At 47.9% G+C, this 57671-nt stretch carries 54 protein-coding genes and 2 tRNA genes (2 of these 56 cut by a window edge); 27 read left to right on the forward strand and 29 right to left on the reverse strand.

Annotated features, from left to right (window positions below):
* A protein-coding gene (locus JNJ77_17950; GenBank protein MBL8824476.1) for a PQQ-binding-like beta-propeller repeat protein crosses the window boundary here: on the reverse strand, nt 1-67 show its start. The gene continues 1055 nt to the left of window position 1, outside the view; 67 of the gene's 1122 nt are visible here — the first part of the coding sequence; the start codon lies at nt 65-67; the stop codon falls past the left edge of the window.
* Between the two features lie 108 nt (nt 68-175).
* Here JNJ77_17950 and hisD point away from each other — a divergent pair, with 108 nt between their 5' ends.
* On the forward strand, nt 176-1546 hold the full coding sequence (gene hisD / locus JNJ77_17955) for a histidinol dehydrogenase (protein MBL8824477.1): 1371 nt from the start codon (nt 176-178) through the stop codon (nt 1544-1546).
* Here the strand turns inward: hisD and JNJ77_17960 are convergent.
* From JNJ77_17960 to JNJ77_17975, 4 genes are all read right to left on the reverse strand, one after another.
* Entirely contained in the window at nt 1536-2825 is a 1290-nt protein-coding gene (locus JNJ77_17960; GenBank protein ID MBL8824478.1) for an FGGY-family carbohydrate kinase, read from the reverse strand. The genes hisD and JNJ77_17960 overlap by 11 nt on opposite strands.
* 94 nt (nt 2826-2919) lie before the next feature.
* Nucleotides 2920-3675 carry a YkgJ family cysteine cluster protein gene (locus JNJ77_17965; GenBank protein MBL8824479.1) on the reverse strand — a complete coding sequence of 252 codons (756 nt, stop codon included), beginning with the start codon at nt 3673-3675 and terminating at the stop codon, nt 2920-2922.
* A 57-nt stretch (nt 3676-3732) separates the two neighbouring features.
* Nucleotides 3733-5112: an amino acid permease gene (locus JNJ77_17970; protein MBL8824480.1), complete on the reverse strand. Its 1380-nt coding sequence runs from the start codon at nt 5110-5112 to the stop codon at nt 3733-3735.
* Between the two features lie 30 nt (nt 5113-5142).
* Complete coding sequence (locus tag JNJ77_17975; protein ID MBL8824481.1) at nt 5143-5859, reverse strand: class I SAM-dependent methyltransferase; 717 nt, start codon at nt 5857-5859, stop codon at nt 5143-5145.
* 411 nt (nt 5860-6270) lie between these two features.
* Here JNJ77_17975 and JNJ77_17980 point away from each other — a divergent pair, with 411 nt between their 5' ends.
* Nucleotides 6271-8358, forward strand: a complete 2088-nt coding sequence (locus tag JNJ77_17980) for an ABC transporter permease subunit (GenBank protein MBL8824482.1) — start codon at nt 6271-6273, stop codon at nt 8356-8358.
* Nucleotides 8359-8437: 79 nt separating this feature from the next.
* Here the strand turns inward: JNJ77_17980 and JNJ77_17985 are convergent, their stop codons facing one another.
* Nucleotides 8438-9016, reverse strand: a complete 579-nt coding sequence (locus JNJ77_17985) for a response regulator (GenBank protein MBL8824483.1) — start codon at nt 9014-9016, stop codon at nt 8438-8440.
* 570 nt (nt 9017-9586) lie between these two features.
* Here JNJ77_17985 and JNJ77_17990 point away from each other — a divergent pair.
* Nucleotides 9587-10198 carry a Uma2 family endonuclease gene (locus tag JNJ77_17990; protein ID MBL8824484.1) on the forward strand — a complete coding sequence of 204 codons (612 nt, stop codon included), beginning with the start codon at nt 9587-9589 and terminating at the stop codon, nt 10196-10198.
* Here the strand turns inward: JNJ77_17990 and JNJ77_17995 are convergent.
* Both JNJ77_17995 and JNJ77_18000 read right to left on the reverse strand, forming a co-directional pair.
* Nucleotides 10195-10770, reverse strand: coding sequence for a thioredoxin family protein (locus JNJ77_17995; GenBank protein ID MBL8824485.1), 576 nt, complete (start codon nt 10768-10770; stop codon nt 10195-10197). The genes JNJ77_17990 and JNJ77_17995 overlap by 4 nt on opposite strands.
* Before the next feature lie 2 nt (nt 10771-10772).
* A complete protein-coding gene (locus JNJ77_18000; protein ID MBL8824486.1) occupies nt 10773-11939 on the reverse strand; it encodes an aminotransferase class I/II-fold pyridoxal phosphate-dependent enzyme in 1167 nt (388 codons plus the stop codon).
* A 79-nt stretch (nt 11940-12018) separates the two neighbouring features.
* On the opposite strand from JNJ77_18000, the gene JNJ77_18005 reads away from it, so the two are divergent.
* Genes JNJ77_18005 through cyaB form a run of 3 tightly spaced genes read left to right on the forward strand, consistent with a single transcriptional unit; the run spans nt 12019 to nt 14527 of the window.
* Entirely contained in the window at nt 12019-13251 is a 1233-nt protein-coding gene (locus JNJ77_18005; GenBank protein MBL8824487.1) for a VCBS repeat-containing protein, read from the forward strand.
* Between the two features lie 53 nt (nt 13252-13304).
* Nucleotides 13305-13982, forward strand: a complete 678-nt coding sequence (locus JNJ77_18010; protein MBL8824488.1) for a metal-dependent transcriptional regulator — start codon at nt 13305-13307, stop codon at nt 13980-13982.
* Between the two features lie 17 nt (nt 13983-13999).
* A complete protein-coding gene (gene cyaB, locus JNJ77_18015; GenBank protein ID MBL8824489.1) occupies nt 14000-14527 on the forward strand; it encodes a class IV adenylate cyclase in 528 nt (175 codons plus the stop codon).
* Between the two features lie 2 nt (nt 14528-14529).
* Here cyaB and rnpA read toward each other — a convergent pair whose 3' ends face one another.
* The 6 genes from rnpA to JNJ77_18045 form a co-directional block, all read right to left on the reverse strand.
* Nucleotides 14530-14901 (reverse strand): ribonuclease P protein component, encoded by a 372-nt coding sequence (rnpA, locus tag JNJ77_18020; protein ID MBL8824490.1) that lies wholly within the window; start codon nt 14899-14901, stop codon nt 14530-14532.
* A gap of 17 nt (nt 14902-14918) precedes the next feature.
* The gene (locus JNJ77_18025; GenBank protein ID MBL8824491.1) at nt 14919-15833 is read right to left on the reverse strand and encodes a J domain-containing protein; all 915 of its coding nucleotides are present in this window, start codon (nt 15831-15833) and stop codon (nt 14919-14921) included.
* Between the two features lie 38 nt (nt 15834-15871).
* Entirely contained in the window at nt 15872-17656 is a 1785-nt protein-coding gene (locus JNJ77_18030; protein ID MBL8824492.1) for a 50S ribosome-binding GTPase, read from the reverse strand.
* Nucleotides 17653-19437: a GTPase domain-containing protein gene (locus JNJ77_18035; GenBank protein ID MBL8824493.1), complete on the reverse strand. Its 1785-nt coding sequence runs from the start codon at nt 19435-19437 to the stop codon at nt 17653-17655. The genes JNJ77_18030 and JNJ77_18035 overlap by 4 nt, the downstream gene beginning before the upstream one ends.
* Nucleotides 19434-20600, reverse strand: a complete 1167-nt coding sequence (thiO, locus tag JNJ77_18040) for a glycine oxidase ThiO (GenBank protein MBL8824494.1) — start codon at nt 20598-20600, stop codon at nt 19434-19436. The genes JNJ77_18035 and thiO overlap by 4 nt, the downstream gene beginning before the upstream one ends.
* Before the next feature lie 325 nt (nt 20601-20925).
* Nucleotides 20926-21795 carry a TIM barrel protein gene (locus JNJ77_18045; protein MBL8824495.1) on the reverse strand — a complete coding sequence of 290 codons (870 nt, stop codon included), beginning with the start codon at nt 21793-21795 and terminating at the stop codon, nt 20926-20928.
* Nucleotides 21796-21896: 101 nt separating this feature from the next.
* On the opposite strand from JNJ77_18045, the gene JNJ77_18050 reads away from it, so the two are divergent.
* The 6 genes from JNJ77_18050 to JNJ77_18075 all read left to right on the forward strand — a co-directional run bounded on the left by JNJ77_18050 (nt 21897) and on the right by JNJ77_18075 (nt 30097).
* Nucleotides 21897-22760 carry a deoxyribonuclease IV gene (locus JNJ77_18050; protein ID MBL8824496.1) on the forward strand — a complete coding sequence of 288 codons (864 nt, stop codon included), beginning with the start codon at nt 21897-21899 and terminating at the stop codon, nt 22758-22760.
* Between the two features lie 908 nt (nt 22761-23668).
* A complete protein-coding gene (locus JNJ77_18055) occupies nt 23669-25471 on the forward strand; it encodes an ABC transporter permease subunit (protein ID MBL8824497.1) in 1803 nt (600 codons plus the stop codon).
* A 95-nt stretch (nt 25472-25566) separates the two neighbouring features.
* Nucleotides 25567-27243 carry a phosphate ABC transporter permease PstA gene (gene pstA / locus JNJ77_18060; protein ID MBL8824498.1) on the forward strand — a complete coding sequence of 559 codons (1677 nt, stop codon included), beginning with the start codon at nt 25567-25569 and terminating at the stop codon, nt 27241-27243.
* Between the two features lie 63 nt (nt 27244-27306).
* Nucleotides 27307-28137, forward strand: a complete 831-nt coding sequence (pstB, locus tag JNJ77_18065; GenBank protein ID MBL8824499.1) for a phosphate ABC transporter ATP-binding protein — start codon at nt 27307-27309, stop codon at nt 28135-28137.
* A 41-nt stretch (nt 28138-28178) separates the two neighbouring features.
* A complete protein-coding gene (locus JNJ77_18070) occupies nt 28179-28970 on the forward strand; it encodes a creatininase family protein (protein ID MBL8824500.1) in 792 nt (263 codons plus the stop codon).
* 122 nt (nt 28971-29092) lie between these two features.
* Nucleotides 29093-30097 (forward strand): polyprenyl synthetase family protein, encoded by a 1005-nt coding sequence (locus tag JNJ77_18075; GenBank protein MBL8824501.1) that lies wholly within the window; start codon nt 29093-29095, stop codon nt 30095-30097.
* A 52-nt stretch (nt 30098-30149) separates the two neighbouring features.
* Here the strand turns inward: JNJ77_18075 and JNJ77_18080 are convergent, their stop codons facing one another.
* From JNJ77_18080 to secG, 4 genes are all read right to left on the reverse strand, one after another.
* Nucleotides 30150-30413, reverse strand: a complete 264-nt coding sequence (locus JNJ77_18080) for a DNA-directed RNA polymerase subunit omega (protein MBL8824502.1) — start codon at nt 30411-30413, stop codon at nt 30150-30152.
* A 34-nt stretch (nt 30414-30447) separates the two neighbouring features.
* On the reverse strand, nt 30448-31065 hold the full coding sequence (gene gmk / locus JNJ77_18085; GenBank protein ID MBL8824503.1) for a guanylate kinase: 618 nt from the start codon (nt 31063-31065) through the stop codon (nt 30448-30450).
* Nucleotides 31055-31924: a YicC family protein gene (locus tag JNJ77_18090; GenBank protein MBL8824504.1), complete on the reverse strand. Its 870-nt coding sequence runs from the start codon at nt 31922-31924 to the stop codon at nt 31055-31057. Before JNJ77_18090 ends, gmk begins: the two co-directional genes overlap by 11 nt.
* A gap of 103 nt (nt 31925-32027) precedes the next feature.
* The gene (gene secG / locus JNJ77_18095) at nt 32028-32210 is read right to left on the reverse strand and encodes a preprotein translocase subunit SecG (GenBank protein MBL8824505.1); all 183 of its coding nucleotides are present in this window, start codon (nt 32208-32210) and stop codon (nt 32028-32030) included.
* A gap of 233 nt (nt 32211-32443) precedes the next feature.
* Here secG and JNJ77_18100 point away from each other — a divergent pair, with 233 nt between their 5' ends.
* Together JNJ77_18100 and JNJ77_18105 are read left to right on the forward strand one after the other, a co-directional pair.
* Nucleotides 32444-33157 (forward strand): response regulator transcription factor, encoded by a 714-nt coding sequence (locus tag JNJ77_18100; protein ID MBL8824506.1) that lies wholly within the window; start codon nt 32444-32446, stop codon nt 33155-33157.
* Complete coding sequence (locus JNJ77_18105; protein MBL8824507.1) at nt 33154-34959, forward strand: HAMP domain-containing histidine kinase; 1806 nt, start codon at nt 33154-33156, stop codon at nt 34957-34959. The genes JNJ77_18100 and JNJ77_18105 overlap by 4 nt, the downstream gene beginning before the upstream one ends.
* Here JNJ77_18105 and solA read toward each other — a convergent pair.
* Nucleotides 34949-36103 carry an N-methyl-L-tryptophan oxidase gene (gene solA, locus JNJ77_18110; protein MBL8824508.1) on the reverse strand — a complete coding sequence of 385 codons (1155 nt, stop codon included), beginning with the start codon at nt 36101-36103 and terminating at the stop codon, nt 34949-34951. The genes JNJ77_18105 and solA overlap by 11 nt on opposite strands.
* A 235-nt stretch (nt 36104-36338) precedes the next feature.
* Here solA and JNJ77_18115 point away from each other — a divergent pair, with 235 nt between their 5' ends.
* From JNJ77_18115 to JNJ77_18135, 5 genes are all read left to right on the forward strand, one after another.
* The gene (locus JNJ77_18115; GenBank protein ID MBL8824509.1) at nt 36339-38438 is read left to right on the forward strand and encodes a pilus assembly protein N-terminal domain-containing protein; all 2100 of its coding nucleotides are present in this window, start codon (nt 36339-36341) and stop codon (nt 38436-38438) included.
* 15 nt (nt 38439-38453) lie between these two features.
* Nucleotides 38454-39059: a hypothetical protein gene (locus JNJ77_18120; protein MBL8824510.1), complete on the forward strand. Its 606-nt coding sequence runs from the start codon at nt 38454-38456 to the stop codon at nt 39057-39059.
* 95 nt (nt 39060-39154) lie between these two features.
* A complete protein-coding gene (locus tag JNJ77_18125) occupies nt 39155-40069 on the forward strand; it encodes a tetratricopeptide repeat protein (protein MBL8824511.1) in 915 nt (304 codons plus the stop codon).
* A 190-nt stretch (nt 40070-40259) separates the two neighbouring features.
* Nucleotides 40260-42143 carry a hypothetical protein gene (locus JNJ77_18130; GenBank protein MBL8824512.1) on the forward strand — a complete coding sequence of 628 codons (1884 nt, stop codon included), beginning with the start codon at nt 40260-40262 and terminating at the stop codon, nt 42141-42143.
* A gap of 82 nt (nt 42144-42225) precedes the next feature.
* Nucleotides 42226-43149: a tetratricopeptide repeat protein gene (locus tag JNJ77_18135; protein MBL8824513.1), complete on the forward strand. Its 924-nt coding sequence runs from the start codon at nt 42226-42228 to the stop codon at nt 43147-43149.
* Between the two features lie 16 nt (nt 43150-43165).
* Here the strand turns inward: JNJ77_18135 and JNJ77_18140 are convergent, their stop codons facing one another.
* From JNJ77_18140 to JNJ77_18150, 3 genes are all read right to left on the reverse strand, one after another.
* The gene (locus JNJ77_18140; GenBank protein ID MBL8824514.1) at nt 43166-44515 is read right to left on the reverse strand and encodes an amidohydrolase; all 1350 of its coding nucleotides are present in this window, start codon (nt 44513-44515) and stop codon (nt 43166-43168) included.
* Between the two features lie 77 nt (nt 44516-44592).
* Nucleotides 44593-44664: transfer RNA gene (locus JNJ77_18145), tRNA-Gly, on the reverse strand.
* A gap of 67 nt (nt 44665-44731) precedes the next feature.
* Entirely contained in the window at nt 44732-45295 is a 564-nt protein-coding gene (locus tag JNJ77_18150) for a DUF3109 family protein (protein MBL8824515.1), read from the reverse strand.
* 112 nt (nt 45296-45407) lie between these two features.
* On the opposite strand from JNJ77_18150, the gene mutM reads away from it, so the two are divergent.
* Entirely contained in the window at nt 45408-46241 is an 834-nt protein-coding gene (gene mutM, locus JNJ77_18155; GenBank protein ID MBL8824516.1) for a bifunctional DNA-formamidopyrimidine glycosylase/DNA-(apurinic or apyrimidinic site) lyase, read from the forward strand.
* A gap of 37 nt (nt 46242-46278) precedes the next feature.
* Nucleotides 46279-46351: transfer RNA gene (locus JNJ77_18160), tRNA-Ala, on the forward strand.
* Nucleotides 46352-46353: 2 nt separating this feature from the next.
* On the opposite strand, the gene JNJ77_18165 is transcribed toward JNJ77_18160, so the two are convergent.
* The 4 genes from JNJ77_18165 to proC form a co-directional block, all read right to left on the reverse strand.
* Complete coding sequence (locus JNJ77_18165) at nt 46354-48324, reverse strand: protein kinase (protein ID MBL8824517.1); 1971 nt, start codon at nt 48322-48324, stop codon at nt 46354-46356.
* A 22-nt stretch (nt 48325-48346) separates the two neighbouring features.
* On the reverse strand, nt 48347-48802 hold the full coding sequence (locus tag JNJ77_18170) for a hypothetical protein (protein ID MBL8824518.1): 456 nt from the start codon (nt 48800-48802) through the stop codon (nt 48347-48349).
* Nucleotides 48803-48894: 92 nt separating this feature from the next.
* Entirely contained in the window at nt 48895-49695 is an 801-nt protein-coding gene (locus JNJ77_18175; GenBank protein ID MBL8824519.1) for a phosphatidylinositol-specific phospholipase C/glycerophosphodiester phosphodiesterase family protein, read from the reverse strand.
* Nucleotides 49696-50520 (reverse strand): pyrroline-5-carboxylate reductase, encoded by an 825-nt coding sequence (gene proC, locus JNJ77_18180; protein ID MBL8824520.1) that lies wholly within the window; start codon nt 50518-50520, stop codon nt 49696-49698.
* 148 nt (nt 50521-50668) lie between these two features.
* On the opposite strand from proC, the gene JNJ77_18185 reads away from it, so the two are divergent.
* Together JNJ77_18185 and JNJ77_18190 are read left to right on the forward strand one after the other, a co-directional pair.
* Complete coding sequence (locus tag JNJ77_18185) at nt 50669-50821, forward strand: hypothetical protein (GenBank protein MBL8824521.1); 153 nt, start codon at nt 50669-50671, stop codon at nt 50819-50821.
* Between the two features lie 25 nt (nt 50822-50846).
* The gene (locus JNJ77_18190) at nt 50847-51299 is read left to right on the forward strand and encodes a nuclear transport factor 2 family protein (protein MBL8824522.1); all 453 of its coding nucleotides are present in this window, start codon (nt 50847-50849) and stop codon (nt 51297-51299) included.
* On the opposite strand, the gene JNJ77_18195 is transcribed toward JNJ77_18190, so the two are convergent.
* Complete coding sequence (locus JNJ77_18195; protein MBL8824523.1) at nt 51300-51926, reverse strand: hypothetical protein; 627 nt, start codon at nt 51924-51926, stop codon at nt 51300-51302. It abuts the gene before it with no gap.
* A 78-nt stretch (nt 51927-52004) separates the two neighbouring features.
* Between JNJ77_18195 and JNJ77_18200 the strand changes: the two genes are divergently transcribed.
* Nucleotides 52005-53207, forward strand: coding sequence for a BtaA family protein (locus JNJ77_18200; GenBank protein ID MBL8824524.1), 1203 nt, complete (start codon nt 52005-52007; stop codon nt 53205-53207).
* Entirely contained in the window at nt 53204-53941 is a 738-nt protein-coding gene (locus JNJ77_18205) for a class I SAM-dependent methyltransferase (GenBank protein ID MBL8824525.1), read from the forward strand. Before JNJ77_18200 ends, JNJ77_18205 begins: the two co-directional genes overlap by 4 nt.
* Here the strand turns inward: JNJ77_18205 and JNJ77_18210 are convergent, their stop codons facing one another.
* Both JNJ77_18210 and JNJ77_18215 read right to left on the reverse strand, forming a co-directional pair.
* Entirely contained in the window at nt 53942-54790 is an 849-nt protein-coding gene (locus JNJ77_18210) for a fumarylacetoacetate hydrolase family protein (GenBank protein MBL8824526.1), read from the reverse strand.
* Complete coding sequence (locus tag JNJ77_18215; GenBank protein ID MBL8824527.1) at nt 54765-56165, reverse strand: PrsW family intramembrane metalloprotease; 1401 nt, start codon at nt 56163-56165, stop codon at nt 54765-54767. Before JNJ77_18215 ends, JNJ77_18210 begins: the two co-directional genes overlap by 26 nt.
* Nucleotides 56166-56241: 76 nt before the next feature.
* On the opposite strand from JNJ77_18215, the gene JNJ77_18220 reads away from it, so the two are divergent.
* Complete coding sequence (locus tag JNJ77_18220) at nt 56242-57414, forward strand: DUF2029 domain-containing protein (GenBank protein MBL8824528.1); 1173 nt, start codon at nt 56242-56244, stop codon at nt 57412-57414.
* A gap of 81 nt (nt 57415-57495) precedes the next feature.
* Nucleotides 57496-57671 carry the 5' portion of a DUF2089 family protein gene (locus JNJ77_18225; protein ID MBL8824529.1) on the forward strand. Its footprint extends 121 nt past the window's final position, so the window shows 176 of its 297 coding nt (coding positions 1-176); it begins with the start codon at nt 57496-57498; the stop codon falls past the right edge of the window.

The following is a 57671-nucleotide window of genomic DNA, read 5'->3' on the forward strand; positions in this document are numbered from 1 at the left end:
CATTCCAGGGCATCAGCAGTAAAGCAATCACAGTCAGCATCTTGATTACTCCGGTATCACTGTTCATTCTCTGAATTATCCACGTGGCTGGCAAATGATTACAGTTACTTAGGCAGCATCAACTGGCATTCAGGCATCTATACCCATAATACTACCTGCATACCATGAATCTGAAATGAGTATCATGCCCCTGGCGATTAGACAGATTGATTGTTCCCGCGACAATGCTGCTGTATTCCTGCAGTTGATTCGTGATCAGCTTTCCCCCGATGGGGAAATTGTTCCTGCGAGCGGGCAGGCACTGACGAAACAGGTCTTTGGTGAAGCTTTGTCCCCCAGCCGTAGTGTCGAACGGATCTGTCAGGCTATTCGACAACAGGGTTTTGCCTCGGCTCAACACTTCTCCAAGGCATTCGACCGATTTGATCTGACGGAATCCAATCTGAGCGTGGCAGCCAGTGAACTGGAAGCAGCTCATCGCAAGGCAAGTCCAGAGTTCCTGAAAGCGGTCAGGCAGATTCGGCAGAATGTGCTCACCTTCCAACTGGGCATACTCAACCGCGATGCCCGCCTGGAACCCAAGCCGGGTACCGAAATCACCTTGCGATATAGGCCGTTGCGTCGCATTGGTGTCTGTGTGCCCGGTGGTGCTGCTGCCTACCCTTCCACCTTACTGATGAGTGTGATACCGGCCCAAGCCGCTGGAGTTACTGAGATCATCGTCGTCGCACCACCCACCAGCTTTGGTGCAAACAATACCAACGTGCTGGCGGTGTGCCACGAACTTGGGGTGAAGGAAGTTTACCGTCTCGGTGGCGCCCAGGCGGTTGCTTCGATGGCATATGGCTTGGGACAACTCTTACCCGCTGTCGATATGATAGTTGGCCCAGGCAACCTCTTTGTCGCACTGGCTAAGAAGTATGTGTATGGCCACGTAGGCATTGACAGCATTGCCGGGCCGAGTGAAGTGGTGGTACTGGCCGATGATTCTGCTGATCCTTCTCTGGTAGCACTCGATCTGATTGCCCAAGCCGAGCATTCTCCCGGCGCCAGCCTGCTCATCACCTGGTCAAGTTCACTGGCTGACCAGGTGAAAACGAAACTGGAATATCATCTCAATTCATTGTCCCGCAGTGAATTGATCAATGAATCACTGGAACGGTTCGGCGCCATCATTGTTGCCCGTGATGAAGATGAAGCCATCACGCTGACCAATTCCATTGCACCAGAACATCTGCACATTCAGACCAGACAATGCGATGAACATGCAGATCGTATTACCAATGCGGGTGCCATTTTTCTGGGCCCGCACACTCCTGTAGCAGTGGGTGATTATGCTGCCGGGCCATCGCATGTACTACCCACCGGAGGTACCGCCCGTTTTGCTCACGGCCTCAACGCGAATGATTTCCTGAAACCGATGAGTATTGTCAAACTCGATCAAACCGGTTTGGATCAGATGGCAGACTCGATAGAAACCATAGCAGCCATCGAAGGTCTTACCGGTCATGCGAAAAGCGTGAGTGATCGACGGATCAGGAACTAAACAATTTCGCAATACCGAGCAGCGATGCCTGCTCCAGTTCGATTACCTCAACCTGCTGATATTCAGGCAACAGTTTCCTCACTACACTGGCCCCACCGCCACTGAGAAACACTCTTCTTGGTGGCTGTTGCCGTTCTAGATAACTCCACGCCTGCCGATGCCCGGCTTTCATCGCCTGCAATACTGCCGCCAGCAGATCCATGCGATTCGTACTTAATGTCAATCCGTTCAGACAGGCTTTCTTTTCTTCGATCTCCATGCGGTCGCCGCCGAGAAACGATGGGTTCAGCGACACACTGGTATTTCGATGCAGTGCCTCATCCATCACCGAGCGATAGAAATCTGGTTCAGGAACATCGGCAAAACATAGCTGATGAATCCAGTCAAGTGCCACTCCACCAACGGGATTATGCGTCACATGAATGTAACTTTCCCCCACGCCCAGGTGTCTGGTCAATCGATGAGGCGAAGGCTGAGGCGTATCGGTCAAGATGGCGAGCACCTGCGTCGTGCCCACGAGGTGAAGCAGATCACCCCGTTCCATGCCGCTGGCCAGGATAGCGCTGCTGGTGTCAGCCAACCCCAGCTTCACCGGAATGCCGGCAGGTAGCGACCATGCGACCGCCCATTCTTCGCGCAATCCACCCAGCGTGGTGTTACCAGGCAGAATGGCAGGAAGCCAGCCTGGCCTCACACCTAACTGCTCACCCCAGACAGGCGACCATGTGAGGTCGGTCCATTCACAGAGTCCCGTGAAGCAGGCGTTGCCGGGATCAAAGGCAGTATTACCTGTCAGCTTCAATCCCAGCCAACTGTTCAGATGCAGATAACGGCGAACCAGGCTGACCAGTTCCGGGTGAGCATCGGCCCAGTGTTTGAAAAACACCGCACTGATCCCGCCAGGCAGCGGTCGATTGCCGGTATCCCGCAGAATCTCGGTGCCCCAGCGGCTATCCAGCATCTTGGCTGTAGCCCGCGCTCGCCGGTCAAGATGGGTGACAAACGGCAACACAGGTTGATCCCGCTGATCGAGCAACACCAGGCATGGGGTCAGACAGGAAATGCCAATTCCTTCCACCTGTTGTCCATTAACCGCATGATGCACTGCCTGGGAAATGGCTGTCCAAAGCTCATCAGGAAGAATGGCAGCGGTATCTGCATCGGGCTGATGCAGGGCATACTGAGACTTGGCAACCGGGCCAACGGGCTGTCCCGAAGCCTGATCCAGCACAGCAGCCTTCACCGAAGACGTTCCAATATCGATGGCGAGTACGTTCATGCTTCCACCATGCCCATGTCCGCTTTCGGGGTCAAGGTGAGTTCTGCCTGTAGTCACCTGATTGCTTTTGTGACAATCATGAAGATAAATAATTTTACTGACGTGTTTCTGAAGTGTGGTTCTTCAGCTGTTGAAGTACTTCCTGAAACCACTCCGGCCCAGGCCGTGTGGGCGATTGATCTGTATGTTTCTCCGAAAAGTCGAGTGCTGATATCAAAGGCAGCCAGGGTACCGGGCGGGAATGCGACAACTGTTTAACAACGGATGAAACATGTGCCGGGATCGTGATACAGTGCACCGTCTCGCGGGTAGGGTTGGCACAATGTTCAGGAGAAGAGACTACCAGATACTCGCGACAGGCTAACGGCCGATCCTGATGGATGGAACAGGATTCCTCCTCCAGAAACGGGCAGGGCACACCAGTATGGAAATACTTCAATCCTAACGCAATTGCCTCTTCCTTGTTGGTGGCACTCGGGGTCTCCACCTTCTCCAACACTCCCGCCTCGATTAACTTTTCTCTGCCATCTGAGAAGCGTTTTTTGATCTCAGTACGTCTCGGTTCTGGCATGGCCTCTACCAGGGCCTGTAGTTGATATGCCTCTGGTTCGGCAATCGGCACCAGTTGCCTGCAGCAGGCTCCACACCCTTTTTTGCAGGAGATCTTTTCTCCAGTTGCTTCTATCTGTTCGACCCCTTCCTGAACAATCATGTTGGTTAACTGCTGAAACAGCGGCAACATGGAAACGCAACGCACCGGCTTGGTAGTCATAGTGACTTCAAGGTTGATCTTGGCGTTGCCCAGCCTGAGCACGCCTTTGCCGGTAACTGATTGCGGTTCGGAAGACATGATTCATCCACCCTGGTGAACCGTTTTACGATAACACGAATTGATTCTGGGGTCGAGCTATTGTCCGAGCTTTGCAGGTTTGGCAGAGGCGTTGATGAAGCCAATCAAGGTGCCTGCCAGAATAGTCCCGAGTGAAAGCAGTGTAGGCCAGCGTTTTCCTTCGGTGAGCAATGCCTGCACAATCGTCCAACTGGTCAACAACAGATAAAAGAGTGGAGGCAGGGGATACCACGGCATACGGTATGCGTCAGTGTCTTTCAACTTGCGACGAAGCGGGAAAATGCTGGCCACCGTCATCCCAGATAACGCAGCCAGCCCCACAGTTGTATAGTCGAGCAATTGCAGGAAAGTTCCCGACCAGAGAAAGGCGATGGCTAATAATCCCTGTAGCAATGTCGCTGCGACAGGGACCTGAGTGCGAGAGTGCAATTCCCCCATGCTCCGAAAGAAAAGTCCATCCTGGGCCATGGCAAACATGACACGAGGCCCGGCCAGCAGATAGGCACTGACAGAGGCAATAAGTGATATTCCGAGTATGACGGAAAGAGGTGTAGCAATCTGATCGCCAAACGCCTGGGAAGCTGCTAGCTCGGCGACTCTGGCTACCTGATCCATCGGTGCAGTTTTCATCATCACCGGATCAAGTGCATAGATGAACATCGCATTGAGTAACAGGTAAAGCATGATAACCGCCAGGCAGCCGCTGATCAGTGCGCGAGGCAGCAGCCGCCGTGGATTGGGTACCTCACCCGCCAGGTAACTGGCTCCGTTCCAGCCTGAATAGGCGTAGCCAATGTAAATAAGCCCAACTCCCAGTGCTGGCCATTGCTCTGCCGAAGGCATTCCACCCTGTGCAAAATGTTCCCAATTGCCTCTACCGGCGAACAGGCCTATGGAAGCTAATCCCACCAGAATGATGAGCTTGATCAGCGTTGAAATGATCTGGGCTCGGGTGCTTTGCCGATGTCCGAAACAATGATTGACAGTCAGCAACGAAATCAGCAGGCTGGCAGCCAGTGCATGTCGATGCGTCATCAGCCAGGCTGGCCAGTGTTGCACCCACTGCTCAGGAATACCTGCCATCACATAGTTAGCGGCTGTAGTGGATACCACTGCTGTTGGTGCCGCAAAGCCAAGAACAAAAGTAGACCAGCCACACACGAATCCTGCACCCCGACCATAGGCTTGTCGAACATAAAGATAGTCGCCACCGGCACGAGAAAGCATGGTCGCCAGTTCTGCAACCGTGAGTGCTCCAGCTAGTGCCATCAACCCGCCGATGCCCCAGAGCACCAATAATGCCTGGGGATTGCCTGTCGCCTGCAGGGTGAAGCCGGAGGTTGTGAGAATGCCTGCCCCCACCATGCAGGAAACCACAACAAAATGAGCTGACCAGAAACCAAACTGTCGCACGGGTTGGAGGGGCGATTGAGACATCGGCATCTCTGAAAAGATCGTAGTAACAGGTTACTTGCCTGATGCCTTCTCTTTGTTCTTTTCAAACACGATGAAATAATTCTCTTTGAAGATGTTCTTATGCTCGCCGTTTTTGGTGAAGCCAACCTGCGTAATTTCCTTTTCGACCAGATCCTGACCTGCCCGCACATGGTTGAGTACCCACTCTCGGCTCTGACCAGGGATGCGAATGAAATCAATGATGATCAGCTTTCCACCAGGCTTCATCGCAGCATGGATTTCCTTCATGATCTTGTAAGGGAACTCAAAGTGATGGTAAGTATCACAGATGAAAACCACATCAACACTGTTGGGTGCCAGCTCTGGCGAAGCATCTTTACCCAGAATGGTTTTGATGTTTTTGAAACCCAGCTTGTCGGCTGTTTCCCTGATGTAGTCCAGAAACTTCTGGGAAATATCAACAGCATAGACCTTGCCTTGCTCACCCACCGCTTGTGCAAACAGCCTGGTGTACAATCCGGTGCCTGCACCAATATCAGCAACCGCTTGACCCGGCTTCAGATCGCAAGCCTTCAGGACAGCATTGCGTTTATCGAAGATTTCCCGGCTTTCGCCTTCGAACCGTTCAACAAACTCCTTGACATTCGGATTGCGAAATGTGTCATTGATCCCCGGCTTGACGCTCTGTTCCTGAGCATTCAAATGGGCAAATCCAAAACCAGAAAGCACCAGACAGATGGAAAAACGAACAAGCATTGAAAGCTCCATGGAACAAAACTGCGTCTCACAGAGGCTTGTTATACTTGATGAATCGGATACGAGTATCAGCTTTCGTTGTATGAACCGGAATTCAAAAGACACTTTGAGTCTCAGATGGTCTCAACAAAGTTGTGTGGTTCAGAATTCCAATTCTGAAAGAGATCAACCAAAGCAGTGTGACTTGTACGGAAACCCCATGAAAACAGGCGCGCGCACGAGGTGCTGCAGGAGGCCGATTTCCGAAGTGGTTCAGAATTCCAATTCTGAAGAAGATGAACCAATGCAGTGGGATTTGAACGAAAACCCCACGAAACCAGACGCGCGCACGAGGCGCTGCAGGAGGCCGATTGGGTACTTTTCACTTTCCTGTTTGACACCAAACTGAAAAACTATCACTATGGGCTTTAAAAGAGGAACCATATGCTGGGGCCGGTGTTTACTGCTGATCTGCGAAGCCACTCGCGCCGGCCCAGAGTTATTCTGCTGCGAATAACTTTTCTCATCCTGCTCCTCAGCCTGTTCATGCTCTGTTATGCCAGCTTGCCGATGTATTTCGGCAAGAAGCAGGCGACAATCCTTTCCGACTATGCCAGCCGGTTTGTCAATTTGTACATGATCGGGCAGTTCATTTTTCTACTTATCATTGGTCCTGCTTATGTGGCAGGCGCTATCGCGGAAGAGAAACAGCGAGGTACGCTCGATTACCTATTTGCATCAAACCTGACCAATTACGAGATTGTTATTGGAAAATACTTTTCCAGGCTCGCGCTGCTGTTTCAGTTTGTTTTGGCTGGTCTGCCTGTACTAGCGTTAGTGCATCTGATTGGCGGCGTGTCATTGGAATTGATGCTCGGCATGTTGATGGGAACAACAGGCTGCCTGGCATCGCTGACTGCATTAACTCTGTTGATATCGGTCTATTCTAAAAACAGTCGGCAAGCATTGATCCTCACAGCTTTGGTGGCCTTAATCTTGGGTTGCGTGTGGTATCTGTTATTATTGCTTCGCAATTCGACACTGCTCTATTCCTGGTTCGACAGCCAGCTAGCACCTGTGTTGCATAAGCTTGTAACACATACATTGCTTCTGAATCCAATCTATGTCAGTCTACTGTTACGAGATGAACTGAGTAAATCTGGTTCCATCGAGGGCTTACCCATCCAGTGGTATGGCGTCTGCATGCTGGAGCACCTGGTACTGTCGGCGTTGTTGTTGCTGATTGCCATTTTCACGCTTCGCAGGCGATACCACCAACAGGTGGAGAAGGCCGTATCGCGCAACAGGCTGGTGCGAGCCTATCACAAACCGCCAGTATGGGATGAATATCCACTGTACTGGAAGGAACGATATGTATCAGGCAGCGCCTGGAGATGGTCAGCCTGGCTGCTCTGGTGGAAACATTTATCCACGCCGGTGAAACTCTTGATATTGACGGGAATTATCTCGCTCGTGTGGATACTGGGTATAGCATGTCTACATGTTTTTGTAGTTGCAAGGGGGAACTGGTTATATGGAACACCAGTCTTTGTCATCTGTCTTATCCACTTCAGCCTGCTGATTGTTGGATATCTGGCTGCTATCTTGCGAACGGCTTCCAGTGTTGCAGTGGAAAAAGATCGTGACACCTGGGATTCACTGTTGGCCAGTCCCGTCAGCATCCAGGATATATTGCTTTCCCGAATCTATGCCGGTTGGCTAAGTGCACGCTGGTATTTTGTCAGCAGCATGATCATATTAATTGGATTCTATATTCTTTCACCCAACCCACGAAGTGCCTATTCTTCGTTTGCTGAGCAATATGGAAGGTCGTATTTGCCATTAATTAGCTACATCGTTTCCAATGCTGGTTTTCTGGGTTTCACCATAGTTCTTTCAGCTTTCTTCTCGCTCAGCAGTAATTCATCCATCCGTAACGTGCTCAGTGCACTGACGGTTATGATCATGTTGAATCTTTTACCATTGATCGCAAATACATTCTTTGGCAGAAGCAACTCGGTTGAAAACCTGGTTGCCATCCTGATGTTCCTGACCGATCCGCGAAGCATACCCGTGATTGTGGGTCTGGGACTGCTGGCTATTTTCTGTGTTATTGCCTATTACAAAATGCCCCGACTACGCTGGCTTTACGATGCGGTGAAGTGGATGGGGAACATGATGGCACTCAATGCCGTACTGCTCCTGTTGATGAGCGGATTTACCTTTGCCTTTGGCGGCTATATTTCCTTTGAACGCATGGTATTGTTCATTGCACCTTTGATGCTCGATTGGGCTGTGTTAACAGAATTTCTGTTGTCTCCTGGTGGATATCGTTTCGGCTATGACTCAAACAGTCAGTCAGTAGCATTGTTTCAATTCAGCAGCGGTGTGCTATTTGTCCTGGTAGGGCTATTGCTGTACTGGATAAGTATCTGGCGACTGCAACTGAAATCGGAACGGATTGACCATTCCCGTTTGGCCATGCGACACGTGAGGAATGCAGGCAAGCAGTTATCAAACGTCAAAAAATAAACGACGGCAAGAGTTTCCTCATTGCCGTCGCTTGTGATCCCATCCCTGGGATAATTTCGTCCCTGGTGGTCCGAACCACTTACAGGTTGGCCCGTTTCTCGTCGACGATGCCCTGGATGTGCTTGCCGAGCAGAGCGACATCGAATGGTTTCTTGAAGGCGTCGTTGAAACCCTGGGTCTTCAGGCTGTCAGGATTGGCTTCATCTTCGAGAGCCAATGCCAGGATCAGTGTTTCTTCGTAGGCAGCATTGCGACGCAGGTTCTGGGCAATCTGAATGCCTTCGCTGCGGCCCATGGCCAGATCGATGATAATGGTGTCAGGGTGGAAGCTTTCGGCCTGGATTCCTGCTTCGAAACCACTGTTCGCCACTTCGAATTTGAACTCTTCCTCTTCGGAGAGGTGGTTCTTCATTTTGTCAATAAAGGCTTTCTCAGCACCAATGATGAGGATCTTGTGCCAGCCTTCTTCTTCGAGTTCACCCAAAGGCATGCCATGCTCTTTGAGGAACCGTATGAGGTTTTCGCGTGGAATGCGACGATCCTGGCTGCCTGGAATACGGTAGCCACGGAGCCGACCGGAGTCGAACCACTTGGAAACGGTGCGTGGGGCCACCTTGCAAATCTTGGCCACTTGCCCCGTGGTAAAGACCTTGCGCATTGTCTACACCTCGTGTTCGCTTGGGTTCTGCTCGAGCCTGTCTGGCTGGTGCGGGTACCACATCAGACCGCTCGTCCCGGGAAGGTTCAGCCTGATCGAAGCCTATGCGGGAACAAGACTTCGGGCGAGAAACCACTCTCAGGAGGCACCCGTGCACCGCTGCCCAGGTCAGGCAGAAACAGCGCAGGTAGGGCGCTTCGCTAGTTTTTTCGTCCAAACTCCCTGTCGACGATGAGAGAAAAACACTCAACTTGACGGCTTTCTCTGGTTTGCCTTCCTTGGCAGGAGTAACAAACCCGCTTGTCTTACCGGTCAGTTGACTTCAGGCAGTCTTACTGCTTGTTCGTGTTCTTCTCATCACACAGCGCAGGGCGTTGTTTGATGGTTTCATCATCGAACCACATGACACCGGTTCTTGAGGCAGCAACCGTTCTGAGGGGCACACTTATTGCAAGAGCAGTACCAACTGTACCGGCTGTGACGGCAGAGAAGGGCAGCAGCGAGAATGCAGCCGGTATCTTGCTTTGTTGACCAAGATTTGGTGGAATAGTTCAAGAGCAAGGAGTTGTTATGTCAGCTGCACTTAAACGCAGCTTAACACCAGATGAATACTTGGTCATCGAAAGAGCTGCTAAGTTCAAAAGTGAGTTCTATCATGGCGAGATGTTTGCCATGGCAGGGCCACGATATTCGCACAATAGAGTTCTTGCTAATTTGATCTTTCGAATCAGTGCTTGTCTTCAAGGTTCTGCCTGCTTTGTCTTGCCGAATGATATGAGAGTCAAATCTATCAGGAACAACTCCTATTTTTATCCCGATGTTATCATCGTTTGCGGTAAGCCTCAATTTGAAGACAATGTTTTCGATACGCTACTCAATCCCAAAGTGATCATTGAGGTATTGTCTGAATCCACAGAACGCTTTGATCGAGGTGATAAGTTTGAAGAATACAGCAACATGAGTTCATTAGAGGAATATGTCCTGGTATCACAAGACAGAATGCAAATTCAACGATTCACTCGCCAGGCAGAAGATCATTGGGATATGCGCATTTTCAAGGATGAATCAGGAGAATTCAGTTTGCAGAAGGTGAAAGTTGCCATTCCCATGAAAGATATTTATGCAGGCATTGAGTTCGGCCAGGGCGAATCGCACAGTGTAGACTTATCAATACCCCGCTAACGTCTCTTGTATCGTACCATGCAACCTCGTGCCAGCGTTTCAGTCTTGGCCGGAGCCTTGCCAGATTGAACTGCTGCAAGAGCATCTTCCAGGAATCGTTCCTTTACCTTATCTGGATCATCTTTGTCATCCATGGCACCCATGTAAACGATTTTGCGTTCACTGTTGAGTAGAAAGAATTCCGGAGTGTAGGTTGCACCATAGGCTTTTGCGACTTTCTGTGTTTCATCATGTAAATAAGTAAAGTTATACCCTCGATCAGTCGCCCGCTTCTTCATGGCATCAAGGTTGTCATCCTTAATGAGATTCGGGTTGATAGCAATAACTGCAAGTTGTTCCTTATGCTTCTCTGCAAATGCCTTGATGCGATCTTCATAATCCCTTGCACACGGGCAGCTGTTACAGGTAAAGACAATGACAAGGTATGGCTTGTCTTTCCAATCTACGAGGAAATGTTTCTTGCCATCTATTCCCGGCAAAGCGTCCCAGGCAGGAGCTTTATCGCCAATGTTCAGCACTTCGTTATATTTGCCGCCGAATGTCAGCAACAAGGAAATAAGCAGGACTTGCATTGTCAATTCTCCAAACCATGTCGAAACGCATCAGTTAACTCATTCCAGGGTTCAATACCCACGGACAATCTGACCAGACCTTCCGCGATACCCTGCCGTTCCCGTTCTTCCGGAGCGAGATAGCGATGCGATGTGCTGGCTGGATGACTACAGGTGGTAGCATAATCACCCAGTGAGGGGCAGAATTTCAGTGCTGGCGAGCGACGGAAGAAATCGTTGACCGCAGATCGACCCCCTTTTAATTCGAAGCAGAGCATATTGCCATAGTAACCACCCAAAAGCTGCTTGGCGATTTCATGGTCAGGATGCTCAGGCAAACCTGGGTAAATCACTTTACTGATGCTCGATTGATCCTGTAGAAAACGAGCAAGCCTGTTGGCATTCTCGCACGATGCTTCGACTCGAAGCTTCAAGGTTGGCAAGCCACGCAAGGATAGCCAGCAGGGAAATGGGTCGCCCATCCATCCCCAGATGCTGCGAACCTGCCGAAGTCGTGGTAGTTTTTCGCTTTGGCGAACAGCAATAGCACCTAAAGTGATATCGGAATGCCCACCAATCATCTTGGTCAAGCTTTCAATCACATAATCAGCGCCAAGCTCTATGGGTCTACAAAGCACCGGAGTGGCAAAAGTATTATCTACCAGCAGGGTTGCATCATGCTGATGGCAAAATTGTGCCAGGCTCGATAAATTCGCAATAGTTAACAATGGATTGGAAATCGTTTCTACCACAACCAGACAGGGAGAATGATCTACTCGTTGCTGCAACGCTTCGGCAACAGCAGAAAGGTCATTGGTATCTACTCCAGTAACTGAAACCTGAAAGCGAGTCAGTTCCTGAAGGAATAGCTGCGTGGTTCGTCCGTAGAGAAAATGACTTGCAAGTACCTGGCTGTCATGTGTCAGTGTTGCCATGGCGACTGCTGCGATAGCTGCCATTCCGTTGGTGCAAACGACGGAACCCGCGGCATTTTCCAATCGAGTGAGTTCTGATTCCAGTTGTACTGCATTGGGATGATTATCTCGGGCATAGATAAATCCGCCCTGTTGGCCTGTGCTGATTTCTTCTAATGCATCCAGGTCGGGCAGAGCATAAACAGATGATGGAATAAAAGCTGGTGCAAGGGGAGAACTGGGGCCAAAGGTTGGCTGGCCGAAAGCTGGTTGCATAAATCAATCTCATCTTGAGAATCAACTTGTCCGTATTCTATCAATGCCGTGTTGATTGACTTCCTGTTAGCAGGTAATCATGAAAGCGTTCAAGATAGTTCCATTACTGATTCTCAGTTGCAGCCTGACGCCATCACTTTGGGGCCAGGAACCAATACAGTTTCGCTCTCAGGAGATAGATCGCAGCCTGAAGGTAGGCTACTCCGTGGTTATTGCTGATGTGAACCATGACAAAAAGCCAGATATCGTGGTAGCAGATGCACAAAGGGTAATCTGGTTTGAGAATCCCACTTGGAAACTGCATACGATTATTCAAGGGCAAACCAAGCCCGATAATGTGAGTATTGCTGCCCACGATATTGATGGTGACGGGCTTATTGATTTCGCATTGGCTGCTGACTGGAAGCCGTTCAACACCAAATCAGGGGGGACGCTGCAATGGCTACAACGTGGGAAGACTCTGGATGAACCGTGGAAAATGCATCTGATAGCGGATGATATTCCCACAATTCATCGGATACGCTTTGCCAGGCTAAGTGGGCAGCTAAACCATGACTTGATGGTGATTCCATTAATGGGGCGTGGTTCTTCAGCAGCGAATAACTGGAGCGAACAACCTGTTGAGATTCTGTCATACTCCATTCCGAAAAAACCTGCAAACGAGCGTTGGAATTCAACGGTATACGATCGGTCTCTTCATGTCATTCATAATTTCGATGTTGCTGACCTAACAGGCTATGGCAATAACAGACTCCTTACAGCAAGCTACGAAGGTGTTACACTTTTCGATCATGAAAAGCTGACAGGTTCTGGCAACTCGATCAAATCGGTTCGCATTGGTGAAGGCAATCAATCTCAGCCTGGCAAAAATCGTGGAGCAAGCGAAATCAGATTGGGACGATTGAAAGACAAGGAGCCTGTTATTGCCACCATCGAACCCTGGCATGGCAACCAGGTCGTCGTTTACCAGTCTGCAGGTACAGACCTCAGTAAACCATGGAAGAGGTATGTAATCGATAAGGACCTCAAATGGGGACACGCCCTCGCCTGGGCAGATTTCGACGGTGATGGAGAAGATGAACTGATCACAGGCATCCGTGACACGTTGAATGCCCAATTCCCTTGTGGAGTGAGACTTTATAAACGGGGTAAGAACCAGTGGACTATGAAACAAGTGGGACCTGGATCAGTAGCTGTGGAGGATCTGACCGTGGCAGATCTCAATGGAGATGGTAAGCCAGATATCGTTGCTGTCGGGCGGGCGACGGGTAACGTGGTCATTTACTGGAATGAAACAGGCACTCGCAAATGAAGAGAAGAACCATACTTTCATAAAGTAGAAACCAGCGTTCAGGGATGTAAAACATGGAGGAAGTTTCAACACCTCCGTCAAAAGCTGTGCAGGACTACCTCAAGACCCTCCATCGATTAGGAGGGGCAGAGCGGTTGGTATCTCCAGTTGACATCGCAGTCCGCCTAGATGTCAGAGCGCCTTCAGTAACAGGAATGCTGAAGCGATTGTCGGAACTAGGTTACATTCAATACGAATCGGGAAAGGGAGCAAGGCTAACTGCTTTTGGAACGATTGAAGCCAGGCGGGTTATTCGTCGACATCGATTAGTGGAATTATTTCTGCACCAGGTGTTAAAACTTGATTGGAGCGAAATCGACGCAGAAGCTGAGGCGCTGGAACATGCCATCTCGCCTCGCTTGGAACAAGCCTTGGCACATTATCTGGGTGAGCCTGTTGAGGATCCACACGGTCATCCTATCCCCAGCCGCGATGGACAGATCACTTGTCGCAGTCTGCTGCCCATTTCTACCTTTCAACCTGGTGATAAAATGGTTGTGCGAGAGGTCCCGGATGAACATCCCGATCGTCTTCGCCGCTGGCAGGAACTGGGTCTGCTACCGGGCGCTCAAGCACTTATGGTAAGTCATCAACCATTAGATGATCTCTATGAGCTGAAAATAGGAAGTAAGGTGGTTCTTTTGGGGCGTGAAGGGCTCACAGGCATCATGGCGGAGCGGGTTAAAGAATAATTATGCTTGAAGTTGAAATGAAATTTCCTGTTGTTGATCCTGCAGAAACAAAAATGCAATTGAAGCAATTGGGCTTTCATGCAGACAGAACTGAACACGAAGTAGATCGATATTACAATGCGCCAGACCGCGACTTTGTCCAGACTGATGAAGCCTTGCGCATTCGCCAGATCGGTGAAAATGGTTATTTGACTTATAAAGGACCCAAGCGAGGCTCGCAAGGGAAAGTGAGAAAAGAGCATGAAGTTGAACTGACAACAGGTTCAGCAGCCAGGATGCATCAGATTTTGCTCGATCTGCGATATATCCCATCCATTGAAGTGCGAAAGAATAGAACGCGTTATTTTCATACAGTACAAAAAGATGTCACCATATCCTGGGATGAAGTCGAGGGTTTGGGCACATTTATTGAACTGGAGTTGCTGGTGCCCGAAAGTGACAAAGCTGAAGCATTAACGTGCATTCAGTCACTGGCGCAATCGCTAGGTCTAGAACGAGAAGAACGGCGTGCTTACCTTGAGTTGAAACTGAAACAGTCACCATAGTTTTATTCAGCAGGCATGCAGTTAATCTTATGCTTCATTCTCTCAGCTAGTTGGAGAAAATCGTCGCTTATTCTTTGATAACTAAATTGATGATTGCTGTGAAGCAGCACTACCAGATCCATGGCATGGATGGTTGATTTGTGTCTGCGAAAGACTTCTCTCAACCAGCGCCTGATGCGATTGCGTCGCACGGCATTGCCCCATCGCTTGCTGATGACACGCCCAAGCCTGGGATGTCCGAGAGAATTAGCTAGTCCATATAGAACAAGATACTTGCCTCGCACTTTGTTCCCTTTTTTCAGCACACTTTCAATTTCATGCGATTTTCGAAGTCGATCGGCAGGACGAAAGCTTTGGTCAGGTTTCTGTTCCATGTCGATGTCGCTGTTGGTTAAACGGTTTTCCAGCCAAGGTTTGATCGAGGCGAAAGAGGTTCTTCCCTGGCGAAATCTTCGAGAAGTTGTTTGCCTTTGGCTCCAATACTTTTAGGAATCATGATTTTGATTTCGCAATATTGATCGCCCTTACCCTGGCTTCCTGCCAATCCCATGCCTCGAATGCGAAGCCGTTGACCGCTCGAGGTGCCTGCAGGAACGGTAATGGTTACAGTACCATCGAGAGTCGGCACATCAACCTTACAGCCTAAACCTGCTTCGCTGATGGTGAGAGGAACATCAAGAATGATATTTTGTCCATCTCTTTTGAAGTAGGCATGGGGCTGAATGTGAACGATAACAAATAAATCGCCACCGTTTTCACCTTGTCCACGCACTCGCAACTTTTTTCCATCGGGAAAGCCTGCAGGAATATCGACTTTCAATCGTCCCAGATCAACCGTTCCACCCTTGGCTGCTGTCAGAAAATCTACAGAAATCTCCTGTTCCACATCCTGAGGAACCTTGCGATTTCGCCCGCGTCCTTTTTTCCCAGTTGATTGCCCGGTCGTGCTGAAACCAGAAAAGCCTCCTCCACCCATCATCTGTTCGAAAATGCTCTGAAATGCGGAAGGATCAATGTTCTGATATTCCCCTGGTCCGCCACTGGTGCTCCAGCCACCACCCGGATAGCCTCCGCCAGTTCCCATCTGTTCAAAACCTGGACCAAATTGATCGTACTGTTCTTTTTTCTTCTTGTCGCTGAGCACATCGTAGGCTTGTTGAATCTCCTTGAAGCGCTCTGCTGCTGCCTTATCGCCCGGGTTGCGGTCTGGATGAAATTGCCGTGCCAGTTTACGATAAGCCGATTTGATATCGCCTTCTGATGCCGAACGAGAAACCCCGAGCGCGTCGTAATAATCTTTTGCCATTTGCAGAAACAATCCTCACTGAAGTTACTCATATTATTCTACTGCGCGTAAAGAATGGCGACTTGGGAAGTTAGTTCCTGCTGTCGAACCAGATTTCTGGTAACAGTCGTTTTTTCGAGCATTTTCTGCACTTGCTGACGTTCATCCTTAAGGAGAGTCGCCTGCTTTCGTGGTAGCCCACTGAGCGATGTCATGAAACGCTGCTCCAATTCATGCTCTAGCGATTCGCGACAATGGTGGGCCAGCCGTTTCCACGAAACAGGCACCAGGAATTGGTAAATGAAATAAAGCAGCAGCATCCCAAGAATTGTTGCGAGTAAGGGCATCAGGATCAAATCAGTAAAAGATACATACATCGTGCCAGCAATTTTGGCATAGAGTTGCCAGACAAACACCAGAATTAGTAACCCGAGGGGGATGAGGTGCCCCAGCCAGGTCCACCACGGTGCCATGCGCTTCCGCCATGATCCAGGGCCTGCTAATTCATTTTCAGCTTTAAGCAGTACTTTGTTCAACGTGTCAGAGTATGTTGCTTCAGTGATTCCTTTCAAATGTGCCTGAACTTCTTCAGCAAGCTGATGTACTGGCAATTGCAATTCATCTGCACGTGCAATCAGTCGATCAGTCAGAGCCTCTTTCCTTGCTGACAGGCTTTGTTGATAACTTTTCTGCACGCAGGATGCTGCGAAACCAGTCAGATCGCTGACCCCTGGTTCACTGGTGGAAGCAGGCAATTGTGGTAAACTCCCTTTCAGCCAACGCATTCGTCCAAGTTGAAGCAGGCTGACAAACGAACCCATCATGCCTTTGAATGGATGACTAAGGTAATCAGCATAACGCTGCTGAAGTTGCCTTTGGTGAGGGGCCATGCCCGCCAGAATCACATCGATCTGTTGGTTTACTTCCTGTTTTACTATTGTTTGCCACGCAGATTGCGTTGCCTGTGCAGATTGTTCAGCATCTGGTGGCACTGCTTTGCTTAACAAAGAATCGACTTGGACGAGAAGTTGTTCGATCCCTTTGGTGCGGATGGCTTCCATTTCACGTTGATTGAGTCCATTCTCCAGCCAGGCTCGGAGTGCCTGGAACTGTTCGCCTTCATGCAGAGTTTGTGTTGCATTCAGCCATTGCTGGGCACACACCCGAAAGAGTAATGGTTCTGAGAAACCCGCTGCGGATAAGTCCCGGAGCAAATCCTCGTCGGGACGCAATCCTGTGGAGTGTTCAGCGAGGCATCGATCCCATTTATTCAGCACAAAAGCAAAGGCTCGACGATCACGATGTTTCAGAAATAAATCCCAGCCAGCCTGGTCGTGGTACTTTTCTTGTGAACCAACATAAAGAATGATGTCAGCAGCAGGCAGCACTGCTTCCAATCGGTCTCGGTGCATGGTTTCATTGCTATCCAGATCAGGAGTATCTATTAGAATTTTATGTTCGAGCGAAGGCTGCTTATGCCTGATATGACGACAGTTCCGCAGTGATTCAGGCAAGCGTTTGTCATCAATTGATTCATGCAGGTAGACAATAGGTTCACGAGTAGTGGGCCTGGTAAATGCAGCTTCCGCAATGGTTCCTTGTGCCAGTGCATTCAAGAGTGTTGATTTGCCAACTCCGGTGCCACCCATCAGCATGATGATGAGTATCGGCCTGGTTTGAGCCAGTTCATTGGCTTGTCGTTTCAGATCTTTGGCAAGTTCTTTTCCATTGCTTAATTGCTCAGGTTTAACTTTCCATCGATGTGGACGTGAAATCCAGCGAGTCAGTTCTTCTTCTAGTTCACCCAGGTGTAGCGAAATAGTGTCAAAGGCAGATTGGCTCATGCCGCCTCCTGCCTGGCAAGAGTCTGCTGCAGAGAATGAATACTGGCAGGCAGTCTTGCAGTAATTGATTTTAACTCGGTCAGTTCAGGTACCAGTTTATATGGCCACTTCAACAGTTCAACAGTCAGAGGAGTTGTCAGGATTTCTTTAAATACCACGAGTTGTCGCGACCTTGCTTTTTCCCGCTCGGAATCGACATATTTTTTCCCTAGCGTTTCAGTTAATCCCTGGGTTAACGATGCCGCTAGGGGCAGCAGCAGTGGATAGAGGAGAAAATGAGTACCTGCAGTAAACACGACTCCGGCAACGCTGGCTGCTTCAACACTGAATTTAAGTCCGCGCAAGGTGTTTAATGCGGTAGGTTGCTTTCCCAATTCTTCATAGATAGCCCGTGCTGTTTTCTCAGTTTCAATCGATTGTTGCTGAATAAAGGACTGGATTTGCGAATTGAACTTCTCCATGAACTGAGATTCCCGCTGCCCTATGAATGCATTTCGCAAAGCCTGTAGCACAGGATTTCCCTGATCCTGTTGGATCACGTTCAAACGAAGTCGATCAAGCCAGCCCTGAAAAGTCGATTGCAGAATCTGCACTTCCTGGGGACCAGCCTCGGAAGGTTTCTGTATCCAGTTTTTGACCCAACGATACGGGCTTCGAAGGAAATGCATCATCTTGCTCAGGTATTGGCCTGCACCTGGCAATTCGAGCATCTCCATCAGTTTCAGCATGGCGATGTTGAAATGCGGAAACTGTTCGCCTGCCAGATATTCATTCTGGTAGCGATTCAGCATAGTCTGTTCACCCGTTTTTACCTGTTGCTCCCAGGCTTGAGCCACTTTCAGATCATGCTGCGCTGGTAATAACAGCCGTTCCTGAAACTGATCCAGAAACCGAACGGCACGGTGTACGCTATCCAACCTGGTTTTGTGGGGCTGCTTCAGCCACCATTGAACCGGTTCCAGAACGGATTTGCGATGAACGGAGCCAACTCCAGCCGGATCAAGTTGTTCAGAAGGCGTTAATGCAGGCATCGCCACCACATGGGTGATGCCGATACATTCAGGAATTTGGGCAATGACTTGTTCACGGAAGTGTTTGAGCAACGGATCGACCTGATTAGCCTGCATTTTTGTCAGGCATGCGATAACCGGTTTGCCGGTTTGCAGGATGTACTGCAAGTATTGTGTAGGCCAAGCATCATTATAGCGTTCATCCGATGCAACATAGACGACAAGATCAGCCAGCCCAATGGTTTCCACCAGACGAGTTTGATACTGATTGGCCTTCCATGTTGTCATATCCGGGCAGTCCCAGATGACAGCATGTTGCAACGGCTCAAGAGGCGAAGAATCAGGCAACGCTACTTCCCGAACTTGAAATACGTCTTCATCACGGTCGGAAGGGCAGGGACCTGCAATGGGTTGCAAAGGCCCAAGAATGCCGCTCGTTAATACTGACCCTACCGATGATTCTGCAGCAACCAATGCTACCGGATGTCGAGTAAAGCCTGCTTGTGGGTTGGATTCTGCTACAGAACGACCAATCAAAAAGTTGGCAATGGTACTTTTTCCTGTACCAGCTCCGCCTACTACTGCGATGTGCAAAGGGTGTGATGCTCTGCCATTCAGAAAGGGGGCAATCTGATTGCGCAACAGTGCTGCTGAAAGTCGTAATGGTATCACTGCGCTGTGAAGTTCTTCCCTTTGAGAAGCATAGCCTTCGAGCCAGGTCAGATCGGCTGCTAACTGATGCGCTGTATCTGCTGAAGTGTTAGGCGTCATTGGGCGTGTGCTATCCAGGGAATAGGCTGAGTTACTGGCCGATCAGGTCGATACGGAGTGATATCCTGAATGGATGGCTGACCAAGAAGCATATCACGCATCAAAATGCCAGTCATAATGGAAAGTTGCAGACCTGAACGAAAATGACCTGCTGCGACATAAAGGCCTTGGTAGCCGGGTACCTGTCCCAGATATGGTCTGCCATCAGTGCTACATGGCCGTAATCCAGCCCAATGATGTTCAATGTTGGCATGCGATAATGCTGGAATGGTTTGCGTTGCCAAAGAGTGTAATGCATGCCCGACATCATCCGTGGGTGTCTTGTCAAAGCCAACATCTTCTTCGCTTGCACCCACCAGAATTCGTCCATCCCCTCGCGGAACCAGGTATCGATGTCCCATGAGCAGGATGTGCCGCAGAATGGGTTGAGTTTGCTCATGCATTTGATTTGTATTGAGCAACACAATCTGCCCCTTAACCGGCTTGAGTGCAGGTTTCCATTGCAGCTCAGCCAGGATGCCCGTGGTCCATGTGCCAGCAGCAATGACAACCTTGTCCGCTGGAATCAGACCATTCGACGTTTGTACTCCTGTAATTCGTTCTTTATCCAACTTCATTGAAAGAGCAGGGGTGAATCTTTCGAAGTGCACTTGCCTGATTTCACAGGCTGCAACCAGTGCTTTCAAATGACGAGGATTGCGAATCTGAGCAACACCTGGAAAATAAACTGCACCGGGGAGGACGCCTGCAAGTTCAGGTTCCAGTTGATGGAGTTGCTTGTGCGAAAGAACTTCGCAGCTTAATCCCTCGCCTTTTTCAATCTGGGCGAGTTGCTGTAGCCTCTTCTTTTCCAATTCATCAGCATTGGAACGTAATTCGAGGCCGCCACACTGCCAATAGCCATTATCGATGCCTGTCAATTCAAGCAGTTCACGGGAAAAATCGGGAAAGAAGGAAACAGCCTGCGCTCTGAGTTTGCCCATGGCCGATTTGGCACGTCGGGGATTACCTGCCGGAAGAATTCCAGCTCCGGCCCACGATGCTTCCTGCCCCAGATCGCCCTTGTCGATCAACGTGACTTTTACCTGCTCTTTGGCCAATAGATATGCCAGAGTCAGGCCGATGACGCCGCCACCAACAATACAGACATCATTCACTTTCATGCAGATATTGTAATTGGATGCAGTGAAACAACGAGGAGGTACTCTACGATTCTCAGATAGAAACAAAAAAAGTCAGGGGTGTAGATACGCACCCCTGACTTCTACGTTTTTGCGGCTTGCCGAAGGCAACCCGTCGGTTTCCTGGGGCTTACCGCCTCTGGTTACCATTACTCAAGAGTCACCTCCTTTTCGGACTAGGCCTCCCCGCCCAGTGCAGGAACCAGTCTCACACCTGCGGGCTCTAGTCAATCGCACGACGTCCGTGCGATCCATTAATGAACCATACCCATCTGACTCACCAATGTCAATTTCGGTTCACGCATTTTTATACATCACAGATGCGGAAGCCTTGTGCTAACGATTGCAATGCATCACGGCGAGGAATAAATTCCTGACCCAGATAGCCTTCATAGCCAGTGGACAGTATGGCTTTGATGATGGCAGGATAATTCAACTCCTGCGATTCATCGATTTCTGCCCGACCAGGCACACCACCGGTGTGAATGTGACCAATGAACTCTTTATTCTTCCGGATGGTCTCGATCACATCACCTTCCATGATCTGCATGTGGTAGATGTCGTACAGCAGTTTGAATCGAGGCGAGCCAACTGCTTTGCAAAGTTTGACACCCCATTCGGTCTTGTCGTACATGTAGTCCTTGTGATCGCGTTTACTGTTGAGCCCTTCCATGACCAGGGTTATTTTCTTTTCTTCAGCAAATCCAATAATCTTTTTGAGTGCCTTGGCACAAGTCTGTAACCCCTCTTCATCGGAGACCGTTTGCCCCTTAATAGTACGATTGCCTGACATACAGATAACACTTGGACAGCCTTCAGCAGCAGCAAATTCAATACGTTCCCGGAGCTCTTTCAGAATCTTGCTGTGATTCTCTTCCCGATTCAAGCCGTTTACGATGTTTGCCCCACCGACTACGGCACAGGTTAAACCATGTTTCTTGATCTTCAGTATTTCATCTGGCAGAAGCAGTTCAATTGACTTGTAGCCGATTTTCACAGCCTCCTCGCAGAGCCTGGTCAAATCAATTTTGCCATAACACCAGCGGCAAATGGATTGCTTGATATGGTTTTTTCGATGGTGCTCCTGCATGGCTCGTGTCTGCGAAGGGGTGTACAGCAACGCGCCAGATGTCAGGGTAGCTGTTGTCGCCAATAACTCACGTCGATGAAGTTGCATGTCAAATTCTCGAAAAGTAAGGAGCAGTTCATCCCTCAGCATCATAACTTAACGAGTGACATAACGCATTCAAGAACTCTAAACTGTTGAGAATTATCATAATGCCCTGTTTAGGAGCACATATGTCGGCGGCTGGTGGGCCATTCCAGGCTCTTCTGGCAGCAAAGTCATTTGGGATGAGCGCCTGTCAATTATTCACCAAGAACAATAAGCAATGGTCTGCACCGCCTCTTTCGCCAGACTCCATTCAATCGTTTACCAACACCGTGCAGGAAACGGGAATCTCCTGCTCGATTTCCCATGCTTCTTATTTGATTAACCTGGCCAGTCGAGATGATGACTTGTGGGCAAAATCAGTTGCTGCTTTAACTGATGAATTGATTCGAGCAGATCAGTTAGGTTTGAAATATGTGGTTGTTCACCCAGGCACAGCGAGTGATGCGGAAGAAGAATTTGCTCTCAACCGAGTGTCAGCAGCAATAGACACTGTATTAGCCAATATACCCAAACTGAAAGCCAGGCTGCTCTTGGAAACGACTGCAGGACAGGGCAAAAGTGTTGGCCACACCTTTCAGCAACTGGGTCGGATGCTTAGTAAGGCCAGGAAAGGTAGAAATGTTGATATTTGCATTGATACCTGCCACATATTTGCAGCAGGGTATGCATTGTCCCCTCGTTCAGATTACCAGGAAACCATGAAGGAATTCGATGGCGAGATCGGCTTGGATCGATTAGCCATGCTGCACGTTAACGACAGTGTCAAAGGTCTTGGCAGCCGAGTGGATCGGCATGCACATTTGGGAATGGGAGCAATTGGGCTGGCTGGCTTAGAGAACATTCTTAGCGATGAGAGATTTTCCGAACTACCCAAGATCATGGAAACGCCTAAAGGCAAAAGTCCCGACGGGCCAGAATGGGATGAAATAAATTTGGAAATGATGCGTAAATTGTGTATCAGCAATTAGTTACGATCTTCGCCATATCTTCACAATTCGTTCAGTGAAACCATTGCAATGATTCGGATAATGATGTTACAGATACCCTGCTGGTGTCTGTCCCTGCACTCTGTACGATCATGGATCGATAAATGGAGTCATCGACTCCCACATTTTCAGGCTATCGCCGACAACGCAAAACCAGATTCTCAGTCCGGTTGGGTGAAATCCTTTCACGGATCATGATTACACTGGGTGGCATGGGAACCATCATTGCCATTGTGCTGGTGTGTGTTTTTCTTGTCTGGGTAGTGGTTCCGCTATTCCAAAGTGCAAAAGCTGAAGCAGAGCCTATCATTAGTCCACAATGGAAAAGTAAACCAATTGCAATGGGAATAGGCAGCGATCAGCAATTGGGATGGGTTTTGTTAGAGTCTGGGGAGTTATCTGTTTTCCGAGTAGATAACGGCCAAACGATTTCAACAACCCAGTTAATTTCGGGAAGCAAAATTACCGCAGTTTCTTCTCCAGATCGATCACCGCAATTGGCAGTGGGACTGCAGAATGGAACAGTTCAACTGGGGAAAGTAACTGTTGAATCGCGACTTCTCGATGAAAGCAGTTTACCAGCTACTGCCAAAACCCTGGGACAAAATGAGTCAGTTGTTCATGAAGGAGGGTTATTGCATCGGAATGCAACCAGTGGCGTAACCCGATACGAAGTGAAGGCTGCGTTCGATCCACCTGCAAAAGTTGCAGAAGGGCAACCTATTGTCAAAATTGATCTGTCGGTCAGAACAAATGGTCCGGTATTCTGTACTGTCGCAAACGATAGGATACTACGAATTAGTGAATTAGCCGAAACGAAAAATCTCATAACCGGAAAAATCAAAAAAGAACTTTTTAGCGGGCAAATAACAATACAACCTCCTGCCGGAATGGGTTTGCCAGAATATGCCTTGATGAATGGTGTGGGCGATAATGTTTACCTGATCTGGAAAAATGGTATTTTGCAGCGCATCAATGCCAAAAAAATCACTGACTTAGAGAAAGTAGAAGAAATAAATCTTGTGAATAGCGGTCAGGGTGTAACAGCTGTCCAATTCATGATCGGCAAAGCATCGCTGTTAATAGGCGACTCAAGTGGTGACATCAAAGCCTGGTTCCGCATCAGGCCTGAAGGATACACTCAAGGAGATGGTAGTAAACTCATCGCGGCACACCACATTGCTTCAACTGAGGGTGCAGTTCATGCATTGGCTGCTTCTGCGAGATCACGTGTATTCGCAGCGGCATATGCTAATGGTGTTGTCAAACTTTTTAATCTGACCAATGAACTGCATTTACTTGATCTGGACCAATCTCAGCACAATATTCCGCACCGATTGATATTTGCTCCCAAAGAAGATGGGCTCATTGCCCTTGGTGATCGAGGTTTATCTCGTTGGGGAATTCAACTGGGCTATCCTGAGATATCGTATACCTCATTGATCAGACCCATCTGGTATGAAGGCTATTCAACTCCGGAACATGTCTGGCAATCTTCAAGTGGTGATGATTCTTTTGAACCGAAGTTTGGTATGTGGCCTTTGATATTTGGCACATTGAAAGCCACTTTTTACTCACTGATTATTGGTGTACCACTTGCATTATGTGCAGCGATCTACACCAGAGAATTTCTGCATCCCAAGGTGCGTTCCGTCGTTAAACCCACGATTGAAGTCATGGCAAGTTTACCCAGTGTTGTACTTGGCTTTCTGGGTGCTTTGGTGATTGCACCATTTATCGAACATGTCATATCCACCATTATTATTGCCTTTCTCCTGGTACCTGTATGTTTCGCTCTGGCAGGATTTCTGTGGCATGCCTTTCCACAGAAATGGCAGCGTTGGCTTCATGGGTATAAGTGGATTTTCATCGTTCTGGTGCTTCCAGTTTCCTTATGGCTGTCAGTGACTGCTTCACCCTTAATCGAAAACATTCTGTTTGATGGAAATTTCAAGCAGTGGTTGCAGCAGAAAGATCATAAAAGTGCCAGCGGATGGTTTGTGCTTTTCATGCCACTGGCTGGGATTCTTTCGATTTTTGCGATGGATACCTTTATCAACCCTTTGATACGTCAGTTCGCAAAACGTTTGAGTGCTTCAAGAGAAGCGTACCTTAATTTGTTTAAATTTTTTGCTGGGGTTGCTTTCTCCTGCTGCCTGGCCTGGATGGCAGCGCAATTACTGGCATTTGTGGGGTGTGATCCACGCAATAGTTTTCTGGGAGTCTATGGGCAACGCAACGCATTAGTGGTGGGATTAATGATGGGTTTTGCCATCATTCCAATCATTTACACACTAGCAGAAGATGCGTTATCATCCGTCCCAGATCATCTTCGTTCCGCATCGCTAGGCTGTGGCGCAACGAATTGGCAGACTGCATCAAGAATTGTGATACCAACTGCCATGAGCGGGATTTTTTCTGCCATCATGGTGGGACTGGGACGAGCGGTTGGCGAAACCATGATTGTTCTGATGTCCGCCGGTAATACACCTGTGCTCGATCTGAATATTTTCAATGGATTTCGTACCCTCTCAGCCAACATTGCCGTGGAACTGCCTGAAGCAGTGCAGGGGAGCACTCACTATCGAACCTTGTTCCTTGCTGCCTTAGCCCTGTTTGTATTTACATTTCTGCTGAATACTATTGCAGAATCAATGCGGCAACGATTTAGAAAGAGGGCTTTCGAACTATGAGTTCTCTTACGGGAAATAAACCGATCAGTACTGCAGAGTTGCCTGCACTCATCCGAGCCAACAGCAGACGCACATCATCGATCCGTACATCCCAAATGGCTTATGGCCAGCCGTGGGTATGGTTGTTCGGTGGAACCCTGGTGATGTGTCTCGTGATGATTCTGGGTTTGCTCTACATCATCCTCCGTTACGGCCTGCCGACGTTCTGGCCTGCTCCCATAGTGGCCATAACTACTCTTGATGGCTCACGCATCATGGGTGAGGTTGTCAGGCAGGAAAGTTATCAACCCGATGAAAGTGCGTTAAATAAACTGACAGAAGCCACACGGCAATTGGCTACACATTATCTCAGGGATCACTATGGAGTTGCACAACGGGAATTGATCCGAACAGGCAACTACGACATTACTCAAACGCATCATCAATGGGTCAGCGATTTTGAAATGAAGCAGACCGAGTTGCCTCCATGGGCATTGTTGATCGAGCGCACGAATCAGGGTCGATTTTTCGGCATCCTCCAGAAATTCATCGATGGAACAGCAGTAATAACTGAAAAGCCCGAAGAAGCCTGGCGCTTGTTTCAGGAACATCATGATGCGATCGTGAAACTGGTGAAGCAAATTGAACATTTGAACAAGCAAGAACTCGGATTGTTGAACCATCGGGTCAAGAAAGCCGAGATTGCGGTGAAAGAACAGGAAATTCGATATGGTTTAGATTCGCAACAACGCGCCAAAGCACAAACGCAATATCAGGAAACCATCAAGCTGCAACAGGCCAGACAAAGTGAGATAAATCAGCAGTTGGTAGAACTTGGCGAAAAAAGTCATCGATATGCGATCGTCTGTCAAACAATTCAAGGTGTTGACAAGCAAATTAACCTGAGTGAGGTGGTACGAGCATTTCCAGCTAATCAGCTTGGTACTGCAGGAAAATGGGGCGTTTATCTCAGCCGTTGGAAAGAATTTATCTCAGACGATCCTCGTAATTCCAACACCGAAGGCGGCGTTTTTCCCTGCATCTGGGGAACACTGACCATGACCATTATCATGACTATTTTTGTGGTTCCTTTCGGCGTGTTGGCTGCGCTATATCTTCGTGAATATGCCAAGCCCGGACTCTTAGTCAGCACGAATCGAATAGCTGTCAATAACCTGGCTGGTGTGCCCAGTATTGTTTTCGGCGTATTTGGCTTGGGTTTCTTTTGTTACTTTCTGGGCGGAACGATTGATCAGTTGTTTTATCCTGCGAGCAAGGTCTTTGGCCCTACGTTTGGAACGGGTGGTTTGCTTTGGGCTTCATTAACCCTTGCCTTACTCACAGTCCCTGTGGTAATTGTTGCAACAGAAGAAGCGCTGGCAGCAGTGCCTCGATCCATGAGGGAAGGCTCATATGCATGTGGCGCTAGCAAATGGCAGACAATTCTACGTATCGTTCTGCCAAGAGCATTGCCAGGCATATTGACAGGCACCATCCTGGCCATGGCACGCGGAGCAGGCGAGGTTGCACCATTGATGCTGGTTGGTGCAATGAAGATTGCTCCAGAGCTTCCTGTGGATTCAGTCTTCCCTTACATTCATCCTGAACGCAGCTTTATGCACATGGGATTTCACATCTACGATGTTGGCTTTCAAAGCCCTGATAGTGAAGCCGCCAAGCCCATGGTGTTTACGACGACATTGTTATTGATTGTGCTGATAGCTTTTCTTAATCTCTCTGCCATGTGGTTACGAAATAGGCTTCGCCGAAAATACTTGGCTAATCAGTTCTAAGGTAGACCAATGCCAGTTACCACTATGCCAGCTGCTGCAAAACTGCCGACTTCCGGAACGAAGATGGTTACGGGCCGCATACAGGCTATAGTTAGTGGTGAACCCATAGAGACCACAGTACATCCTGAGCTGCAACGAGAAGACATTGTCTTGAACATAGATAAATTCAACCTGTTCTATGGCGAAAAACAGGCGCTCTACAATGTCAGTCTGGGAATTCCGCGAGGCAAGATCACAGCCTTGATTGGTCCGTCTGGGTGCGGCAAATCAACTCTCCTCCGCTCCGTCAATCGTCTGAACGATCTGATCGCAAACGTTCGCACGCAGGGTGACATGCGTCTGAATGGCGATTCTGTTTTTCATCGTTCTGTCGATGTAATCGAATTACGCAAGCGCATGGGCATGGTATTTCAAAAACCCAACCCGTTTCCCATGAGCATCTTTGAGAATGTCATTTATCCATTGAGAATCGATGGGGAGCGCAACAAAAAAGTACTTGAGGAAGTTTGTGAGAAAAGCCTGCGAGGGGCAGCTCTCTGGGATGAAGTGAAAGACCGTTTGAATGAAAGTGGACTGGCGCTTTCTGGTGGTCAGCAACAGCGATTATGCATTGCCAGAGCAATTGCTGCCGATCCTGAAGTGCTTTTGCTGGATGAACCCTGTTCTGCCTTGGATCCCATTGCCACGATCAAAATTGAAGATCTGATGCAACAATTACGCGGGCATTACACCATTCTGATCGTGACGCACAATATGCAGCAGGCAGCACGTACCAGCGACTACACTGCCTTTATGTATCTAGGAAGAGTTATCGAGTTTGGTGTCACCAGTCGCATTTTCACCTCTCCGTTAGTGGGTGATACCAACGATTACATTACAGGTCGCTTTGGATAGTTGATATTCTGGAGGATAGCCATCTTCAAGGTTATATCTCAATGTCGCCACGGCCATATGTTCTGCACGAAGCTACCTTTCGACAAACGTTGGAATTAAAGCCCAGGGTTGCTGTTCTGCCCTGGGGTGCTACCGAAGCCCATAACTGGCATCTGCCACACGGTACTGATACGATTGAAGCAACCGAGTTTGCAGTTCAGGCTGTAGCACATGCCTGTTCAAACAATGCTCCATGTATCGTGTTGCCCACTATTCCCTTTGGCAACAACAATACTCAGTTGACTCAGACTGCCACCATTACGATGCGAGGCAGTACTCAACAATTGGTGTTGCATGATGTATGCGATAGCCTTATCAGACAGAAGATCGACAGACTGGTTGTACTGAATTTTCATGGTGGCAACGATTTTAAATCGATGATCAGAGATGTCATGCTGGACATTCCCATCTTCATCGTACTGGTCAATGGTTATCAACTCGCTGCGGATCAACTGTCATCAATTTTGAAAGATGCCAGAATGGGGCATGCCGATGAATTTGAAACGTCATTGATGCTGCACCTTACTCCAGACTGGGTGATGCCGTTGGAACAAGCCGGTGAAGGTAGAACCGCTGTCAGCCAATTGCCAGTCTTGAGTTCAACACCAGGCGTATGGTGTCCTCGTGATTGGGCGACGCTTTCAAATGATACTGGTGATGGAAACCCCAAAGCCGCAACAGCAGCAAAAGGGAAGAAGTTGTTTTCCATAATGGTAAATCGATTGTCACAGTTATTGGTGGAAATAGCCAATGCTCAGGAAGGCCAGTTTCCTTACATCATCAGACGTTGGTAATGAACCGCATTGCTGCAGTCATTGACAGAAAGTCCCCAGTTTTATAAAGTTTCAATGTAATCTGAAAGTTGCGAATTGAGGGAAAGATCATGAACATGCCCTCGGCAGCGATGCAGGAGGCCATGGTGCGAGAGATTACTCCAGGGGAGACTGCCAACAGCCGTCCCGACAGTTTTATCTATGCTCCGATTGCCCAGGAACTGGAACAGGCTGAACAGATATTTCAATTAGAACTGGATACGCGTGCGCCCTATGTCAGCGATCTGATTACTCATTTGGGTCATTATCGTGGTAAGAGGCTACGACCCACGCTACTGCTTTTGACAGCCAAGGCATGTGGTGGTGTAAAATCCGAACATTTGAAACTTGCTGCGGTGGTAGAGATGATACACACCGCCACGCTGGTGCATGATGATGTGCTCGATTCAGCCGACATGCGTCGTCATGTTGCAACCATCAATGCACGCTGGGGCAACGCCAGCAGCGTGCTCCTGGGAGATATGCTATTCACCCATGCATTTCATCTCGCCAGTAAAACGGGCAGTGCCTATGCCTGCCAGATGATTGGCGAAGCAACCAATAAGGTGTGCGAAGGGGAACTCAGGCAGATTGGTGAGCAAGGTAATCTCAATCTCACAGAGGAAGATTACTACTCGATTATCGACGGCAAGACAGCAGCATTAACTGCCTGCTGCAGTGAATTGGGGGCGCATTTTGCAGGTTCCAATGCAGCAACTATTGCTGCCATGAAATCATTCGGTAGTCATCTGGGAATCGCATTCCAGGTTGCTGACGATGTACTTGATCTCATGGGCAATGAAAGTGTTGCGGGGAAATCACTCGGAACGGATGTTCTCCAAAAGAAACTGACTCTGCCGTTAATTCACCTGCTTCAGCAAGGTAGCTCGGCAAGTGATCAAGCAAAGGAAATACTTGAATCTCCTGATGCTGAAGGCATGCTTCAGTTAAGACAACTTCTGGAAGAATCCGATTCCATTCGCTACGCGCAACAGCAGGCTGAGCATCATGTTCAAAGAGCAAGAGAATTGCTACAGAAACTTCCACGATCATTATCGGCACAAACGCTGGATGCAATCATGCAGAGGATTATTCATCGTTCCAGTTAAACGAAAAAGCCTTCATGGTGAGCGATGAAGGCTTCTTGAAGTATTCTTTAAATCAATCATCAAGTCCATCGGTTGTTGCGGCAAGAGACAAATCTACTTCATCTTCTCGTGTGCCAACATTCCCCGTGCTGTCCAGGAAAATCTTTTCCTGCAGGATTTCCTGAATGACGATCTGCATACGTTCACCACCGCGTACTTCCACCAGAGGCCTGGCGCCGGCACTGAGCATGGTCAATCGCTTTTGGATCAGGGTAGACAGCTTAAATCGTCCACCAACCTTATTCACAATCGCTTCTTCCTTCAGTTCATCTATCATCGATCAATGTCTCCTTCTGTTTCAGACTATTTCATCATATGGTTGTAAGCTTAGGTTGGCTTTTTTTGCCTAAACTGTTGATCAGATTACGGAAGTCACGAACAGCTTCAGACAGATCATCGTTAATGATCTGAAACTCGTATTGTTGAGTTCCAATGGCAATTTCATTTAGTGCAGATTCCAGCCGTTTTTCAAGGGAATCTTTCTTATCGGTATTACGCGATCGCAATCGTCGCTCATATTCCTTAGGTGTTGATGCTCGCAGAAAGACCATCACACAGCCTGGCATCTGCTCCTTGATTTGTATGCCACCTTGCACATCTATTTCCAACAATACATTGATGCCTTGGGATAAATAAGGATCGACTTCAGACCGCAAGGTTCCATAGTGATGGCCATACACTTTGGCATGTTCGAGAAACAAATCGGCGTGAATTGCATCAAGGAACTTCTCGGACGTCCAGAAATGATAATGAACCCCATCTATTTCATTGGGTCGGGCTTCGCGTGTAGTTGCTGAAATGGCTAGTCGCAGGGGCAAATCGCCAGTAGTCAATGCTTCACGGATAAGCGTAGTTTTTCCGCTGCCACTGGGACCTGAAAGGACAATCAGTCGACCGGGGGAACTCTGACTTGGAGCATTACTCGACATTCTGAATCAACTCCCGCATTTTCTCGATTGCCCCTTTCATTTCTACCACATGACGGGTGATCAGAATATCATTTCCTTTTGATCCGATCGTATTTACTTCGCGGTTCATTTCCTGAATGAGGAAATCAAGTTTTCTGCCAGTGCTTTCTGCTTCATTCAAAAACACATTAAATTGCTCAAGGTGGCTTCCTAATCGGGTAATCTCTTCATGAATATCACTGCGGTCTGCAAAGATGGCAACTTCCCGAACCAGTGTTCCTGCATCAAGTGATATGGCGTACTCTGACAGTACATTCTGTAGTTTCTCGTGCAGTCGTTTGTGATATTCTCTGGCTACCTCAGGTGCATGTGCTTGGATCAATTTAAGTCGATCATGCAAAAATGCGTTCAGCGATTGTAGTTCTTGCGCCATTTTTGTGCCTTCTTCAGCGCGCATGATTTGAAGTCGTTTCAATGCATCCTTCAATATCGGTTCAATCCGATCCCAATGGTCTTCTTCATAAGAACGCATAGGTTCTTCTTCTGCAACGCCAGGCAAGGTTAATAAAGTCGCCAGGGTGATATCACTGGGCAATCCCTCATCGGTTGAAAGCTGACGCAACTGTTCGTGATAAGTACGTAACGCAGTGACGTTTATCTGATAGTCATCAGGCCGAGGTTTCCTGTGAACCTGGATCTGCACCTGAATGGTACCGCGCTTCAGGGTTTCTCGAAGCATTCGATCAATCTCGGTATCAAGACGTTGATAGGCTTCGGATGACTTGATGATGACTTTGAGAAATCGATTATTGACAGACTTCAGTTCAATCGAGATGGACAGATCTTGGGCCTGTATTCTGGCTTCTCCAAACCCTGTCATGCTAAGGAGCACTTTGGTTCCTCAATAAATATGACAATGGCGCTTTTCACTAGTTTGAACAGGTTTTAGCGCTGGCAATGTGACCAAATTTAATTTTAGATCGCTAAGTTGGTCGGACCCAGATTTGCAGCATGATCAGGAACATCCAAACACCTGCCATAATCAGGGTAACGCGGGTAAATGTATCACCAGCTCGTGAACCAAACGGGCTTGATCCACCAGAACCACCCAGTGCTCCAACCAAACCGCCTCCACGACCTCGTTGAATCAAGATCAATAGAATCATAACCACACTGGTAATGAAGATAAGAACGCTTAATAAGTTGGAAAGAAATTCCACGTTACTGAACCTCGACTAGCCAACAATAAACGGGTACCGTTGCTATAATAGGGTTTAGAGATAAAGAGTGAAGATGAAGGAGTTTTATACTTCTCACGCAGCTTTCATGCCTAATCTCACATTGGTTTAATTGACTTGGGTTATCATGTCGTAGATGATATTAATGAGAGGATTGGAAAATGAAGATTCTACTTGCCGAAGACTATTATCCGCTAGCCAGGGCTTTGAAACAGGCACTGGAAGAAGAGGGTTATGCAGTTGATTGGGCCAAGGATGGAGAAGAAGCTAACATTAAGGCACGTGGGATGCCTTACGATGTTGTTGTTCTAGATGTCATGCTGCCCAAAGTTGATGGCCTTACTCTTTTGCAGGGTTGGCGAAAAGATGGCCTCAGTTGTCACGTGATCATACTTACCGCAAAAGATCAATTACCAGAAAAAGTGAAAGGTCTGGATCTTGGTGCTGATGATTACCTGACTAAACCATTCGAGATGGATGAATTATTGGCGAGAATCCGTGCACTTATTCGCCGCGGTCATCAGGTTAAAGATCCGATCCTTCGTATTCATGATCTGGAAATAGATTCTGCTGCTCGCAGCGTAAAACGCAGTGGAAAACGTATTCACCTGACACCACGTGAATACGCGCTCTTGGAATTCCTTGCATTCCACAGAGGCAAAGTGGTCACTCGACCCATGATCTGGGATCACTTATACGACGAAGAAGACGAGAATACATCCAATGTAGTTGATGTATACATTCGATACCTCCGAAACAAAATCGACAAGGGTTTTGAAAAGCCATTGATTCTCACACGCTGGGGCGAAGGATACATGTTGCGCGGTGATGATGACGATGATGTCATTGTCAATACCGAGGAGTTGCCGAAGTGAGGTCAATACGAGTTCGCCTTCTGTTAATGCTCTTGGCGCTGGTGACCTTTGTGGTTGGCGGTTTGTCGTGGTATGTATATGAGCAGACCAATTATCTGCTGCAAGCAAAAGAGTTGGCAACTGCTGAATTATTGCGTAATCAGTGCGAAAAGCGCTGCAAGGATTACCGCGATCAATTCCAGGATAGAATGATCCATCAGGCAGAACGTATCGGCAGACAGGTCTACGAAAAAGTTGAGTTGTCCCCTGTCTTGCCCATGATAACTCCTTTACAGACTACACATATTCTGGGGTCACTTGCAACGGCATTGGCAAATCCAGATCTATCAGCCAATTACCTGGCTGCGATGGCTCAAGCTTCGAGCTCACAGAATTCACGAGTTTTTTTTCACTTCTTCGCTAAAAGAACGATTGTTCTACAGGATCGAGTACTGGATGGAGATGAATACTATTACATCTCAACCCAACGCGCCAGTGTCCGTTCGGATAATCTGCCAGAAGATTGTTTTGTGCCGGAGTTATCTCGAACATATCAACTGCAGCATTATGAACCCATGGTCAATGAACAGTTGCTGAGTTGTGGTAAACGATTCTGTATGGTAACCCTTCGCCTGCCTTTGGCTTATGAAACCATCGTTACAGGTGGTTTGGCGATGGGGAGAATTCCTCCGTTACGCCGTTCTGCAACAAGCTTCGATCGTACTATTCCACGTTCATCCGCATCTATGGTTATTCAGGTAGCTAGAGTTACAGATGCACGCGATTCAATGATTGCGTCATTTCGCGAGGAAACTGGAAGGGAACTAGCTGCACTGAGGCAAGAGTCAGAAAAGGTACGCAAGGATACATTGAATAGGCTGATACTCATTTGTCTGGCAACTATCTCTCTTTGTGCATTGGCGATTACCTGGTTGAGTCGAGCCAGTCTCGCTCCGTTGGTCAATGTAGCTGATGCAGTAACAGATCTGACTCCTCGCGACTTACGATTGAAATTACATGGTAAAGAAATCGATCCTGATAAGCTACCGGAAGAATTATCTCCTATTGTGATGCGTTTGCAGGAATCACTTGATTCACTGGAGCATGCCTTTGCCAGAGAAAAACGTGCCACCGCTGATATTTCCCATGAGCTTCGAACGCCGCTGGCAGCATTGATGACAACTGCTCAAGTATCATTGCGTAAGCCGCGTACGCCTGAAGAATATAGAGCAACCTTGAAACAGTGTGTTGAAACTGGAACTCATATGACAACGCTAGTCGAACGATTACTGGTGTTGTCTCGACTTGATGCCGGGGTTGATCCGATCAAGAAAGAAGAAATAGATATCGTTGAACTGGCAGGGCAGTGCGTCGATATGCTCAGGCCTTTAGCTGACCAGCGACAAATCAGTATCGAACTGGACGTTGATGAGTCTGCCAGCAATCTGAGTCCGCAAATCTCTGATGCTGGCAAGTTGCGTGAAATTCTGCTCAATCTGATTGATAATGCAGTTCACTATAATCGAGAAGAAGGCCAGGTAACGGTAAGGCTCAGTGCTTCTTCAAAGTCGTTAATAATTGAAGTCATCGATACTGGCATGGGCATGAGCGAGGAAACCAGGCAGCATTTATTCGAACGCTTTTACCGTGCAGATCCATCACGGCAATCCGCAAGCGTCAATGCAGGATTGGGGCTGGCCATTGTTAAAGGCTACGTCGACTTGTTTGGTGGAACAATCAGCGTGACTAGTGAAGAGGGCAAAGGAAGCACATTCAGGATTACACTTCCGAAAACTAATAGTTGCATACCTGTTACCGCATAGGTAACGAATTAAATCGAGCGATACTGAACAGCTGCTTCGTTTCTTCGCGGCACTTCCCATCAAGCAGTTCTAGAAGCATTTCACCGATTACTGGCGCAAACTTGAATCCGTGCCCTGAAAATCCACATGCCAGGGCAACGCGTGAATCGTTGGGATAAGAATCAATGACGAAATGTCGATCGGGGCTGAGCGTATAGATGCAAATGGCATGGTGGCTTAACGGCGATTCAGCCAGGGCTGGTAGATGTGCTCTCAGGAAACGCCGAACAGGTATCAGATCTTCGGTAAATAGCTGACGATCAACATCACTTGGAGAATGCAGTTCAGGCGCTCCATAATGTTGTGCCACCTTTACACCAACACCAGCATCACTCGGCAATCCATAAAAGCTGCCGTGAGGCGTATCAAGGATGAAAATAGGAAACTCAGGTGAACGAAATTTCTCTTCCTGATCGGTTGGTGGTGTAAACCACAATTGGACCTGTCGCATGATTCGCAACGGCAATCTTAACGAATTAAGCAGTCGGGATGCCCAGGGACCAGAGGTTATGATCAATTGATCGGTGGTATAGAGTGACTTAATGGTCCTTACTTCCACATGACTCTTATGACAATTCCATTCAATAACCTCTTCCTGATTATGTAGCGAGGCTCCAAGTTTCCTGGCAGAATCAAGCATTGCGTCGACACATTTCTCCACCACGAGCCAGCCAGCCCTGTTCTCAACGACAGCGCAGTAGTCATCTTCCACCCGTAGGGCAGGGAAGTTCAGTTGAATTTGTTTTGCATCCCAGATTTCATGATCGAGATGATGAGCTTTTGCAGCGTTCAATGTGCCGACAATTATCTCACTGGTAGATATTCCAATGTTGGCACATCGAGTTCGAAATAGAAGTTGCTGTTGTGTGGATTGCTCGAGCGATTCCCAACGCTGGAATGCCTCTTTGACCAAAGGCACATACCCCGGATGTTCGTAGTAAACTTCTCGTATGATGCGACTTTGTCCATGTGAACTGCCTTGATCGTGCACCAAATTGAACTGTTCGAGGCCGAGAACTTTCTTGTCTCGTTGTGCTGCAGACCAGGCAGCAGCTGATCCCATTGCACCTAAACCGATTATTATCAGATCAAAATGTTTCTTCATAGTTTCGTAATTTCTTTATATGCCCTAGATTACCTAGACTCTGATCAAGGTTTAGTAATCGTCAACACTCGCTGTCATAATCGCTACGTTCGGCAAAAGTTCTCCGCTTTGACATGCCGATAGTGCCAGAGACGCTGTATCGAATGCATCGATACTGCTAGGGACTGTTACAAGTCCATGCAAACAGACAGTGGATCATTGTCGGGTTTGCCAGGGGCTTCTTATGCATTCTTCGATGACAGTTCAGCAATTTGGTTCGCAGGGTAACCGCACCACACGGAAGTGGACTACCTACGTTTCCGCATTGCCTTTGTTGTCATTGACTCTCGTCCTGGTACCTGCCATGGCAGGTGATCCACCAGTTCGATCTCAGGGTACCAGAATTGTTCAGCCACTGGTAGTACAAGCTGGATATCAGGAACAGAAGCCTCCAGTCAAAAACGATAAGACAGGTACGCCACCTTCGAAGACTGAAACACCTTCTAAAGATAGTCAACAGGGTCCTGGTAATCAGGGATTGCCGGAACCACCAAAATTTCCAAACTTGGATTCGAAAGTTCCGGAAGTTGCTCCTCGAGTCGAGAATCAGGATAAGGCAAAACAACCTGATATCTTTGCTCCTCGCACCAGGCTTAATGCGATGGATGCACCGATAGGAAGCACGCCTAAGCCAGATCAGAAAACACTCGATAAGTATCGAACTTACGTTGAGAGCATAGATGATCCAGACAATACTCTGGAACTCGTTATAGGTCGCCCACGCATTCTGCAGTTGAAACAGGCGCCGGTGAAATATCAGGCAGTTGATCCTGCTATTGCAGACATCGAGCTTATCAAGGAAAGCAAAGACAGAGCGTTCTTTGTTCTTGGCAAGCAAACGGGTACAACGGTTATCGCACTCTTTTTTGCTGATCCAGCACAGCCAGATAAGTTCAAAGTGTTGAATTACCTGGTTCGAGTGGTGCCCGATCCTGAAGCGAAAACACGAATCGAGCGGGTATACAAAGCTCTTGAGGATGAAATCAATCGGGCATTTCCCGATAGTGTGGTTAAGTTGTGTCTGATTGGAGACAAACTGGTTGTTTCGGGCCAGGCTAAGGATATTAATGAGGCCTCCAAGATACTGGCAGTCGTTCGCGAACAAGCACCTCAACAGACACCACCTACCAGAATTCCTGTTGATCGCATCGATGTTACACTCAATACTGATCCAACGAATCCTGATCAGACCATTGCTCAGGGATTGCAGAACTTTGTTCTGTCAGGCAATGCGAACATTATAAACTTGTTGCGAGTTCCAGGTGAACAACAAGTGATGCTGCGAGTTCAGGTGGCGGAAGTGCAGCGTAATGCACTGCGTAGCATCGGAATGGACTTTGCCATTTTGAATAATGCGCGTGATCCGGTGCTGATTCAACGTACTGGAGGATTACTTGCCGGGAATAATGCCTTTGGACAAGGTGCTAATATCGGTGCATCCATTGATGGTGGCTCTGTCATCCTGGCTATGAATGCCTTACGTCAGATGGGCTATGCCAGGACACTGGCTGAACCTTGCCTTGTTACTTTGAATGGTCAAGCTGCAACTTTCCAGGCAGGTGGTGAAGTGCCGTTGCCTGTAGTCGCTGGAAATTCAGTTGCAGGATTACAGGGTGTTAATTATCGGCCATTTGGTGTCTCGCTGAATTTCACTCCAATTGTCTACGATAAGGATCGCATCAGGCTAACCGTTAATGCTGAAGTGACCGCACTTGGTCGTGATGCAAATAACCAAGCTTTTACCAATAATGCTCCTGGACAAGTGCAGGTACCAGCTCAAATTAATTCACGTCGTTTCACTAATGTGGTGGAATTGCGGGAAGGACAAACACTGGCCGTGGCAGGCTTAATATCCAACAATTTGCAGACTCAGGCGAACCGCATTCCACTTTTTGGCGACATTCCGCTTATTGGCCGTGCATTCGGCTTTGATGCAATTAATTCCACGGAGCAGGAACTGGTGTTCCTGATTACACCAGAACTAGTGCATCCGATGGAACACAACGAAGTTCCACCATTACCTGGTTACAACGTATATGAACCAGGCGATACTGAATTCTACTTGTTAGGTCGCCTGGAGAGCCGTCGTCGTGAAGATTACCGAGCTGGTGCCCGGACAGATATTCATCGCATGTTGAATTATCGAAAAGGTCAGGATCAGTACATCACAGGGCCTTATGGCTCCAGTTCATCACCAACGATGGTCAATCCCGTTCCCAATAATGTGGTTTTGCCTTCGCAATCGGCGCCAAGCTTGCCGCCACCTGCGGAGAATAAACCCACACCACCCCGCTAACCACCAGGAGCAGCCATGAACAGGAAAATGCATAGCGCTCTATGGGTTGGATTGACGGGCATCAGCCTGGTAGCAGGTTGCACCAGTTGCGATGCGAATCGTTTTGATGAGATAGAATCGGGAGCCATTCCTGAACCGCCTTACATGACAGTCCGAAGGCCATTCGAAACTCAGGCAGGCAAAGCAGAGGTTGATGACTTTGTCTTTTATCGCCATGAATTCTACATGGATGGCAAGGATCTGGGGCCATACGGGCAATATCACCTGAGACTCATCGCTAATCGATTGAATCAAGTGCCTTTCCCCGTGTTGATTCAAGCTGTGCCTGATCCACGAATGAACGAGCAACGCCGACAGACTGTGGTAGCTGCTTTGAAAAAAGCAGGGTTTGAAGACATTGATTCTCGTGTGATCATCGGCTTCCCGGAAGCTGAGGGCATGGGTGGAGACGAAGCTGAGAGAGTCAATGCCTCGCTGCCACAAGCTGGAACAGGTGTTAATGGCAATGGAGGCTTGTTCCGAAACAACGGCTTCCAGGGTAACAATACTTACAACAACGGATTGTTTGGCAACCAACGGGGTAATTTCTTCCGCGGTGGATTTGGGTTTCCTTTCTTCTAACTGACAGAAGCATTCTGGCCATGCGGTGGGGACTGTTTGGCTGGAAGGGATGACATCGTTAGATTCAGAGCGGGAATCACATAAGGAGAAAGACCATGGGACGGTGGTCTCGTTTCGCCTGGGTAATGGGAGTGACTGCATCGTTGGGGTGTGCAACCCCTTCTTTACAAAATGGTTTGCTTAATTCACAGACATTAAGCGAAAAGCCGGTTCCAGAGGTAGCTTCGCATAACATTGTGCCGACAGTTACTGCTGCACCCGTCAAAGATCCTGACCTTGCGCCAGAAAAAGCAGCTAAGTTATGCATAACAACTGGCGAAGAACTCGAAAAGAATGGTCATTATGACAAAGCCATTTATCAGTACGAACTGGCATTAAAGCATCAACCTCGAATGCCTGGAGTTCAGAAAAAACTAGCTGCTTGTTATGCTGGACAGAAACAATTTGAAAAGTCGGTCACTTTATATCAAAAGGAACTGGCACAGAATCCCAAAGATGCAGATATCCTGAACGACTTGGGTTACACCTATTACGAGATGGATGATTTCAAGAATGCAGAGAAATATTTAAGGCAAGCCATCGCTCTCAAACCTGGAATGCAGAGAGCACATGGCAATCTTGGATTAGCTCTGGGTAGACAGATGAGATGGAAGGAATCGTTGGAGGCTTTCAAGAAGGCAGGCTCGCCTGCTGTTGCACAAGCTAATCTTGCTGCCATGTATCTGATAGCTGGCGAGCATGAACAGGCAAGAAGTTCCTGTAACATTGCTTTAGGTTTAGACCCTACGTTGAAATCTGCCAAGGAACTGCTGGCGAAACTCGACAGCATGCCTGATGAATCGGAGAAAACTATTCAACAGGCTGAATCCAGGCTGACAGAACCTCCCGCTACTAAACCTTCCGTTACTAATGGTGAATTGCTTCCAGCGCAGGCCATTCAGTTACAAAAGCCTGTACGACGCGGGATTTCTGCTAATTCCAGCAATGCTTTCAAACCTGTAACTCAATGACTTTCGCTTGACAGATAACCTTATCCGGCTATTCTCCGCAGTCCTGTTATGATTGCGGAGATTTTGTTTGTTTCGTCGTAATTCATTATGGATTTCAAGTTGCTGGTTGTTCGTCTCCCTTTTGACGATAGCTGGATGCACAGGCATTGGTGTACGTCCCGCTGGAGAACGTACGATATTTGATAACTGGATGCAGAATCTTGGCCAGAATGAAGATATTTCTGTTCGAACTCGACAAACTCTCAGGCAACTCGATCTCGAAACGCTTTATGATGATGATCCTTTTAAGTGTTATTTGAAATTGATCAGCATTACGCCCAATGATGCACCGCCAGATCAGGTGTTTGCCCTGGCTGAACTCAGTTTCAAGTTCGGAAGGGAAACAGAACTTCAGCAGCAGACCTATTCCTGCCAATATTATTATCTTTGTGCCGGGTATTCTTATCACTATCTGTTTGGGCTGATTAAAGAAAGCAATGCACAGGCAGTCCTGCAGACTTCAACGCAGCCTCGTCTGTTGCCCTTTAATTGCTTTGATCCACGATTCAGGCTGGCATGCGAATTGTACAATCGCTCGCTGGAAAAGTGCGTACGAAACGTCCAAAGCCAGGGCAAACTTGACTCGAGGCAGGAAATTAAACTGACCACCTACGATGGTGGCACTTTTGAAGTAAAGGTCAACCACCACGGCTTCAATTGGAAGCCGGAGGAATTTGGCCCGATGTTATTCTGTAACGATTACGAAGTTACCGGTCTTGATAACAAGTACCGAGGTTATGGCTTGGGTGTACCCATGATTGGTTCGCGAATTTCACCGGAGAATCGGCCGGGCGATACCAGTCAGCAGGCTGGAAATTATTTTAAAGCGGTACACTTTCCCGTAACTGCTATACTCCGTTTTGATGGTGGTATCACGGAGTTGGCTCACGCCCGCATGGGTACTCTTGAACTGCACAATCCATTAACGTTCCAGGCAATCAACATTGCAGGCTACTCGATGCCCATGGAAACGGATTTGACCACGCCTTTAGCGTATTCCTTGGAAAAAACCGATCTTGCATCACTGGCATACAAGGGATTTATCTTCGCAGACGAAGTCGATAGACAGGCAGGCATCTACATGTTCGAACCGTATCAGAAAGGAAAAATTCCTGTATTGATGGTACATGGCTTGCTTTCATCACCCCTAACCTGGGCACCTCTGTTTAATGATCTGCAAGCAGACCCCTATCTTCGTGAACACTATCAATTCTGGTTTTATCTTTATCCAACGGGCAATCCGTTCATGAATACGGCTGCCGAACTGAGGCAATCTCTGAAGAAAATGCGGCAGGAGGTAGACCCAGACAATAAAGACAAGGCGTTGGATGAATTGGTGCTGGTTGGCCACAGTATGGGAGGTTTGATCGGTAAGTTGATGACGATCAATGGTGGTGATGATTTCTGGAATGTGGCCAGCAACAAGTCTCTTGATGAATTGCAGCTGAAAACGGATACACGTGAACAACTGACTCAGGTTTTTTATTTTAATGCAGTCCAGGATGTAAAACGAGTTATATTCATGGGTACACCGCATCGTGGTTCAAAGCTGAGCCCTACGCTCCTTGGAAAGATTGGCAAGAAACTGGTGCGATTGCCTGAACAGATGACTGCCACAGTTCAGGAAATCATGGAGAAAAACCCTCAAGCATTAAAGCAAGCCGCTAATGAATCCTTTACCAGTATTGATCTGCTCGATCCAGAATCGCCTGCTTTGCAGGTGCTTTATCAGCGCAAACGACCAGAAAAGGTACACTTTCATTCCGTGGTCGGCGTGATCAAGAAGAATCATTTCTTCCAGGAATTACGAGATGTTCTCAATTGGGATGATGCACCGGGCGACGGTGTCGTACGATATGATAGTGCGCACCTCAGGGATGCTGAATCAGAATTGGTGGTGCAGGCTGATCATATGAAGGTCCACCATCATCCCAAGGCAGTTCAGGAAGTCAGACGTATTCTTTATCAGCATCTGAACTCCATCAAGGATAATAATCCTATTCAACAGGTAGAGTACAAAACGCCTTCAAAATGAAGAAATAAGTTCTGTCAGGTTGTCACCAGCCAGCTTACTGTGTTATGATGCCAAGCATTCATGGTGCAAGCAGGGTACAGACATGCTGAAAATCCATGTTATCATACCTGTTTGTATCTCTTTGCAACTCTTGGGCTGCGAGCAGAAATCTACACCAACTTCAGCTATATCGAAGCTAGCTATCACACAGTCAGTATCAGGCGGTAAGTCTGATCCTTTTGATGAGATAAAAACCCAGAAAAGCCGCAAAGATCGAACGGTTGACAACACTGAACAGCAAGCGCAGATTAAGCAATTGCTTGAAAAGGTGCAGACTGCAATTGCGAAGAAAGATTACTCCAATGCTGAAGTGTTGCTGCAGCAGGTGTTACAGCTAGACCCCACCAATCTGTCAGCAGGCAAAGCACAACGCCAGATAAATTTGGATAAGAACAAACAGGTCGCAGACAACGAAAAAACAGTAAGTGTAAAAAAGAAAAAGCAAGCAGAAGAATTAGCGAAGAAAAAGGAAGAATTTGCAAGTCTCATGAAAGAGGGCAAGGAGGCGCTGGCTGCCGAAGATTACGAACAGGCTGCCAATGCTTTTTCAGCAGCACGAAAGTTGAACCCCGAAGATGCAGATGCTGCTATGTATCTGGGTATGGCAAAGCGTGATCAGGAACGCGAAAAAGCCGAGGTGATTCAGAAGGAAAAGGAAGCAGAAGAACAGAAACAGCAGGAAGCACGAGCTGCACAGGAAGAAAAAAATAAGCGAATGAAATCGGACGAAGAACTGAGAGTCAGACTGAAAGCAGATAAAGAGCGAGCAGACGCCCTGAAAAAGTTGAATCAACAACAATTCGATCAGCACATGACAGTGGCTAAAAACGCAATGCATGAGAAGAAGTACGCCGATGCAATATCCGCCTTGGATAAGGCGCTACAACTCTTACCCGAAGATAAACCTGCGAAAGAACTTCAATCTCAAGCGCGAAAAGAACTTGAAGCATCGAAGAAAAGGAACTGAATTATCGCTGCTTCGATTATTTTGCACCAAGTAAATCAAGAGCAACTGCACTCATTGCCTGCACGCCAGTTTGAATGGAAGGTGCCGGTACAGGTGCGTAGAGATCTGAATGCATGCTCGGTAATGGCATCCCGGTTTTTCGGCTATTTGCAACTTTGTCTGGATCGCTGGTACCAAGGAAGAACATGAAAATAGGTGATCCGCCATCGCGACTGTAACGGCTGAAATCCTCACCCCCCATTTTGGGTGGAATCACATACACATTTTTCTCGCCAAGCACCTTGTTCATGGCAGCAACGCTGCGAGTTGTCAGGGCAGGGTCGTTATACATGCTGGGTGTGAATTCTGACTGTTCAACATGTACAACTGGCTCTGGTGCGCGTGCTGCCAGTGCAGCGGCTTTGGCAATACGTTCGATTCCATCGAGCAGATTCTTTCTGACCGAATCCTTGAAGCTGCGAACGGTAATCTGCAATTTCACTTCAGGCGGGATGATATTATGCTTACTACCGCCGTGGAAGGAGCCTACGGTTACTACAGCGGAATCGAGTGGATCGGTTTCACGACTCACAAGCGTTTGTAAATCAATCACGATTCGTGAAGCTATAACGATTGGATCAATGGCATTGTGAGGTGCTGAGCCATGTCCACCTTTACCTTTAACGAGAATGTCAACGCTATCAACATTGGCCATTGCCATACCAGAGGTGTAACCAACCTGACCATGTGGCAGCATACCGTCGCTATGCAGGGCGATGCAGAAATCAGGCTTGGGGAAGCGTTTGAACAGACCGGCATCGAGCATGGCCTTGGCGCCTAGGCCACGTTCTTCAGCAGGCTGCCCGATCATTACCAGAGTGCCTTTCCACTTGGATTTCAGATCGCATAACACCTTAGCAGTTCCAAGCCAGCAAGTCATATGAATGTCGTGGCCACAGGCATGCATAACACCCACTTCTTTGCCTTCTGCGTCACGTACTTTTACGGTGCTTGCATAAGGCACTCCAGTCTGTTCAATGATTGGAAGAGCATCCATATCAGTGCGAATCAGAAGAGTAGGGCCTTCGCCATTTTTCAAAACTCCAACAAACCCGAAGCCACCTTTCTCAGTGCCGATCTGATCGGTTACTTCAAAGCCAAGTGCCCGTAAAGCGTCAGAGAGCTTTTTGGCTGTACGCAATTCTTTGGTCGACAATTCAGGATTGCGATGCAGATCATAATAGACCTGTTCCAGATCTTTCAAATGGACAGCTGTTTTGCTGGCAACTTCCTGTTGGAGCGTCTCTTTGCCTGAATGGTATGCAGTAACAACCAGAGTGCAGGCAAGGAATAAGAATGCGACAAAACACAAGGTACGCAAACGCATAAACGCCTCAATAAATGGGGTGTATGCATTTGATGTAGAAGGTTATCGCTGTTTGTGCAGCCAACAAAATAAAAAAGAGCGGGCGATGGGACTTGAACCCACGACAGCCACGTTGGCAACGTGGCGCTCTACCACTGAGCTACGCCCGCATTCGTCGTAACGAAATTATAGAATCGTCATCATGACAAGCAAGAGTTCAAAGAAATTCTGGTTACTTCAACCAGCTTTTCTCGTTTCCTGAGGTTTGACATACAATTCGAGCGCCAGGTTCATTTCATTCTTCAAAGATTCAGTTGCTTTGACTTTGGATTTTGCAGGATTCAGGCAATGCAGGTCGTTCCATTCTTCACCCTTGTAATTCCATTGCCTTACGTAAAAATCCCCATCTTCATCCCAAAGCAGGGGAAAAATGGCGCATTGAGCTGGTTTGTACTTGAGAGAATCGCCTTCTACTGCCCCCATTTTGTGAAGGGTACAGCCCTCATTGAAAAACACGCACCAGCCATCCACCACAGGTGCCATGTAAAGCCCTGCTCGCTGACGTTGTGTCACCAGACCATTGTCTTCAATTATCCGCCGGGCTTTATCTTTCAGCAAGGGAAGCAAGGTTGATAGTTTTCGTCTGATTTTCTGTTGTTCCTGATCTGTCAGTCCCGGTCGGCCATTCGTGCAGCAATCACCTTCGCAGCCTCGGCCAAAGGTGCAATCGAAGGTGGCGGTTTCTGCGTTGAGTAATGGGAGTGAGTATTTGGAAGAAGTTTCCAGTTGTTGACCTTTCATAGTCTTCTGTCACTTTCCTGCACATTAAATTAGGGCACACTTCGAACATCTCTAGTAACTAATCTTCGACAGATGGGAAAGACCAGTATGATGAAAAATGCAAGGAGAAAAAATGCCTGAATTACCTGAAGTTGAAACGGTAGTAAGATCACTCAGGCCAAAGCTGGTCGGGAAGTGGATAAAAACAGTCAGACGCGGCAGACACCAACTCAGGAAACCCTGGTTAGCCCAATGGACCCAGCAAGTTTCTGACACGAAGATCGTTAGCATGGAACGACGTGGAAAATGGATTTTGCTTAAGCTATCACAGGAAGGTTGTCACCTGGTGGTTCACCTCGGCATGACTGGGCGATTGCTGGTCTGTAATAGTATTGAACAAGTATTGTCGCATACACACCTGGTATTTCCACTGGCCGGCGGTGATGAAGAACTGCGCTACGTTGACCCTCGCCGTTTTGGAAGCGTGCGGCTTTGTCAGGTAGTTGATAACCATCGCTTTCCTGAAGAATTACAACTCGGAATAGAGCCGTTTGGAAAATACTCAAAGCAACTGGAGGAACGATTTCTGGCCAGCAATCGATCACTAAAAGCCATTTTGCTGGATCAATCTGTTATGGCTGGGGTTGGGAATATCTATGCAGATGAGGCACTTTATCGTGCCAGACTCAATCCGGAATGGCGTGGTAACTCTCTCACCTCGAAACAGGTTCGGATATTAGTTTCAGCGGTACAACAAGTGTTGCAACGCGCTATCGATGCTCATGGTTCAACAATTTTGAGCTTTTACTATGGTGATGGCGAAGCAGGCGGATTCCAGAATGAATTCAAAGTCTATGGCCGTAAGGACTTGCCCTGTTATCATTGCGGTACGCCCATTCAGCGAACAAAACTGAGTGGGCGATCGACACATTGGTGCCCGAAATGCCAAAATCAAACAAACAGATAGATGTTCTGCCTGCGATTATTTATGCTGGCTATTATCAGGGGCCGTAGCTCAACTGGGAGAGCGCCGCGTTCGCAATGCGGAGGTTGAGGGTTCGATCCCCTTCGGCTCCAATTTATCTTCCAAGATAATTCAGAATAATTTTGATATCCTGATTGCCTTGCGGTTCAATAACCAGTCGCAGTTTGCTGTCACGTTCACTGCTGTAACTGCGATGCACTTCGGTTTCCATGATAAGCGGGCTGATAAGCAAGTTTCGAAAATTCTCATCCGTTTCAGCCACATTGGGCATCAGTCGATTTCGATCCAGCACAGGGTCTTTTTCGACAATCACTTTATAACGTCCAGGTGGAGCGCCATCTCCTGGCATGGATGTTGTAAATGAGAATTTTCCTTCACTGTCAGTTTTTGCATGAGGACGTACACCTGCTTCATTGCCTTCAGGAATGAGTCGGATCGTGGCATCCGCGATCGGCTTATCAAGTAGATATAGTGTGCCACTTGCAAAAACAGGGCCTTTTTTATCTGTGTTGGGAGCTCCTGGGTTCCAAAACACAGCAGCAATTACCGCAGCCACCATGCCGAGTAACACGAGAGCAGAACCCCATTTAAGGATGGAAAGTCGCCAGTTCCAGAGAATTTCCCTGGTTGACATACGTCGGCGAACGGCCATGCCAGCAGGTACCACAGGCATGGCGGTAACGCCTACACCTGGTGGTGGTTGATAAGTGGCAATTAAAGCAGCCATCTTGGGATCAACCATGCCAGCTTTACCAGGCTGTTGCTGTGGATCCTGTAAGGCAGTTAGTCGTTCTTTGAGTTGTGTAAGAGTCAATCGTTGTGCGGGATCTTTATGCAGGCAGGAATGCAGAATGCCTGCCAGTGCTTCTCCAGCCAGCCGCCAATGATTCAGCGCCGGGTGAGGAGTGGCAAATAAGGCTAAACAGGCTACTTTAGCAAGTGAGTAGACATCAGATGCTTCACTGGCTGGTACAGCCAATTCACCAATTTGTTCTGGGGCTGCATAATCGAGCGAATTACTGAGCGTGCGACCGAAGGTTGTCTGCCCAAGGTGAGAAGGATTCGATATGGGGTATTCGTAAAACTCGCGTTTGAGGGGTAAGCCAAAGTTGGTCATGACCCCTGAGTAGCCACTGACTTTTCTGCGAATGAGGACATAATCTGGTCGAATATTGCGATGCAAAACGCCAGCGGTATGTGCAGCTTGCAAGCCTTCAACCAGGCTTTGGAAAAGCGGCAGGAAATCCTTTGGGGAAATGACACCACTTCGCTGAACATATTGTTCCACAGTACTCGCTTCATACAGCAATGAAACTACAAAAGGCCGTTGACCGTCTGGTGTTGCATGGCCTGTGCCCCGGATGGGAAGAATTGACCGATGGTTCACTGTTGATAATTTCTTCTGGTCGTCGAAGATTTCCGAGAGCGTTCGATCCACATATCGCAAATCGAGAGTTCGAATGAACAAATCTTCTTTTTGCAGTGTGGTACGTGTAGTGCAGCGAACCGTGATGCCAATAATATCGGAATAAACAATCTGTTCGGGATCAAATCGCTCCAATTGAACCGGGGAAAATCTGCGAGGAGATAACCCCGCTGCATAGCGTAATTCCACGCTGGCATCGGAAAGATTCGGTCGTTCCAATGCAGAGCGATAGGCATGGTATCGTGCCAGGGCCTGCTGTTCGGTATCTTTATGGATTTGCGACAGCGCCATAAAGTTTCGTTGAGCGTTTTGAAATTCACCGACTGAAAATTCCAGACGAGCCAGGATATCGAGCAGGGTTGGTATTTTTGCCTGTAATGCCTTTGATTTGCTGCGTATCTGATTGGTCCAGGCTCGTGTGAGTTGTCGATCCAGAATATCGCCCAGCGGCATAATCATGACTGGTAATGTGCCTTGCAGAGGTACTTCCAGGCGTTCCCCTGTCTGTACGATTGACTTGGCCAGTTCGTTAACATCCGGATTTCCAACTAAAGCGAGTTCGTAATCCAGCCCGGGATGACCGGTTGATACGGCGATCGACTTATTCTGGCCTGGCTGTGGGTTGGCCACCATACTCATAGTTCATCGTACCTCGATGCAGTTAATGCAGGTTTTTACCCGGTTGATGTCTTCCAGGCTCTGCCAGTTGTTCCAATCGATCTACTCGTTGATGCATCTGTTCAAGCGGGATTTCATATGGTTCCATATCGGGAGGAAATGGCCATTTGTTTCCCATATAGCTCATCAAAAGGAATACTCCCATAGCGGCAGCGAGTGAATAACTGATAATAGAACCAATCATCCCTGCTGCCACGGCAAACAAAGCATGTCCATATCCAATGTGACGAGGCAACCGGTTGCCCCGTTCCAAACCAATCAGGCCATAAACCACTGCAACCGGCCCCAAAAATAATCCAGCTATGGGTAACAGGCCGAATATCGAATAATAATAGCCGAGCAGAGCAGGCTGATTACGTGTGGGAATAACGTGATCTATCGAATGATTGATCACTTCACTACGCGTGGCAGGAGTTTTCATTGGCACTGGCTCTGCCATGATCGATTCCTGAATTCAAAATCAGTAAAATTGATTGTACAGTTCACAGGGCAATTCTGAATACCCGGTACAGGACATTCGAATAACAGTTTTCAGTTCTTCTGTTTTAACAGGAATGAATTTAATTCACTCAATTTGTCAGTATTGATCAGATCGACATTCAATTCATGCAGCAGTTGCCATACTGTTTCATGTTCGGGAGTAGCCCAGAACCGTACTTTACGTTTGTGTTTGTGAGCCTGTTTCACGATATTATCGAGTTTTTGTTTATCAGATGGAGAAATGGGTTGCAGACCACTCCATCGAATCTGTGTTTGCCAGTTATCGCTGATGACCGGCATCAAATGAGTTGGTACCGTGCTTGATAAGTCGCTCAATCGGCCATCGTATGCAGCAAACCGGGGTGATTGATTTGCCAACTCCTGAAGAGCGGGGCGGGATCCCGAAAGAATAACTGTTACCGCACGCTCAGTGACTTTACCATTGCGCACCTCGGTCAGGATTTCTGAATACTTTTCCAGGAGGCGATGCAGTACGGGATAAGTTGTAGAGGCAGGTGTCTTCAGATCAATAAACAGGTAGATTGTCTTTGGTGAGCCAGCCGATTTGAGAAAGATAGATCCATGATTTTTCCTGGCTAGTTCTCGGAGCGGATTCAAGTAGAGAGCTTCGAGTGTTCGCTCAGATTTAAGCTCTTGCTTGGTATGACCTAGCAGCAGAGCATTGTTTTCGCCAAGGAATATATCTGCTTCAACAGAACAAAATCCTTGTTCCAGAGCATCGAGCAGTGGCTTTGAGTGCAGATAATCATTGTGGGCATGTGCCTGCTTAAGTGGCACAACTTCTTGCCCCTGCATTGAAATACAGACCAACAATGTGAGCCAGAGTAACATCTAACTCTTGCCCAATTCAGAAGCTCTTGAGGCTGCTGCCAGCACTGCATCCATCATGCTACATCGCACAGCGCCGCTTTCCATGGCATGCAGTCCAGCAATGGTGGTACCACCCGGGCTTGCAACCATGTCTTTCAGCATGGCTGGATGTAGTCCGGTTTCAAGCAACATCTTCGCCGTGCCATAAACCGTTTGAGTGGCAAGCAGATTTGCGACATCACGGGAAAGTCCAGCCCTTACGCCTCCATCTGCCAGAGCTTCAATGATGACGGCAATATATGCAGGTCCGCTTGCTGACAAACCTGTAACTGCATCAATCAGGCGTTCGGGCAGTTCAACTGCTTTGCCAAGCGTGTTGAGAATGCGTTGAACCAGTTCAGCATCATCAAAGGTGGCTTTGGCACCCAGGCAGAACCCTGCAGCGCCGGCACCAACTAATATGGGAGTATTGGGCATGACCCTTACTAAACGAGCCTTGCTCCCCAAGATGGCTGAAAGCTGAGTCAGCGTGACACCCGCAGCAACTGACACTACCAGATGTTTGGCAGTCAGCATAGGTTTCAGTTCAAGTAACACTTCCGCCATCACCTGCGGTTTCACTGCCAGGAAGATAACATCGCTGGAATCGACAACAGGTTTGTTCTCAGCGTGAACTTTGACTTGAGTGAGATCTGCGAGCACATCCCGTGCTTCTTCGACGACATCACTGGCAACAATCCGGTCTGCAGTAGTCATTTTCGAACGGAGCAGTGCTTGGATCATGGCCGTTGCCATGCGACCTGCACCAATAAAACCAATACGGGGAAAGTTGCTCTTTTCAGCCATTTCAAATTCTCGCTATGGGTATGAAGTTATAGTGTGTCAATTTCGAAGCCAGTTTCCAGATTCACATGAAGAAAAGTCGTTGCCTTTCAGGTTTATTGTGTCAGAATAGTCGGATTGTCTGCCTTCATTTCTTTATTGGAGTAATGTGATGGGGAAGTTAGGACCAATTTGTCTTGCTGTTTGGCTGATTCTCATGGGTGCCTTACAGGCATTTGACATCAAGTTTGAAAATCGAGATAAGATCATGGGTGCATTGGCCATTATTGCCGGTGTACTTATGCTTGTTTCTTTTCTGCAATAACACTCAATCATTAATGGAGTAAGCCATGCATTGCCTGGTGTTTGCAATCCTGCTTTCTTCGATGGATGCACAATCTTCGATCAACAAGGTTCTGGAAGATTGGCATCAGGCAGCGGCCAAGGCAGATGAAAATGCTTACTTCAATGCCATGACAGAGGATTCCATATATTTAGGTACCGATGCGACGGAACGCTGGAATAAGACAGCGTTCCGAAAGTTTGCTCACCCGTATTTCGCCCAAGGCAAAGCCTGGACTTTTGCAGCATCGCGTCGCGACGTCATGCTTTCAGCCGATGGTAAACTGGCCTGGTTTGATGAGGACTTGAAAACACAGAATCTGGGGCCTGTTCGTGGTTCAGGTGTGTTGAGACTGGAGAAAGACGGTTGGAAGATTGTTCATTACAATCTGTCAGTCACCATTCCAAACGAGAAATTTCCAGCAGTGAAAAAGCTGCTGGATGAAGAAACAAAGAAATAGTCATTTCGCTTCGCTGAGTTTGGCTTCTTTGATTAATTCAGCCAGCTTGAGCACGATGGCTTCTTTGGTTGAGTGTTCACCCTTCGATACCTGTTCGGCCAACTTTTTCAAAATGCCGGCAAGGTTAGTAAGTTCCTTTGTTTGTTTCGTCAATTTTTCCTGGGTGTAGGTACCCATCGTCTTGAGAAAGAAGCCGGGAAGCGAAGCACGATAACCTTCTCCCTCTTTTTTAACGCTGAGAGTTTCTTCGCGCATGCGTTGAGGCTTACCAAAACGTACCAGTGCCTGATGCTCATCTTTGTTGCGAGTCAATTCCAGCAATTCCAGTTGATAGCCTGAAAAAGGATTCAACTCTTGGGCAAAAGGATTGGTAAGGTTGAGTGCAGGCTTTTCGGCTAGTGCTTTGCTGAACGCATCGGAGGCTGTTTGGGCTTCCGACAGTGCTGGGGCCAGTGTGCGAAGTGTTTGACCTGCAGGCCCGCTTGTCAGCCTGGCAATGGCCAGCACGTCCCCCTTTTCAAATGCCTGCCGATATTCGGTTAGTGCTGCTTCAGCACTGCTTGGCAATTTCGCATCCTGAGCCTGTACCGTAACGCAGATAGTAGACATAATCAACAATATCATCATTCCGGCTCCAGGCTGCTGGCTCCTGACTGCTATCTCCATATCTTCCCAACATAGCAGTTTTCGTGCGAAGGGTCATTCATGAAACAGAAGTTGCAGCAATGGCTCAGCGATAAGTGCTTTCACCTCGTGCATGGCCGAAACCTTGTTTACAACACCTGCTGGGAAGACCCCGCACTCGATCGTGTGGCGTTGAAACTGACTAACAACGACACAGTACTGGTGATTACCTCCGCTGGTTGTAATGCTTTGGATTATCTGCTTGCCGGGGCAGGGAGAGTGCATGCCGTCGACATGAATTTCAGACAGAATGCACTCCTGGAATTCAAAAGAGCTGGCATCAAGTATCTGAACTACGAAGATTTCTTTCAACTGTTTGGCCAGGGTAAACATCCCGATATCCGTCAGGTGTATACCGATGCTTTACGCCCTAATTTGCCCAAATGGGCTCAGAAATTCTGGGATCGCCGATTCAAATTCTTCGCAGGGTCAGGCTGGCGTAAGAGCTTCTACTTTCGCGGAACATCTGGCACCTTTGCCCGCATGATCAATACTTATGTTGATCGTGTTGCGAAAGTCAGAGCCGATCTGGAAGACCTTTTCGCTTGCAAAACAGTGCCAGAGCAGGATGAACTCTACCACAAGCGCCTCAAGCCTCGATTCTGGAAGAAATTCATCAAGTGGGCAGTCCGTCGCGATGCTACGCTTTCACTGTTGGGGGTACCGCGACCGCAGCGTTTGCAAGTGGAAAAGTACTACGAAGGTGGCATAGCCAAGTTCATTGAAGATTGCATGGAAGCGGTATTTGCCAAGTTGCCGCTTCATGATAATTATTTCTGGCGAGTTTACCTTACGGGAGAGTACACCAGAGAATGTTGTCCCGAATATCTCAGGGAGGAAAACTTTCACCGCTTGAAGAATGGTTTAATAGACAAAGTGACAACGCATACCACCACAGTCGCTGGCTTCCTGCGGGAGAATGACGTTACGATTTCGCGATTTGTTCTGCTTGACCACATGGACTGGCTAGCCTTTTTCAAACTGCCTTATTTGCGTGAAGAATGGCAGGCCATTGTTGATCGTGCTGCCAGCCATTCCAAGGTGATCTACCGTTCCGGCGGTCTAGAAGTTGATTATGTGGAACCGCTGGAAGTAGAGGTGCAGGGCACGAAATGCAAAATGAAGGAATTGCTGACCTTTCAGCCTGAGTTGGCGAAAGAACTTCATGCCAGGGATCGGGTTCACACCTATGGCAGCTTCTACATTGCGGATCTGAAAGTATGAGTCTCTGGTCCGACCTGAAAGTCCTGTATCATTTGACTCTGTCGCCCGTGCGAGGCAAATCGCATCAGGACCGTCTGGAAAGTTTCTATGGCGGGCAAGCTCAGGACTATGACCAGTTTCGCAAGCGGTTGCTGAAAGGTAGAGAGGAACTCTACTCCAGTATTCCGGTGCCAACTGGTGGCTGCTGGGTTGATGTGGGTGGTGGAACCGGTTCCAATTTTGAGTATTTGGGTGATGCGATCCACCAATTGGGAAGTGGCTTCGTTGTCGATCTGACTCCATCATTGCTGAAAGTTGCGGATGAGAGAATTAAAGAGCGGAAATGGCTCAATATCAAAACGCTACATGCTGATGCTACTGCTTTGATGCTTCCCGAATCGCAGCAGGCAGATGTTGTGACATTTTCCTATTCGCTCACGATGATTCCAGACTGGTTCGCAGCAGTGGATGCCGCCTGGAAAATATTGAAGCCGGGTGGTCTGATAGGCGTGGTAGATTTTTTTGTCAGCAGAAAATGGGCAGAGCACCCACGAACACGCCACGCCTGGTCAACACGTCATTTCTGGCGCACCTGGTTTGATGCAGACAATGTTTTCCCGAGTCCGGATCATATTCCGTATTTACAGCATCGTTTTGAACAGATGAGTTTGTACGAAGAACGAACCAAGTTACCATACATGCCGTTTGTGAAGATGCCTTACTATCGATTTATAGGCCGCAAGCTATTGGCATAATCAGGCTACAATGTTTATTAGGCTGCCAATACCATCGATACTGATCTCAACCACGTCTCCCGATTGAAGCGTAAAATCATTCTCGGGAACAATCCCAGTCCCTGTCAGCAAAAAGCAACCATTCGGAAAAGAGTTGTCACGGCTAAGCCATTGAACCAGATCAGTCAGTTCTCTCGCCATGTTAGAAACTGCAGTATGGCCTTCAAACACAACTGCATCTTGCCTGGCAATTTTGAGATGGATTTTCCAATGCTTCGGGTCGATTGCTTCGTCTGCCAGGGTGATGACAGGGCCTATTGCACAACATCCCATGTACGTTTTTGCCTGTGGCAGGTAGAGCGGGTTTTCGCCTTCAATCGAACGCGAACTGACATCATTGCCAATGGTGTAGCCGACAATTTTCAAGTCCGGTTTCAGTACCAGCGTCAACTCCGGCTCAGGGACGTTCCAAGTGGAATCCTGTCGTATTCGAATAGCCTGCTGATGGCCCACAATGCGGTGAGGCGTGGCTTTGAAGAACAGTTCTGGCCGATCTGCCTGATAGACTTTGTGGTAGAATGCTGCAGCTCCTTTGGATTCCTGCTTGCGTGCTGTTTGCGATCGGCGATAAGTAACACCTGCAGCCCATACTTCCTGCTTGGAGATGGGTGGCATCCAGGAGACTTGGTCGCGCGATACGGTTCTGCTTCTGCTTAACAGCTTTCGTATCACCTTTTCAGGCTTTTTGTGGTGGAGGATTTCGTTGAGTTTCAAGCCACCCTGTTTGGGTCGAGGCAGTAATTGCAGTTCATCGCCCGTGACAATAGCTGTGCGTTTTCGACCCTTAAACAGGACTTGGGCTAGTTGCATGAGTGGAGGGATCACTTTCGATAGATGGTGCTGGTTGAATGTGAAGAGGAGTGCCCTCGGCAGAAAGGTTGGGTACCTGGACGAGGATGTCTCCTTCCTTTTCACGAGCAGATTCTATCATTAATACCAGCCAGCCAAAACTGAATAATGCTACAGCCAAAGCTAAACCATCCATATGTTTGGTAATAAAGGCATCGTATAAGCCGTGCAATACCATCGGTATGGCAATCAGAATGAAGAGTCGGTTAAATCCTTCAAGAACACTCATCCTGCCATGTGTCAATCGCTGATGCCGGTGAAGGAACAAAGCAGCGGCTGCACACCAGATTGCATGCAGCATGACGCATGAGATGAACCTTACAAAGTAAATCTGCTGGTCGCACAAGCCGTTGTACATGGTTTCGGAAAAATGAATGCCTTCTGCAATTCCAAAACCGATGCCTGATGCCATTCCCAGTGCGCAGCATTCATGCCAGCGCATGCGACTTCGACCCAGGAAAATGATGAAGATAGGCAGTGCTTTGATAATCTCCTCACATAAGCCCACACCAAAAGTAAAGCTGAGCAGATAGGTGATGAAAGGCAAATCTGGATGCATGATAGCCCGGTAGCAAATGCCAATCATGTAAATGATGATGCCAAACGGACCAGCTACCACCATTCCCCAACCAGACATGGCTAATATCTGAAGGATCATCAGGGAGCCAATTCCAAATATGGCAGTGAAGATTCCAATTATCAGCATCAAAGGTGCTCGGGTAAAACCTTTAGGCAAACAGGTACAGACTGTCACCAGAAATCCAATCGTAGCCAGCATCGCAAGGTAAAAATGCAGATCGGTGTCACGAGGAAGCCATGCTGATTTGAGTTTTTTGTTAGGGAAGAATTCGAGAATTTCGTCAAGTGTAGCATGCCCTTTTTTGGCTTCTTCAAGGGTCTTGTATGCCTTTCGTTGTTTCTCTCCACGCAGGTCATTCTGAATACTTTGCTCAATCTCTTTGATCAGATTATCGTCTTTGTTTTGATAAACATCGATACCCAGAGGAATAAATGCCAGGATGAAGAAGAAGTAAAGTGACCCTCGGGCAATTCTTTTCTTCTTTACCTGATTGAGGGGTTCTGAGTGATCATCAGGTGATTGGCCCTTTTTGCGGTCATTATGATAACCTATTGGAGTTGTAGCATAATCTTTTGCATCAAAGTGGGCTGCCATCTTCAATGCCTGATGATCGTCTCGCTGAGTTGATTTGGCAATTGCAGGCTGGGGAACAACTTGTCGTTCTCTACAACTCGGACAGGCTATTTTCATCCCAGGCATATCATCCTGGGCTTTAATCTTCTGACCACAATTGGTGCAGTAAAATCGAATCGCCACTGGTGGGCTCCAGCGTTATCATTGGACAGTTAGGCAAAGATAGGTCATGTTCCAGTTAGATTCAAAGGAACAGTTCATGCTTGTCATTACCGCCAGTTTGTTGGTTTGTTGGTGTCTGCCTGCAGATGAAAATGCAACACCGACAGCGCAGGAAGTCACTATCCCCTTTGGCGGGACCGATTTCAAGCAATATTACACCACAAGCAGGCTGATTCTGGAAGGGAGTAACCCTTACGATTATGATAAAGCTGGCAAAATACAGCGAGAATTAGGTGAAAAAGGTGCCACGCAGGTGCCTTACGGCCCGCCAACATCACTCCTTCCTTTCATTCCACTTGGCTGGGTTGATTTTCTGACGGCTATACAGATTCAGCTAGGCTTGAATGTTGGCATGCTGGTCATCAGCTGCTTTCTCTGGGGCAAAATGCTCTATCCAATTTCGAATACGATGCCTTTGCTCAGCTGCATAGCCGTCATTGCCTGGATTCCCTGTTTATCACTTTTTGGAATGGGGCATGTTACATCCTGGACATTGTTAGGCTTTACTCTTTGGTGTTTCTTTCAAACCCAAAACAAACCCTGGCTGGCAGGAATCTGCTTGGCTCTCAGCATCATTAAGCCACATCTGGCGTTTGGTATGGTTGTTTTTGCAGGGGTCTATGGGATCAGGAATCGAGAGTGGAAAATGCTGGCAGGATTCGTGCTTACTGTCCTTGTTATGATCCTTGCAACCTGGCTGATTCGGCCTTCCATCTGGCACGAATTTCTTGGTTCAATCGAACAATCAAACCCGACGCAATGGTATAATGCCACTCTGGACGGTTGGGGTCGGTTTTATTTCGGTCCTTGGTTCCGTGTTGTATCCATCGCAATGAGTGTGTCACTCCTGGCCTGGATAGTCATACTGGCGTGGAAGGGTGGAAAAAATTTTCCTGAAACTTGTCCACTAGTGCTGGCTCTCTGGATGGCTGCAACTCCTTATGCTTTCAGTTACGACTATGTGCTATTGCTCCCTGGCTTTCTCATGGCAATAGGAGCCTGGCTGCATCGATCTCATCCCTATTGGTATGTTGCTATAGCTGGCTGGATGATGCTGGATGTCGTTTACGTTCTGAAAAAAGGGCAATGGTACGAGTATCAATTCTTCTTCATTCCATGGGGCGGCCTTGCGCTGACGCTGTTCATGCTAACGCCCAAGGCGACATGGTCAAAACCAATACCCAAACAAGAGAAAGTACCAGTCGCCTGATTTTTATTTTATTGATATTGACTTTCGTTTAATTGAATTGAATAATATTAAATGTGTATTCAATAATATTGAAAGTTGAAGATGGCGCTTCCGGCCTGGCTCGAAGTTCTGGATGACGATGACCTTCAATTCCTGAAGCGTTTCGTTCTCTCTTCTGGTTCACTTAAAGATCTGGCAGCCAGCTATGAAGTTTCCTATCCCACCTTGCGAATCAGACTCGACCGATTGATTGCCAAAGTGAAAGCAGGCGATGATCA

It is taken from the genome of Planctomycetia bacterium (assembly GCA_016795155.1).
Lineage (GTDB): Bacteria > Planctomycetota > Planctomycetia > Gemmatales > HRBIN36 > JAEUIE01.

Bases quoted from the DNA above. Each gene is read 5' to 3' on its own strand.
- hisD (MBL8824477.1), top strand. From the start codon at position 176: ATGAGTATCATGCCCCTGGCGATTAGACAGATTGATTGTTCCCGCGAC.
- JNJ77_17960 (MBL8824478.1), bottom strand. From the start codon at position 2,825: ATGAACGTACTCGCCATCGATATTGGAACGTCTTCGGTGAAGGCTGCT.
- JNJ77_17965 (MBL8824479.1), bottom strand. From the start codon at position 3,675: ATGTCTTCCGAACCGCAATCAGTTACCGGCAAAGGCGTGCTCAGGCTG.
- JNJ77_17970 (MBL8824480.1), bottom strand. From the start codon at position 5,112: ATGTCTCAATCGCCCCTCCAACCCGTGCGACAGTTTGGTTTCTGGTCA.
- JNJ77_17975 (MBL8824481.1), bottom strand. From the start codon at position 5,859: ATGGAGCTTTCAATGCTTGTTCGTTTTTCCATCTGTCTGGTGCTTTCT.
- JNJ77_17980 (MBL8824482.1), top strand. From the start codon at position 6,271: ATGCTGGGGCCGGTGTTTACTGCTGATCTGCGAAGCCACTCGCGCCGG.
- JNJ77_17985 (MBL8824483.1), bottom strand. From the start codon at position 9,016: ATGCGCAAGGTCTTTACCACGGGGCAAGTGGCCAAGATTTGCAAGGTG.
- JNJ77_17990 (MBL8824484.1), top strand. From the start codon at position 9,587: ATGTCAGCTGCACTTAAACGCAGCTTAACACCAGATGAATACTTGGTC.
- JNJ77_17995 (MBL8824485.1), bottom strand. From the start codon at position 10,770: ATGCAAGTCCTGCTTATTTCCTTGTTGCTGACATTCGGCGGCAAATAT.
- JNJ77_18000 (MBL8824486.1), bottom strand. From the start codon at position 11,939: ATGCAACCAGCTTTCGGCCAGCCAACCTTTGGCCCCAGTTCTCCCCTT.
- JNJ77_18005 (MBL8824487.1), top strand. From the start codon at position 12,019: ATGAAAGCGTTCAAGATAGTTCCATTACTGATTCTCAGTTGCAGCCTG.
- JNJ77_18010 (MBL8824488.1), top strand. From the start codon at position 13,305: ATGGAGGAAGTTTCAACACCTCCGTCAAAAGCTGTGCAGGACTACCTC.
- cyaB (MBL8824489.1), top strand. From the start codon at position 14,000: ATGAAATTTCCTGTTGTTGATCCTGCAGAAACAAAAATGCAATTGAAG.
- rnpA (MBL8824490.1), bottom strand. From the start codon at position 14,901: ATGGAACAGAAACCTGACCAAAGCTTTCGTCCTGCCGATCGACTTCGA.
- JNJ77_18025 (MBL8824491.1), bottom strand. From the start codon at position 15,833: ATGGCAAAAGATTATTACGACGCGCTCGGGGTTTCTCGTTCGGCATCA.
- JNJ77_18030 (MBL8824492.1), bottom strand. From the start codon at position 17,656: ATGAGCCAATCTGCCTTTGACACTATTTCGCTACACCTGGGTGAACTA.
- JNJ77_18035 (MBL8824493.1), bottom strand. From the start codon at position 19,437: ATGACGCCTAACACTTCAGCAGATACAGCGCATCAGTTAGCAGCCGAT.
- thiO (MBL8824494.1), bottom strand. From the start codon at position 20,600: ATGAAAGTGAATGATGTCTGTATTGTTGGTGGCGGCGTCATCGGCCTG.
- JNJ77_18045 (MBL8824495.1), bottom strand. From the start codon at position 21,795: ATGCAACTTCATCGACGTGAGTTATTGGCGACAACAGCTACCCTGACA.
- JNJ77_18050 (MBL8824496.1), top strand. From the start codon at position 21,897: ATGCCCTGTTTAGGAGCACATATGTCGGCGGCTGGTGGGCCATTCCAG.
- JNJ77_18055 (MBL8824497.1), top strand. From the start codon at position 23,669: ATGGGTTTGCCAGAATATGCCTTGATGAATGGTGTGGGCGATAATGTT.
- pstA (MBL8824498.1), top strand. From the start codon at position 25,567: ATGGCTTATGGCCAGCCGTGGGTATGGTTGTTCGGTGGAACCCTGGTG.
- pstB (MBL8824499.1), top strand. From the start codon at position 27,307: ATGGTTACGGGCCGCATACAGGCTATAGTTAGTGGTGAACCCATAGAG.
- JNJ77_18070 (MBL8824500.1), top strand. From the start codon at position 28,179: ATGTCGCCACGGCCATATGTTCTGCACGAAGCTACCTTTCGACAAACG.
- JNJ77_18075 (MBL8824501.1), top strand. From the start codon at position 29,093: ATGGTGCGAGAGATTACTCCAGGGGAGACTGCCAACAGCCGTCCCGAC.
- JNJ77_18080 (MBL8824502.1), bottom strand. From the start codon at position 30,413: ATGATAGATGAACTGAAGGAAGAAGCGATTGTGAATAAGGTTGGTGGA.
- gmk (MBL8824503.1), bottom strand. From the start codon at position 31,065: ATGTCGAGTAATGCTCCAAGTCAGAGTTCCCCCGGTCGACTGATTGTC.
- JNJ77_18090 (MBL8824504.1), bottom strand. From the start codon at position 31,924: ATGACAGGGTTTGGAGAAGCCAGAATACAGGCCCAAGATCTGTCCATC.
- secG (MBL8824505.1), bottom strand. From the start codon at position 32,210: ATGATTCTATTGATCTTGATTCAACGAGGTCGTGGAGGCGGTTTGGTT.
- JNJ77_18100 (MBL8824506.1), top strand. From the start codon at position 32,444: ATGAAGATTCTACTTGCCGAAGACTATTATCCGCTAGCCAGGGCTTTG.
- solA (MBL8824508.1), bottom strand. From the start codon at position 36,103: ATGAAGAAACATTTTGATCTGATAATAATCGGTTTAGGTGCAATGGGA.
- JNJ77_18115 (MBL8824509.1), top strand. From the start codon at position 36,339: ATGACAGTTCAGCAATTTGGTTCGCAGGGTAACCGCACCACACGGAAG.
- JNJ77_18120 (MBL8824510.1), top strand. From the start codon at position 38,454: ATGAACAGGAAAATGCATAGCGCTCTATGGGTTGGATTGACGGGCATC.
- JNJ77_18125 (MBL8824511.1), top strand. From the start codon at position 39,155: ATGGGACGGTGGTCTCGTTTCGCCTGGGTAATGGGAGTGACTGCATCG.
- JNJ77_18130 (MBL8824512.1), top strand. From the start codon at position 40,260: ATGCAGAATCTTGGCCAGAATGAAGATATTTCTGTTCGAACTCGACAA.
- JNJ77_18135 (MBL8824513.1), top strand. From the start codon at position 42,226: ATGCTGAAAATCCATGTTATCATACCTGTTTGTATCTCTTTGCAACTC.
- JNJ77_18140 (MBL8824514.1), bottom strand. From the start codon at position 44,515: ATGCGTTTGCGTACCTTGTGTTTTGTCGCATTCTTATTCCTTGCCTGC.
- JNJ77_18150 (MBL8824515.1), bottom strand. From the start codon at position 45,295: ATGAAAGGTCAACAACTGGAAACTTCTTCCAAATACTCACTCCCATTA.
- mutM (MBL8824516.1), top strand. From the start codon at position 45,408: ATGCCTGAATTACCTGAAGTTGAAACGGTAGTAAGATCACTCAGGCCA.
- JNJ77_18165 (MBL8824517.1), bottom strand. From the start codon at position 48,324: ATGAGTATGGTGGCCAACCCACAGCCAGGCCAGAATAAGTCGATCGCC.
- JNJ77_18170 (MBL8824518.1), bottom strand. From the start codon at position 48,802: ATGGCAGAGCCAGTGCCAATGAAAACTCCTGCCACGCGTAGTGAAGTG.
- JNJ77_18175 (MBL8824519.1), bottom strand. From the start codon at position 49,695: ATGTTACTCTGGCTCACATTGTTGGTCTGTATTTCAATGCAGGGGCAA.
- proC (MBL8824520.1), bottom strand. From the start codon at position 50,520: ATGGCTGAAAAGAGCAACTTTCCCCGTATTGGTTTTATTGGTGCAGGT.
- JNJ77_18185 (MBL8824521.1), top strand. From the start codon at position 50,669: ATGGGGAAGTTAGGACCAATTTGTCTTGCTGTTTGGCTGATTCTCATG.
- JNJ77_18190 (MBL8824522.1), top strand. From the start codon at position 50,847: ATGCATTGCCTGGTGTTTGCAATCCTGCTTTCTTCGATGGATGCACAA.
- JNJ77_18195 (MBL8824523.1), bottom strand. From the start codon at position 51,926: ATGATGATATTGTTGATTATGTCTACTATCTGCGTTACGGTACAGGCT.
- JNJ77_18200 (MBL8824524.1), top strand. From the start codon at position 52,005: ATGAAACAGAAGTTGCAGCAATGGCTCAGCGATAAGTGCTTTCACCTC.
- JNJ77_18205 (MBL8824525.1), top strand. From the start codon at position 53,204: ATGAGTCTCTGGTCCGACCTGAAAGTCCTGTATCATTTGACTCTGTCG.
- JNJ77_18210 (MBL8824526.1), bottom strand. From the start codon at position 54,790: ATGCAACTAGCCCAAGTCCTGTTTAAGGGTCGAAAACGCACAGCTATT.
- JNJ77_18220 (MBL8824528.1), top strand. From the start codon at position 56,242: ATGCTTGTCATTACCGCCAGTTTGTTGGTTTGTTGGTGTCTGCCTGCA.